This window comes from Halorubrum tibetense (assembly GCF_055396225.1).
Genome location: NZ_AP043742.1, coordinates 2,802,241 through 2,858,373, shown reverse-complemented (window position 1 = coordinate 2,858,373; position 56,133 = coordinate 2,802,241). Strand labels below are relative to the sequence as shown.

Genomic DNA, 56,133 nt, shown 5'->3' with positions numbered 1-56,133 from the left:
ACGGCCACGAGTTCCTGCTCGACGTCGCCGAGGTGTACTTCTCGCCCAGGCTCGCGACGGAGCGCCACCGGGTGATCGGGACCGTCGACCCCGACGAGTTCGTCGTCGACATGTTCGCGGGTGTCGGCCCGTACGCGGTGCCGATGGCGGCACACGGTGCCGAGGTCGTCGCCTGCGACCTCAATGAAGTCGCGATCCGGTACCTCCGCGAGAACGCCGAGCGGAACGGTGTGGCCGACCGAGTGACGCCCGTCGCCGGCGACGTTCGCGAGGCGACCGACGAGTACGCCGACGCCGCCGACCGTCTCGTGATGAACCTTCCACACTCCGCCGACGCGTTCTTGGACACGGCGGTCGCGCTGGCCGGCGACGAGTGTGTGATCCATTACTACGACATTCAACACGAGGACGACCCGTTCGGTCCCGGTACGCGGGCGCTCCGGGAAGCCGCCGGCGACGACTACGACGTCGTCGTGGAGACGGAACGGGTCGTCCGGTCGTACGCGCCACACGAGTACAACGTGTGTCTGGACGTCAGACTGACGCGTGCGTAGGCCGCGTTCGAGAGGTTCCATCGGTTCCGGCAGTCTCGTTTCGGATCGGAGACAAGTTATATGTCCGTTCGAGCCGTATGGATCGATGGCATGTCGGAAAGTGACACACCGGAGGAGCGCATCGACGAGACGACCACGTGGCCGGACCTAGCGATCGGCCTGTACGACCGTCTGACCGGACGAAACGCGGAGATAATATACGAGTTCGAGGAGATGAGCGTCGACGTCCCGAGTGGCACCGGCGAGGACGTCGAGCACGCCAGCTGGCGGCTCGACGGGACCGTTCGGGTCACGACCCGTGAGCAGGACTGAGCCGGTCGTCCCGCTGTCGGTCGCGACCGACGACCTGACACTGACGGTCGAGGGGGTCGAGATCGACGTCACCTCGACGGGTGACCGGCTGTTCCTCGAAGTGCCGACGGTACGAGGGGCGCTGCGGGTCGTCCGCTCGTTGCCGGCGGACTCGGAGCCCGGCGGTATCGCTCGGTTCCTGCGGGCGGGCGACCTCACGACCGAGATCCGGGTCCGAGGGCGGACCGTCGCCGTGCTCGGGGCCGACGCACGCCCGGGCGTGCTCGCGCGCCGGCTGGGGGTCGCCCCGGCCGAAGTCCGCCCCGCCGCCGCCGTGAGTGCGGCGGGTGATGGGGTTCGCGCGGCGCTCGGTGCGGTGCGCCGTCTAGGGCGGTGACATCGGGGCGTAGACGGCCGGGCCGCTCCCGGCCGGATCGCTGCCGGCTGAGAGGCTATCGCGTCGGTGGTGCATCGGAGTGAATGGAAACCGGAGGCCGCGATCCACGAGAGGGATCGCGAGGAGAGCCCGTCTCACATGACAAGAGGCAGGCAGCCGTGGGAACGCGGACCAGAGGCGATTTCGCGCTTGGTACGTCGAAGACGTGACTGACACGGCGACCGTGATCGGGTGGCCGCTCGCCAGGCCGGCGGGGACTAGGGGGATACCGCCGGCATGGACGGCGAGGCCCGGTACGGGCTCCGACCGAGCCGACACCGCCCGAGGGGATCGTACCCCCGCCGTCGTGGCGTCCGGGCGGCGTCCGACTGCACCTGAGCGAAGTCCGAACTCGTATTTATGTTTTGCCCTTATATTCTACCAATAACATCGCCATAAACAGGATACTACGTCTTGTCTGTTGTATATAAATGTACTTTCGTCCAATATTCTGTATGATTTCGTTCGTTTGGTTATTTATAATGTAGGGGGTCGCGCCCGCGGGTCCGACGGCACCGTTTCGGAACCCTTATTTTTGCCATCGGGCAATACCTGATTGCGTGCCGGAGTAGCTCAGCTGGCAGAGCGATTCCTTCGTAAGGAATAGGTCGAGGGTTCAAATCCCTCCTCCGGCTCTTCTAACGGAACGAAGTGGAGTCAAAGAGCCACGGGAGGGGTTTGAATCAGGGAGTGAAGCGAAGCGGAGCGACCGTGGTTCACAATCCTCTCCTCCGGCTCTTCTGACGGAACACCGCACTCCGAGGAGTTCCAACCCCGTTGAGCACTACAGTTCTCGATCCGATCGGAGCCGGTCGAGTGGCCACCCTGTACCCCCACCGTTCGATTTGACCGTATTACTCCCCGGGTTTCGTCGCCGTCAGCGACATCGCCCATCAGAAGGCATATAGGCTGTTAGTAGAAAGATACAAACAACATAGATGGCGGGTCAGGAACGGGGTCGATCGGGGAGGAACGCACCGAGGGTCGTCGCGATCGCGCTGATCGTCGTCGCCGGGATGATCGTGCCGGCAGTCGGGATCGGCGAGGGCTGGACGGTGACGGCACAGTCCAACGGAACGAACGAGACGACGGTCGAGGGGCTCGCCGACCTCGACGTGAGCGCGCCGGAGAACCGGTTCGACCCCGGCGAGGAGGGGACGCTCGACCTGTTCGTGAGCAACGACGGCGAGGTGATAGACGACGGCGAGACCCATCCGCAGGAGGCGATCGACCGGGCGACCGAGGCCCGCTCCGTCGACGTCGAGGTCTCGCGGGCCGCCTTCGCCCCGGTCGAGGTCCGAACGGACGAACGCTCGCTCGGGACGATCGCCAGCGGCGACACCTCGGAGGCGGCCCCGTTCGAGATCCGCGTCGACGACGACGCCGACGCGGGCACCTACGAGCTCGACGTCGAGATCGAGTACACGGACGCGACCTCCGTCACCTACGACCGCGACGAGGAGGGCGAGCTCCGGTTCCGCGAGAGCACCACGACGTTCACCGAGCGACTCACCGTTCAGATCCACATCGACGGCGAGGCGCGCTTCGAGGTGACCGACCGCGACCACGACGTCACCGTCGGGGACACCGGCGACTTCGAGATCGACGTGGAGAACGTGGGCGACGAGGACCTGACGGACGCGACGGTGTCGATCGCCTCGCTCGACGGCGACCTCACGTTCGGCAGCGACGGACAGGGGTCACAGACGTTCGTTGGCGAGTGGGACGCGGGCGACACGGCCGAGCTGGTCTTCCGCGCCGAGGCGAACGACGCCGCGATCCAGCGGGCGTATCCGGTCGAAGTGGAGATCGAGTACGAGGACGAGGACGGGGATGAAGCGACGCGAACCCTCCTCACGTCGCTGACGCCGGCGGAGGAACAAACGTTCGAGGCGACGCTCGTCGATCACACCGTCGCCATCGACGATGACGGGCTGATGGAGTTCGAGATCGTCAACCACGGGCCGGAGAACGCGACCGTTTCGTCGGTGAGCGTGACGGCACCCGACGGTGCCATCGACATCGGTGCGGGTGCCGAGGATGCCGACCTCGGAACCGGGGCCGAGCTGCAGGGGGTTCAGCTGGACGGGTTCGACGGCGGCGACGGTGCCGGCGGGGCGAACGTCGGCGAGTCGGAGGCGTTCGTCGGCGATCTGCCGGCCGGCGAGTCCACCACGGTCCGGTTCCTCGGGAGCGCGAGCGACGACGCCATCGAGCGGGAGTACACGCTCGAAGTGACGATCGACTACGAAGACGACGACGGGAACGAGCGCGCCGACCGCACGCTGAAGCTCGGCTTCCAGCCGTTCGGCGAGCAGACGTTCGCGATGGAGAACGTCGAGAGCTCGCTGTACGTCGGCGAGGACGGCGACCTCGAGGGCGAGCTCGTTAACACGGGCGACCGGTCCGTCAACGGCGTGGTGCTCCGTATCGACTCCGAACCCGACACGCTCGCCACACGCGAGACCCAGTACGCGGTCGGGAGCCTCGACCCCGGCGAGGGAGTCCCGGTGTCGTTCCGTGTCGGCGCGACCGGCGAGGCGGAGCCCGGCCCTCGGACGATGGAGACGTCCGTGCGGTACCGGAACGTCCATCACGACGTGCGCGAGAGCGCCACGATGGACGTCACCGTCGACGTTCAACCCCGTCGCGACCGGTTAGGGGCGACGGCCGTCGACGCGACCCTCGACGCCGGCGAGGCCGACGTGATCGCGTTCGACGTCCGCAATAACGACGATCAGACCCTCCGGAACATCCGCATGAAAGTGTTCACCAACAGCCCGCTCGATAGCGGCGACTCCGAGGCGTTCATCCCCGAGCTCGAACCCGGCGAGACGGAACGGCTCTCCTTCGAGCTCGAAGCGGACGAGGGGGCGATCCCGCGGACGTACCCGGTGTCGATGGACTTCCGCTTCGACGACGAGCGCAACGACACCCAGATGTCGCGGACGCAGAACGTGCCCGTCCAGGTCGTCGCCGTCGACGACGACGGGTCGTCGATCCTGGGTATGGGGCTGCTCCTGTTGGTCCCTCTCGTGGTCGTTGGTGTGGTCGGCTGGCGTCGGTACGGCAGTGGTGGAGTCCCGTTCGTCGGCGGCGACGACGCCGGGAGCGAGATGGCCGATGCGAGCGAGACGGCCGATGCGAGCAAGACGGCCGATGGGAACCAGACGGCCCCCGCCGCGCCCGGCCCGTCGACGACCGACCGTCCGAGCAGTGACCCGATCGGCGACGGCCCGGACACCGGGAGTTCGGCCGGCGACGACGGGTTCGACTCGCTGTTCGGGGAGGAGCCGAGCGGGGCCGGGCCGGACACCGCCGAGGGGGACGGCGGGTCGGATCGGGAGTCGACCGACGGCGACGCCGACGGGAACCGCGACCGCTGAGTCATGAGCGGAGGGTACCGGCGGATCGTCGAGACCGTCAACGGGGGTATCATCGGCCGCCCGCTGCTGGTCGTGACGGTGTTCCTCGTCTTGACGGGCGTGTTCGCCGGCGGCCTCGCGGCCGTGGAGGCCGACCCGGATATCGACGCGTTCACCGAAGGGATCCCGGAGCAGGAAGCGCTCGACCGCGTGAACGAGGAGTTCGAACCGCCGTTTGAGGACGAGGAGACGTCGGTCCAGCTCATCCAAGAGGGCGACGTGCTGTCGCGGTCCGGGATCATCGCGATGCTCGAGGTCGAGCACCGACTGGCGGAGCACTCGGAACTCGACGTCCGCGAGTCGGCGAGCGTCGCGGGTGCCGTCGCCGAGCAGCTCGACGGGGACGCGGAGACCACCGAGGCACGACTCCGAGCGGTCGAGGACGCGACGGAGACCGAGGTCCGGGCGGCCGCGAGAGCGCTGCTCGAGGAACAACCGGACCGCGCGCAGTCCCTCAGTGACGACCTCAACACGCAGGACCCCTCCGCGTCGGCGACGATCACGGTCGTCGACTTCGCGGAGGCCCCCGACACCGAGGCGGAGATCCAGCTGCTCACGCGGATAGAGACGGTTGCCGATGGGGTTCACGGCGATTTCACGGTGTTCACGGGCGCGCTCGTCGACATCGAGACCGAACAGGCGATGGTCGACTCGCTCGTGCTCGTCGTCCCCGCCGTCGCCGGGCTGATCCTGCTGTTCCTCGTCGTCGCCTATCGCGACCCGTTCGACTTGGGGCTCGGGCTGGTGGCGCTGGTGATGGCGGTGATCTGGACGTTCGGGTTCGCCGGACTCGCCGGCATCCCGTTCACGATGATGACCGTCGCGGTGCCACCGCTGCTGCTCGCAGTCGGGATCGACTTCGGTATCCACGCGGTCAACCGATACCGTGAGGAGCGGGTGCAGGGGTACGAGATCCGCGAGGCGATGGTGCGCGCCAACGACCAGCTCCTCGTCGCGTTCTTCATCGTCACCGGGACGACGGCGATCGGGTTCGGCGCGAACCTCACGAGCGAGCTGGGCCAGATCCAGGAGTTCGGGCTCGTCACGGCGATCGGGATCGTGTTCACACTCCTGATCTTCGGGGTGTTCGTACCCGCCGCGAAGGTGCTCATGGACGAGTTCCGCGCGGGCACGTCGATCCCGGAGTTCGGGACCACGCCGCTCGGCGACGAGGACTCCGCGCTCGGCCGGGTGCTACCCGTCGGCCTGTTCGTCGGTCGGAAGGCACCGATGGCGATGCTCGCGCTCATCCTCGTCGCGACTGCCGGCGCCGGGGTGGTCGCGACCGACGTCGAGACGGAGTTCGACGACGAGGACTTCCTCCCCTACGAGGAGCTCCCGCCGTACGTCGCCGTCACCGGGGTCGTCGACGCCGACGACTACCGCGCGACGGAGACGATCAACTTCCTCGGCGACAACTTCGAGACCGGCGAGGAGGACCAAGTGACCATCTACGTCGAGGGGCCGGCAGACGCCGACCACGCCTTGGAGTCCGCCTATCGTGCGGGAACCGATCCACCGGACACGTTCCTCCAAGAGGACGGGCAGGCGATCGCCGAAAGCGTGCTCGACCCGATGAACGCACTCGCCGCCCAGGACCCGGAGTTCGGCGCGCTGGTCGCCGCGAACGACATGAGTGGTAACGGAGTTCCGGACCGGAACGTCGACGTGGTGATGGACGAGCTGCTCGCCTCACCGGTCGGTGACTGGGCGGCGGAGTACGTCACGGAGGACCGCACCGCGATGCGGTTCGTCTACGACGTGGAGGCGGACGCGACGGAAGAGGCCGTCGTCGACGACGCGCGGTCGGTCGCCGACGACTTCCGTGAGGACGCGACCGCGACCGGCGACATCGTCGTCATCCGATCGGTGATGGACCTGTTGTTCGCCTCGGCGATCGTGAGCCTCGCGACCGCACTCGGGGTGACGGCGGCGTTCCTCGTCGCCGTCTACTGGGTGTTGGAGGGTCGTCCGTCGTTGGGGATCGTCAACGTCGTCCCCATCGTCGTCACCGTCGCGTTCCTCGCGGCGACGATGGTGGTGTTGGAGATCCCGTTCAACGTCCTGACGGCGACGATCCTCTCGATCACGATCGGGATCGGGATCGCGTACTCGGTCCACATCACCCACCGGTTTATCGACGAGTTCAATCGGGTCGAAGACGCCGAGACGGCCCTGTTGCGGACGCTACGGGGGACCGGCGGCGGCGTGACCGGGAGCATGGTCACGACGACGGGTGGGGTCGGCGCGCTCGTGTTGTCCGCTACCCCGCTTCTCGCCCAGTTCGGGCTTCTCACGTCGTTGAGCGTGGTGTACTCGTTCTTGGCGGCGGTGCTCGTGTTACCTCCGGCGTTGCTCGTGTGGGAGCGCTACTTCGGATGGACCCACGACGCTCCCGACGGCGACGACGGAGTCGTCGCGGATGCCGACCCCGACCTGGGGAGTTCCGACGAATCACACTCCAGCGAGGTGGTCGACGCGTGACCCGGGAGCAGATATCGGGCCGTGAACGCAGGTTTAACACCCCTACCGGATGATGTACGGACCAGTGGTGTACGACACGGGAGGAGGACCGAGACACGCGCGTCCGGATCGCCGAGCGCCCGGCTGGCACGAGAGGCCGTGGCTCGGGGGCGCTCGTCGCGCGACGGGTGAGTCGACATGAGCGACGACGCGACCGGATCCGGCGACAACGGGGACGCGGCAGGGGAGTCACGACCCGAGACGGCGGCCCGGACGGCGCTGGAGCGTCTCGGACTGTCGACGTACGAGGCGGGCGTGTTCGTCGCGTTAGAGAAGCTCGGGCGCGGAACTGCTCGCGAGATCGCTGAGGCGACTGACGTCCCGCGGTCACAGGTGTACGGCGCGGCCGAGAGCCTCCAAGAACGGGGGCTCCTCGACGTTCAGCAGGCGTCGCCGAAGCGGTTCAGACCCGTGCCCCTGGCGGAGGCGGAGGAGCTGCTCCGCCGCCAGCAGGACCGGCGTCGCGAGCGCGCGTTCGAGCGGTTGGAGGCGATCGAGCCGGAACGTCCCGACGACGACGAGCGAAAAGAAGAGGTGTGGACGGTCGAGGGGCGGGACGCGGTGACCGAACGGATCCGGTCGCTCGCGGCCGACGCGACGGAGTCGATCGTGTACGCCGTCGAGCGACGGAACCACGACGAGTCGACCGACGAGGCGCTGTTCGCCGCCGCCGAAGGTGGGGTCGACGCCCTCGTTGCCAGTGCGGACCCCGAGATGATCGCGTACTACGAGAACACCCCCGTCAGGACGTTTCCGGTCCCGGAGGACGCCCACGAAGCGGACCTCCCCGTCGTCCGGCTGCTCGCCGTCGACGGCGACACGGTCCTGTTGGCCGTGCAAAGCGAGGGGGCGACGGCGGGGGAGGTCGCCTTCTGGAGCCGTCGGACGGCGTTCGCGAGCGTCCTCAAGGTGTTGATCGACTCCTGGATCGACACCCCACCCCAGTGACCGGCCGTCGGCTCGGATCCGATCGTTCGTTTGCCCGGGCCCGTAACACGATTAAACAATACTACGCATATTAGGGTCACAGCCATACCTCTCGGCGTGTTACATCGAGACATGAGACCGAATTGCAAGAATAGTGGCGAAGAACTGTACGAATGTTTCGAATGTGGCGCTCGGGGCGAGACACCGGGCCGGTGCGAGTGTGGGGGCGAACTGCAACACTTGGGACGCTCCCGCGACCTCTGAGCCTCCGGCTTACTCCGTCTCCTCCCCGCGTGCTCCGTCCGCACCCGTCGGGTCCTCGTCCGGGAGGGAGAGCACGTTCTCGCGTCCGAGCCGGAACCCGTCGAGCGTCCCCTCGTCGCGTAGCCCGGTAACGACTTGGCTCGTTTTCGCGGCCGTCCAATCCAGCTCCTCGGCGACTTCGGCCTGTTTCATCCGTCCACCGCGTTCCTCGATGAGCCGCAACACCTGCTCCTCGTTGCTCAACAGCGCCGGATCGACCGCGTCATCGGCGTCGTCAGGGTCCCCGACCTCGTCGGCCTCACCGGATCCGTCGTGGTCGTCAACTCCTGTGTCGGTCGGTCCCCCGTCACTCACGTCCGATCCGGGAGTATCCGCGTCGTTGGTCGCGGTGACGGCGTCCCCGCCCGACGACGAACTCCGGCCAGTCGACGTGCTGCCATCGCCCTCGCCCGTCCCATCGGCGACGCCCCCCATGCGCCGGTAGTACGTCGCACCGCCGAGGACCAGAAGGAGGGCGGCGACGACAGCGACTACCGTGACCGCCGAGACCGACTCGTCGGTCCCCTGTTCGCCGTTCGGCTGGTCCCCGTCCTCGACATCGTCACCGGCCGGCCCGTCGTCCGTCACTCCGCCGTCGGCCCCAGCGGGTTCGATCGCGACGCGTGGTTCGTCGGCAGTGAAGTCCAGCGGGCCGTTCCAAACGACGGCTCCGTCCCTGGTTTCGCTGGGCGGAGGGCTGACATCGACGAGCGCGTGTGAGTCCGGCCAAGAGACGATAAACGACGTCTCGTCGTCGAGGAACAGCCCGTCGAGCGCGTCGCCGGCCGTGATCCGGTCGCCGTCGACGGCGGCGAACCCCGTCCAGCGGAACTCGTAAGTGACGACGCCGTACGACCGCGCGAGTTCCCGGCGGTCCGCCTGGACCGAGACGTCCGCGATCGCCATCTCACGCCCGGTCGCCTCCTCGGCCGTCTCGGCGGTACGCTCCATCCGTTCACGGAAGCGATCCGTGTACGGTTCGGGATCGGATTCGATGTCCTCACGGAGCTCCTCGAACGCAGCCTCCTCCTCCGAGTCCGCCAGGCGCGTTCGGTACTCGACCGTCCACATCGCGTCGCCGTCAGCGTCGACCTCGACGGCCATCAGGACGTCCTCCGCCTCGATCTCCATCTGCTCGAAGGGGTCGCCACCGGGCGCGCTTGCGGCACCGAGTGAGACCGCAGCGCCCGCGCTGAAAACGAGTAGGCAGACGCCGACGAGTACGATGGTCCGTCGCTTCACGAACGGGGAAACCGTCGCGGCCGCTAAATTCCTTCGGGTTCGTCGCATTGCGTTCCGCACTGGCGATCAGGAATCCGGATGCACCAGCACACTCGAACTACCGATGGCGACGGTCCCCACCGTTGGTGGGCCACCGCCGTCGCGCTCCGACCCCGCTTCGTCGTCGCGCTCACCGGACCCGTTCCCGCGCTCCGACTCACCGTCGCCGCCGCGCTCCGACTCGTTATCGTCGTCACGCTCCGACTCACGGTCCCCGTCGGCCGCTTCGTTCCCGCGCTCCGAGGAGTCAGTACCGTTCTCCGAGTGACCGTCCCCCGGTCCCGGTGCTCCGACACCCGCACCGGGGCCGTTGCCGCGGTCGGGTCCGAACGGCGCGCCCGTCCGGTTGCCGCCGATCTCACGAGCCCACTCCGCGACCTCCGGACCGCTCAGCTCGTCAGCCTGATCCTGAAGGGCACGAATACGGTCGGCGTCGACCCCTTGCTCGGCCAGGAGCTCCTCCGAGAGGCCGACGGCGGCGTCGGCGCTCCCGTCAGTCGTCCAGTTCACAGCCCGGACCTCCGCGACCGTCCGTGCGGTCCGTGCGGCGTACGCGCCGTCGCTCAACTCCCCGGCATCACGTCGGTCACGGAGCTCCGCCTGCTGGTCACCGATCCGGTCGAGCTGCCGCTCGTTTCGCTCGATCCGATCGGCGATCACGGCGGCGCGTTCCGCGTCGGTCTCGGCCGCCGCCAGACGAAGTCCGAAGGCGCGCGACGCTACCTCCCCGTCGATCTCGGCCGCTTGGACGCCGACCGCGCCGGCGAACTGCTCGCCGGGCCGGATGCTGGTCGATTCGTTTTCCGACTCTTCGGGATCCTCGTCGACATCGGAAACGATCGCTCGGTCCGACTCGTCGTGGTCCGCCGTCGTGGTCACGGAGTCGGCCACCGCGGTGACGGGAGCGACCCCTGCCACGGCGACAGCGGCGACACCGATGACCACGATCCCCACGAGCAACGACGTGCGTCGGTTCATCGGTCCCCTATAACACGTCCTCGGATAAATAGGGTCATCTCGTTCAGCCCGAATTAACCCGGATCAACCCGGCTAGACGGGAGTACCGAACGTTTGGAACCCGTACGCTACCGCGGCGGCAACGGTGACGGTGACGGCGGATAGCGCGAGCGTCACACAGAGCCGTGACAGCCGGCAGTCGACACGCCGAACCGTCTCCGCGACTTTACTGTCGGACGTATCGACACCCGTACAACCCCTCATACCCGACGATTCGGGAGTTCCGTGATAGGTCTTGTGGGGCCACACGGTTCGGTTCCGCCCGCTCAGTACGACTTCGCGAAGTACGCGGTCCGCTCGGCGTCGTCGCCACAGATCGCACAGGTGGCCCCGTCGTTGCCCGCGTCGTCGTCCGGGTCATCGCCCGCGTCGTCGACGAGCGGGTCGTCCTCCCCGAAGGGGACCATGACGATCTCGGCGGCCATGGGCTCCTTGATCGGCTCCTCACAGGCCTCGTCGCCACACCACGGGGCCTCCACGTAGCCGCCGTGCTGGCCGAGCGTCCCGAGGATCTCCGCGCGGTCGTCGGCCGTACGGACCTCGCCGTCGAGCGTCTCCTCGGCGGCCGCGTACAGCTTCGCGTACACCTCGTCGAGGTGGTCACGGACCGTTTCCGCGACGCCGTCGCGATCTATCACGTGCTCCTCGCCGTCCGGCCGGTGGTTCAGCGTGAGTTCGTCGTCATCGACTTCGTAGGGCCCGATCTCGACGCGGACAGGGACGCCGTTGAGCTCGTGTTCGTTGAATTTGAACCCGGGGTTGCGCTCGTCGCGGTCGTCGAGCTCGACCCGGATCCCAGCGTCTTCGAGGTCGTCGGCGACCCCCTCGGCGTACGCCAACACGTCGTCTTTCGTGTCTTCCTGCCAGATCGGGACGACGACGACTTGGGTCGGTGCCACGCTCGGCGGCAACACGAGGCCCTGTTCGTCCGAGTGAGTCATAATGAGGGCACCGAGCGCGCGCCAGGAGAGCCCCCACGACGTCGTGTGTGCGAGCCGCTCGTTCTCGTCGGCGTCGGCGAAGGTGATGTCGAACGCCTCCGCGAACGACTGTCCGAGGTAATGTGACGTGCCGGCTTGGACCGACTTCCCGTCGGGCATCAGCGCCTCGACGGTCGTGGTCGTGTCGGCACCCGGGAACTTGTCGTGGTCCGGCTTCTGTCCTTTCAACACCGGGATAGCGAGTAAGTCCTCGTACACCGACTCGTACTGGTCGAGTCGGGTCATCGTCTCGTTCCACGCGTCCTCGGCGGTGGCGTGGGCCGTGTGGCCCTCCTGCCAGAGGAACTCCTTGGTCCGGAAGAACGGCTTCGTCTCCGTCGCCTCCCACCGGACGACCGAACACCACTGGTTCACGCGCAACGGGAGGTCGCGGTGGCTCCGTACCCACTGACTTATATATGGGGTGATGATCGACTCCGAGGTGGGTCGAACGGCGAGCCGCTCCTCGAGCTCCTTCGTTCCGGCTTCCGTCACCCACGCGACCTCGGGGTCGAACCCCTCAACGATGTCCTTCTCACGTTCGAGGTAGGATTCGGGGATAAAAAGCGGGAAGTAGGCGTTCTGGACGCCGGTGTCCTTGAACTTCGCGTCGAGGAACCCCTGCAGTCTCTCCCAGATAGCGTACGCCCGCGGGCGCGTCACGATGAACCCACTCATTCCCTCGGGGCCGTAGTCGGCCAACCCCGCTTTCCGTACGACTTCGGCGTACCACTCGCCGGTGTTGTGTGACTTGGACTCGGTGATCCCGAGCTCCTGGTCGTCGTCGCTCATTAGCTCTCACAGCGTGGGTCGGCGGCTTAAAAGGTCCGAAGGGTCGTTAGCTCAGAGGAGGCTTGGCCATCAGATATCCCGTTTTACACCCGTTAATACTGGTTAATTCGGGCATATCCGGCACAAACGTCGATCCGGTCTTTGTGTGTGGAGACACACCACCCGAATATGCGTGAGTCCCGGGAGTTCGTGTTTATCGTGGTGGTCACTGTGGTCGTGGCCGCGCTCGCGGCGACCGCGATCGGCGGGATTCCCAGCGTCGACACGACCGAGGTCCCGGACGTCGAGGGGTCCGGCGACGACGCGGATAGCGAGACGGACCCGAACGACGACGCCGACTGCGAGAGTGATGCGGATGCGGACGATTCCGACTGCGACGCCGAGAGCGACACGACTGATGGCGGGGACCGTTGAGACGGCGGGAACGAGAGCTCGTGAACGATGGTGTTGATCGACGATACGCCTGGGACAGACCGGAAACGGACCGCGACAGACCCGTTTTGGCGATGCACTCGGTGGACGGCGGTGTACGCAGTAGATAGTGGCGTACTCGATAGACAGTGGTGTACCCAGTAGACAGTCGTGTACTCGGTGGTACGGGAGCTGTACGCGGTGAGGATCGGAGAAAGCTTAAACCGAGTGTGTGACCCAGGGCCGGTATGGACCTGTCGCGGCTCGGTCGGTTCACGCCGACATCGCTCGTCGCCCGGCGTGAGGCGGCGGTGTTGACTCCGGTCGTCGAACGCGACGGGGAGGCACACCTGCTGTTCACGAAGCGAGCCGCACACCTCGGCGAGCACCCCGGCCAGATGAGCTTCCCGGGCGGTGGTCGGGAACCGATGGACGCCACACTGCGGGAAACGGCGCTCCGGGAGGCGAACGAGGAGATCGGCCTCCGCCCCCGAGAGGTCGATATCGTCGCCCGTATCGATGACACGACGACGACGAGCGACTACGCCGTGCGCCCCTTCGTCGGGATCGCTCCGGATCGCGAGTACGCCCCGGACGAGTCGGAGGTCGCCGAAGTAGCGGTGCTCCCGGTCAGCGGACTCACCGATCCCGCGAACTACGAGTCGGAACGACGCGTCCATCCCGACTACGGCGACCACCGGATCCACTTCTTCCGCGTCGACGGGTACACCGTCTGGGGCGCGACCGGACGAATGGTCGTCCAGCTGCTCGAACGCACCACCGATTGGCGAGCGCCGGCGGAGCCCGACAGGGTCGTCGACCCCGACGCCGACCTCCCTGTCTGACGGGGGACACCGGACCCGATCGACGGAACCGGTCTCTCGGCGACGAACGGTTGGATTGAAGTCCGCCGGCAGGGAATCGAGTGGTATGCAACCGGGAGATCGCGTCCGCGTCGACCGCGGGGACGTCACGAACGAGGGGGTCCTGTTGCCCTCGACGACCCCCGATCACCTCGTCGTCAAGCTCGATGGCGGGTACAACGTCGGTATCGACCGTGACGCCGCCGAGATCGAGGTACTTGAGTCCGGCGTTCGCGACGTCGGCGGGGAGGAGAGCGGGGACGCGGCGGACGGCCCCGGCGCGTCCAGCGAGGTCACCTTCGACGACGAGCTGCCCACGATCGCGCTCATCTCCACCGGGGGAACGATCGCCTCGACCGTCGACTACCGGACCGGCGCGGTCACGGCCCGCTTCGACGCGGAGGACGTGTTGCGCGCGGTTCCCGATCTGGCGGGCCGGGCGAACTACCGCGGGCGGGTCGTCGCCAACATCCTCTCGGAGAACATGGAGCCGTCGATCTGGCGGGAGCTCGCCGAGGCGGTCCACGAGGAGATAGCCGCGGGTGCGGACGGCGTAGTCGTGATGCACGGGACGGACACGATGCAGTACTCCGCGTCGGCGCTCTCGTTCGCGCTCGATGCGTCAGTGCCGGTGGTGTTCACCGGAAGCCAACGCTCCGCGGACCGTCCCTCCTCCGACAACGTGATGAACGCGGTGTGTGCCGTCGAGGCCGCGAAGGCGGACCACGCCGAGACGCTCGTCTGTATGCACGCGAACCAGTCCGACGACGCCTGCGCGCTCCACCGCGGCACCCGCGTCCGCAAGAACCACACCTCTCGCCGGGACGCCTTCGAGACCGTCGGCGCGAAACCCCTCGGCGTCATCGAGTACGAGACTGCCGCCGACGCGGGTGCGGACGGGGACACGGCGGACGCGGCGATCGACTGGAACCGCGAGCCAGCCCCCCGCGGGAACGAGGAGCCCACGCTCACCCCCGAGATGGCTGACGATGTCGAGCTGGTCAAGTTCACGCCGGGAATGGACCCCGCGGCGTGGGGGTATCTCGACGGGATGTCGGGCGTCGTGATCGAGGGGACGGGGCTCGGACACGTCCACACCGACCTGATCCCGCGGATCGAGTCGCTCGTCTCCGACGGGACGACGGTCGTCATGACCAGTCAGTGTCTCGAGGGACGGGTGTGTGACCGCGTGTACGACACGGGTCGCGACCTGCTCGACGCCGGAGTGATAGAGGGTGGCGACACCCTCCCGGGAACGGCGAAAGTGAAGCTGATGTGGGCGCTCGCGAACACGGACGACCCCGCGGCGGCGGTGCGACACGAGCTCGCGGGGGAGCTGACCGCCGAGTCACAGCCCTGGAGGTGACGGATGAGCGAGATCGCCGTCAGGCAGGCCCGTCCCGTCGACGCCGACGCAGTCGCCGTGTTCACCGCCGACACGTGGGGTGACCGCCACGACGACTACCTCCCGCGCGTGTTCGCGGAGTGGGTGAACTCCGACGACGACGCACAGCGGACGTTCGTGGCGACGATCGCCGCGGCCGACGCGACAGCCGCCTTGGGACCCGATGCGGCCGAGGGAGGTTCGGAGAACGAGGACGCGGAAGTCGACGACGCGAGAATCGGGGACGCGGAGGTCGACGACGCGACCGTCGTGTCCGGCGACGGGACCGGCGCGGCCGCGGCCGGCGAGCCGGAGGTCGTCGTCGGCTGTGTTCAGGGCGTGCTGCTCTCCGAGTGGGAGTCGTGGGCACAGGGGATCCGCGTGAACCCGACGGCCCGCGGCCTTGGCGTCGGCAGCCGGCTCAGCGAGGCCGTCCTCGACTGGGCGGCCGCGGCTGGCGCGACCGTCTGCCGAAACATGGTGTTCTCGTGGAACGTCGCCGGACTGGGTCAGTCGCGAGCGGTCGGCTTCGACCCCGGTACCGAGTTCCGGTTCGCCCGGCCCGACCCGGCGGCCGCGCCGGCGACTCCTCCGAACGCGGCGGTCGACGACCCCGACCCCGACGCAGTGTGGGCGTTCTGGAGCCGGAGCGACGCCCGGAATCACCTCGACGGGCTGGGGCTCGACCCCGGCGAGTCGTGGTCCTGCTCGCAGTTGACCCGCGAGCGGGTGGCGACGGCGAGCGACGAGGAGCGACTGGTGGCGGTGGACGACGACGACGGGATAGCCGGGTTCGCCCTCCACACTCGGACATGGGAACGCGAGGCGGACGACGCGGACGGGGACGCCGACACGAGTGCTGAGGATGAACCCCCTGTGGAGCGGCACGCCATCTACGGGAGCGCGGCGTGGCGCGACGTGGCGGCCGTCGGCGCGCTGCTGGACGCGGTCGCCCGGGACGCGGCCGACCGCGACGCGGATCACGTCCGCGTGTTCATCCCCGAGACCGTCGATCACGTGAGCGACGTCGCGGCCAACCGAGTCGAGGTAAGCGCCGAGCCGGACTTCGTGATGACCGCGGACCTCACCGATCGCTGAGACTCGATGAGTCGAGCGGTACTGCTGGCGGTCCCCGGCGTCCCCGGCGGAGCCGAAGCGCTGAAACGGCGTCGGCCGAACGGTGTCGTATGTATCCGCTCGTCTCCGGGGCGCTTCCGTGGTCGTGGCCGCTCACGCTCGCCGTGTACGGGATCGTGCTCGCTGTCGCGGTGTGGATCTACCGCGACGCGAAAGCCCGCGGGAGCAATCGGGCCGTGTTGTGGTTCCTGGCGACGCTCGTGTTCACCATCGTCCCCGTTCTCCTGTACATGTACCTCCATCGCGCCTCCGGGCCGGCGCGCTGAGTATCAGGGCTGATGGCGGAACCCGAACGCCTAATTCGCCCCGCCGTTCCCGTGTAGACATGTTCGCGACCCTGCCGGACGCGCTCCGGCTGCTCGTCGTCCCGGTGTTCGCGTGGGCGGCGGTTCGGGACGTCCGCACGCGCCGGCTCCCGAACCGGCTCTGGCCGCCGCTGTACGCGTTCGGGGTGTTGTTGATCGCCGTCGAGGCCGTCCAGTTCTTTCCCTTTGCGGGGTTTGAGGCCCGGCTGTTCCTCGTACAGACGCTGATCAGTTTGCTGTTCGTCGCGCCCCTCGGCTACGCGTTCTGGTATCTGGGCGCGTTCGGCGGGGCGGACGCCAAGGCGCTGATCGCCATCGCCATCGTGTTCCCGACGTTCCCGACCTACGAGCTCGCGGGTGCGAGCCTCCCGTCCGTCGAGACCGCGATCGGCGTGTTCTCGCTGACGGTGCTCACAAACACGGTGCTGATCGGGCTCGCGTACCCGGTCGGACTGGCCGCCTACAACCTCGTGGGCGGGGAGCGGTCGACGACGATGTTCCTCGCGCGCCCCGTCTCGACGGCGTCGCTCCCGGAGCGACACGGGCGGCTGTTCGAGGACACGACGGGGACGACACGAAGCGGGCTCGACCTCGACGCCCTCCGGATGTACCTCCGCTGGCGCGGGACGACGCTGGCCGAGCTGCGCGCGGAGCCCGACCGCCACCGCGACCCTGAAAGCGTGTCGGAGACGTTCGACCCGACCGACGGTGGGACACACGTCGGGCCGGCGACCGACGGGGGAGAAGTGGTCGAGACGTCGGAGGAAGAGATCGGTGACCCCTGGGCTGCCGAACGGTTCCTCACGGGGATCGACCACGGCGCGTACGGGACCGACGCGGAGACCCTTCGCGACGGGTTAGAAGTAGTGACGAGCCGGGAGACGGTGCGAGTGTCGCCGGGAATGCCGTTCGTCGTTCCGATGGCGGCCGGGCTGGTCGTCTCGCTCACCTACGGGGACGCGCTGTTCGCGCTGTTGGGCGCGGTCGGCCTCGTATAAGCGGCCGGGAAGCCGTCAGGCCTCGATCGAAGTCTCCCCTACCGTCGAGACGCGAGTCCCGATCGGCCGCTTCACGAACTCGCCGACCTCGCGACCGATCATCCGGGTGACGCCGCGCTGTGCGGCGACATCGAGCAGGCGCTGGTCGATCCGCCCGTCGACGACAACCGCGTGCGGGGGAGTGTCCGCGCTCTCGACCGCGTCGAACGCCGCGTCGGCGTCGACCTCCGAACCGATGGAGAGGTCGTCGCCGAGGAGTCGGGCGAGCCCGCTTCCGGCGTCGATCACTTCCTGAACGTGTTCCTCCATGGACCGGGGAGCTGATTCCGACGGCGTCTCGGCGGACGCGGGATCCGCCGACTCCGTCGCTGTGGCAGCGTCGTGCTCCCCGGTTTCAGCCGCCGCTTCAGTGGCGTCCGAGGCTTCCGTTGGCTCCGACGCTTCGGCGTCGGTGGATCCCGCTGTGACGTCGTCCTCGGCGTCAGCGTTGGGTTCGGTGTCGGTCTCGTCGGCTTCGCTTCCGACGTCAGTGTCGGTCGTGCGTTCGGAGTCTGCGTCCGCGTCACCGTCGGAACCATCTCCACGAGTGGAGTCGACAGCGGACGATCGGATAGACTCCGGGTCCGTGTCGCGCCCGTCCAGTTCGTTTCCGGCTGCCTTCCGCAGGTTCGGCTCGTCGGCGAGCGTCTCGTACGGGACTTTGCCGCGGAGCGCCTCGAACACTGCCCCACGGTCGAGGTCCTCGACGGACTCGCCGGGCGGGGCGAAGGCGACGTAATCCACCTCGCCGACCTGAGCGAGCTCGCGGAGGATCAGCTCGCCACCGCGGTCGCCGTCGAGGAACGCGGTGACGGTCCGATCGCGGGTCAGCGCCGCGACCGCGTCTGGGACGTTCGTCCCCTCGACGGCGACGGCGTTCTTGATCCCGCACTCGAGCAACGTGGAGACGTCCGCGCGCCCCTCAACGACGATCACGGCGTCGGAGTCGCTGACGCGCGGCCCCGCCGGCACTCCCTCGTAGTCGGCGACGCCCTCGATCCGGGCGGCGTCGCGGACCTCCTCTAACACGTCGGTGCTCGCGAGGTTCGTCTCCTCGAAACCGCTCGCGACGAGCTCTTTCGCGCGTTCGACGACCTCGCGGCGCTTCGCGGCACGTACGTCCTCGATGCTCGTCACCTCGACTGACGCCTCACACGGGCCGATGCGATCGATAGTCTCCAACGAGGCAGCGAGGATCGCCGTCTCGACCTTGTCGAGGCTCGATGCGACGGTCACCTCGCCGAAGGACTGACCGTTCTCCGACTGTATCGCGACGTCGATCCGTCCCACTTTCGAGGAGTCCTGGAGGTCACGGAGGTCCAGCTCGTCGCCGAGAAGGCCCTCCGTCTGCCCGAACACCGCGCCCACGACGTCGCTCCGCTCGACGACGCCGTCGGCCGCGATGGTGGCACGGATCAGGTATTTGGCTGTGTCGTTCATGTGAATGTGAATCGTGATCTGAACAGGCGGTACGTACCGCCCGTTTCCATTACGATCGTTCCCGAAAAATACCTGTCGACCGGAGAGTCACCGGCGAGCGCGTTTGAAGAATAATTATCTTCGATACCCTATACTGAATTAGGAAAGTAGGATTTAACCGTGTGTATTACATTTAGATTTCTGATGAGTCGATCACGGAGAGATATCTTGTGGGTACCGGCGTTCGCGATACTCGTCGCGTTCGCGGTGCCGTGGCCGCTGTGGGGTGTCGACCGCGTCGTCGCCGGCTTGCCGGTGTGGATCTGGTGGCACGTCGGGTGGCTCGGACTGTGTACCGTACTGTTCTCCCGGTTCGTCGCGAGCGGCGCGTGGGAGCGCGGGATGGGACTGACGGCCGGGGCGGAGTCGATCGGGGAGCGTTCGGAGTCGGGAGGCCGGCCGGCGAGCGGGGGTGAGGAGCCGTGAGCCTCGCGGTCCAGCTCGGCGTCGTCGTCGGCTACCTGCTCGTCGCGCTCGCTATCGGGCTGATCGCCTATCGAGTCGCGGAAGCGACGGCCGAGGACTACTACCTCGCCAGCCGCTCCATCGGGACGCTCGTGTTGCTTTTCACGACGTTCGCCACGTTGCTGTCGGCGTTCACGTTCTTCGGCGGGCCGAACCTCGCGTACGCCGCCGGCCCCGAGTGGCTGATCGTCATGGGCGCGCTAGACGGCGTGCTGTTCGCAGTGTTGTGGTACGTCATCGGCTACAAACAGTGGCTGATCGGGAACAGAAACGGCTACCTCACACTCGGCGAGATGCTCGGTGACCGGTTCGGCTCCGCGGGACTCCGCGCGCTCGTCGCCGGGATCAGCCTGTTGTGGTTGTTCCCGTACGTCATGCTCCAGCAGATGGGCGCAGGCGAAGCGATCGTGGGACTGACGAACGGTGCGGTCCCCTACTGGGGCGGCGCGGCGCTGATCACCGCCTTCATGATCGGCTACGTCACGCTCGCGGGGATGCGCGGCGTCGCGTGGACCGACACGGTACAGGGGTTGTTCATGCTCTCCATCGTCTGGATCGCGGCCGTCTGGGTGCTGTCGGCGGTCGGCGGGCTGGGCGCGGCCACCGACTCCATGCTCGCGGCGCGCCCCGAGTTCGGGAGCTTCGGCGGCGGGCTCTACTCGCCCGGGTTCATCATCTCCACCGCGATCACCATCGCGTTCGGCGTGACGATGTTCCCGCAGATCAACCAGCGGTTCTTCGTCGCGAAGAGCGGCGCGGTGCTCAAGCGGTCGTTCACGCTGTGGCCCGTGCTGGTCCTCCTGTTGTTCCTCCCCGCGTTCATGCTCGGCGCGTGGGCCGCGGGGATGCCGATCGACGTGCCCGAGGGCGCGAACGTGCTTCCCGTCGTATTGAACGAGTACACGCCGGTGTGGTTCGCCGCGCTCGTGATCGCGGGCGCGATGGCCGCGATGATGTCGTCGTCGGACTCGATGCTGCTCTCCGGATCGTCGTACTTCACGCGGGACCTCTACCGACCGTTCGTCAACCCCGACGCCTCAGCCCGCCGCGAGGCGTGGCTCGCGCGGATCGGGGTGGCGGCGTTCGCGACGCTCGCCTTCCTCGCCAGCCTGCTCCGACCCGGTACCCTGATCGAGGTCGGCGACACCGCGTTCTCCGGGTTCGCGCTGCTCGCGCTCCCCGTGATCTGCGCGCTGTACTGGGACCGGACCACCCGCGACGGGATGATCGTCGGCGTGCTCGTCCCGCAGGTCGCGTATCTGACGGTGGTGTTCTCCTCGGTGCTCCCGCTCGTTCCGACGCTTCCCCGGTCGGTGGCCGGTGGCTGGGACATCGCGCTCGGGCTGATGGTCCTCTCGGCGGCCCTCACGATCGGCGTCTCCTCCCTCACCGCGCCGACCGCCGATAGCGACGCGTCTCGGTTCGCGGTCGCCGGGGACTGAGCGATCGGTGGTGACCGAGCGCTTACCGACGCCGCCACGTTCGGAGTAGTTTATAAGGGACCGTCGATATCCAAGACACTACTTATAAACCGCTCTCGTCGTCAACGAACTCGCGTGCGACTAGCCGTGGTCGATCGTCCGTACACGACGAGTATGAGTATATCCAAGTCGTTCCAGCGGTCACGCCAGTTTATATATGCTGTACAGCACCCAGTGACGGAGTTTATAAATAATCCGGCCGACTGTCCGTCGTGGTCGCCCTCCCCCGATCCCCGAACGCGAGCCGATCGGCCGCGCTCGCGGTCGGTATATCGAACCTGTTCCCGCTCGTCGGCGTCCTCGCGCTCGGCTGGGACGCGACGGCGCTGATACTGCTCTACTGGTTCGAGCTAGGGGTCCTGACGCTGTTCGCGCTCCTCCGTGGCGTCTTCGCCGGCCGACCGAGTGAACTCGAGACGGACGCGTTGATCCTCGGAGCGCTCGTCGACAAACGGGCCTCGGTGTCCGTACCGCTGACAGGCGTCCGGATCCACCTCTCTTCGGTGCTCGTTCTATCGATTATCGCACCGTTCCTCGCGCTCTTGTGGGTGTTTACGGGCCCGGTGTTGCTGGCGCTGACCGGCACCGAGGGACCGAGTCCGGAGACGGTCGGAACGGTGCTGCTCGCGACGTTCGGGATCGCGATCGCCGAGGCCCCGATCGGCGAGGTCGCGGACCCGGCGACGTTCGGACCGATCGTCCTCGCGCTTGCCGTCCTAATCAAGTTCGGGGGCGACCTCGCCGGGCTGTATCACGATCGGCTGGCCGCGTTCGACGAGTCGACGAGCCTCGCCATCGGCTGGGCGTACGAGCCACCCCCCGACGAACCGGTACGGGACCGGATTCCGGACCCCGACACGCGTTGCCGTCCGACCACCGCTGGTCGACTCTTCGGTTGGCCGCTCGCCGAAGCTATCCGGCCGGGCGGGTGGCTCCTGGCGGCGCTCCTGCTCGGCGTGGCCGCCTTCGTCGCCGTCGCCGGATACCGTGTCTCCGCCCTCGTGATCGGACTGTTCGCGGTTGTCGCGCCGCTAACTGTCCTCATCGTCGACTCGGCGCTCCGGTACGGCGCGGTGGAGTACCGGATCGCGAGCGAGGGGGACCGCGCGGTCGTCGCGTACGATCGACTGTTCGGGCTGGCGCTCTGGCGGATCGAGCCGTGGGACGAGACGAACCTCCGCGTCGAGCGCGATCGGATCGACCGCCGAGTCGGTACCCGGTCGGTCGTGATCGAACTATCCGACCGGACGGTTCGGATCCCCCGGGTCGCGGACCCCGCCCCGATCCTCGCGGCCTTCGACCGCCGGGCAGATCGACCCGACCGCGACGGGAGCGATCGAAGGCCGGATCGCGACCACGAGCCGACCTCGTAGCGGCCGGGTCGACGCGCCCTTCGAACGTCCTCACGCACCGTTCCCACCGCGCTGGGGGCGTCGAAAGGCAAAAGCCCGTCTACGACCCACATCTACCATGAACGAGCCCGGCACCGAGGGCGTGCTGTTGGACCAAGAGACGCTCCACGATCGGCTCGACGACGCGCCCGAGTGGCTACAGGACCACTACCGGACGTTCCGCGAGTCGATGGTCGGCGAGCGCGACGGCTCGCCGTTCCCCTGTTATTTCGGGATCGAGGTCGAACGGGAGGGCGATCTGCTGTACGCGGCCTGCGAGTCGACCACCGATCCGGCCGCGCTGTTACGGCTCCGTGACACCCTGCTTGAGTACCTCGACACGTACCCCGACCACGCCGACCGCGCGCCGCTCGCGGTGTTCTTCAAGCCGCCGGCCGGTGACCCCGGCGAGGCACACTACCACGAGCGGCTCTGGCACGTCCTGGAGTTCCTCCACGTTCACGACCCGGAACCGTGGCCGGAGTCGATCCCGACCGATCCGGACACCCCGACGTGGGAGTTCTGTTTCGGCGGCGAGCCGCTGTTCCCGACCTCCCGCGCGCCGTTTTACGACGAGCGGAAGAGCCGGTACTCGCCGGTCGGCCTCGAGATCACCTTCCAGCCGCGGGCCGTCTTCGAGGGGATCACCGCCGACACTGAGGCTGGCCAGCGCGCCCGCGAGACGATCCGGTCGCGGATGACCGAGTACGACGGCGTCTGTCCCCACGCCGACCTCGGCGACTGGGGGGTTGAGGGCGACCGCGAGTGGACACAGTACCTGTTCCGCGAGGACGACGCGGAGAGCCCGGACGAGTGCCCGCTTGCCCCGACCCGCGATCACCCGAAAGCCCCCGAACCGCTCCTCGAACCCGGCGCGTGGCGGCGGCTGGCCGACGACGACCAGCCGCCCACAGGAGTCCGCACCGTGGCCACCGGAGCCGACGATGACTGATCGGGCCCCGGGGGCTCCGAGGACACCGGAGGCGACGAAATGACCCGCGGCGGGCCGTCTGACGACGCCGTCCTCCTCCTCGTCGACTTCCAGGTCGGCTTCGACGACCCGGGCTGGGGCGAGCGAAACAACCCCGAGGCGGAGACGGTCGCCGCCGCCCTCTTAGCGCGGTGGCGCGAAACCGGCCGCCCGGTCGCACACGTCCGACACGCGTCGACGGACCCCGACTCACCCCTCCGACCGGACTCGCCGGGGTTCGCGTGGAAACCCGAGACGGCACCCCGGGAGGACGAGGCGACCTTCGAGAAATCCGTCAACGGCGCGTTTCTCGATTCCGGGCTCGGCGACTGGCTGCGGGAGCGGGGATACGACACGCTCGTCGTCTGCGGGCTCACTACCGACCACTGCGTCTCGACGACCGTCCGGACGGCGGAGAACCGCGGATACGACGTCTCCGTCGTTGCGGACGCGACCGCCGCCCACGCGCGGACCGCCCACGACGGGGGTGTAGTCGACCCGGAGACGTCACATCGGGTCGCGCTCGCACAGCTGAACGGCGAGTTCGCGACGGTCGTCGATGCGGCCGACCTCGGGTAACCGTCTCAGTCGTCGTCGGCGGCGGTCGACGCGCCGTCCGTCTCTCCGGACCCGCCGCCCTCCCCGCTCGATTCGTCGTCTTCCTCGACCGACCTGTCGTCTTCCTCGACCGACCTGTCGCTTTCTCCGGCCGATCCATCGCTTTCTCCGGCCGACGCGTCCTCGGCAGCCGCCTCGAACATGCCCCGTTTCGTCGCGTATATGAAGTACGCGCCCAGCCCGAGGAACCCGACGGCGTTCGATATCGCGACCGCCCAGAACACCGCCTCGACGCCCCAGCCGAGCCCCGGCGTGATCGCGACCCCGAACGCGCCGAACGTCGCGGTCGTCGGAACGGCGGCGACGGCGATGGGGAACCGGATCCCCCAGTACTTGATCGCGTCGGCAACGAACGAGGTCCGCGTCCGGGAGGCTCCGTTGAACCCCGCGAGCAGCGTGTAGGTGCCACCGAGCCCCCAGTAGGTCACCGCCAAGAGCTGTAAGTAGAGCACGGAGAGATCGCGGCCGGTCGCGCTCAGGTCCGGTGCGAAGAGGTCGGTGATCGCGCCCGCGAAGAAGAACTGCACCGCTCCTAGCGCGAGGAACGCGGCGACGACGATCCCGGTTCCGACGGTCGTCGTCCGGCGGGCCCGGTCGGGCTCGTCGGCCCCGAGGTTCTGTCCGATCATCGACTGGGCGGCCTGTTGCATCCCGAGCGCCGGAACGATCGCCAGCGTCGCGACCCGCGCGCCGACGGTGTAGGCGGCGACACCCGCGGCACCGCCCGCGATCGCGACGAGCCCCACCACCAGCACGCGGACGAGCTCGCTCACGCCGCGCTGGCCGCCGAGCGGGAGCCCGACGGAGACGACCTCCCGGATATCGGCGGGGTCGAAGACGAACGCCTCGCGGGTGAGTCGGAACGTGTCCCGGTAGATACCGCCGGCGTACGCGAGCACGTGAAGGAGGCCGACGACGCCCGCGAGCGCCGTCCCCAGGGCTGCGCCGGCGACGCCGAGCGCCGGAACCGGCCCGACGCCGAAGATGAGCACGGGCGCGGCGACCAAGTTGACGAGGACGCTGGCGACGCTCACGTGGAGCACGGCCCGGGTGTCGCCGTAGGCGGTGAAGCAGTTCTCGACGGTGTCGCCGACCGCCCCCACGGGGAGCACCGCGATGACGATGGCGAGGTACGTCGCGGTGGTGGCCGCGAGCGCCGGGTCCGCCCCGAGCGTCGCGACCAGCTCCTCGGCGAAGACGACGACGGGGACCGCGACCGCGACCGTGACCACGAGCGCGACGAGCCCGCCGTTGACGGCGAGCCGCCGGGCACCGGACTCGTCGTCCGCGCCGACCCGCTGGGCGACGAGGATCTGGGTGCCGACCGCGGCGACGACGACGGTCGCGCCGAGCAGCGACTGGATCGGGAGGCTCAACCCGACCGCGGCGACGGCCTCCTCGCTCACCCGTCCAAGCCAGAACGTGTCGATCAGCGCGTTGGCGACGTAGACGAGGTTCTGCGCGACGAGCGGCGCCGCGAGCAACAGGAGGACCCGACCGATCGGGCCGTCGGTGATCTCCTCCTGTGAGACGTCCAACATCAGGTATCGTTCCGGGATTGTCCAGGCATAATAAAACAGTACCGGTGCCGGATACGATCGGGTCGCTGACCCGCACGTTTTTGCGCGCGGCCGCCAAGGATAGCGTATGCAACGCGGCCGTCGGAAACCGGACTGGCTGAAATCCCGCCCACCGTCCGGGAGCCGGTTCACCGAGATCACGGAGACGCTCCGCGACCGCGACCTCCACACCGTCTGTGAGGAGGCGAACTGCCCGAACATGGGCGAATGCTGGTCCGGCCGCGACGGCCCGGGCACGGCGACGTTCATGCTCATGGGCGACCGCTGCTCGCGCGGCTGTAACTTCTGTGACGTCGAGACTGGCGGGATGGACCCGCTGGATACCGACGAACCCGCCAACGTCGCCGACGCGGTCGCGGAGATCGGTCTCGACTACGTCGTGCTCACGTCCGTCGACCGCGACGACCTCGCGGACGGCGGCTCCGCACATTTCGCCGAGACGATCCGCGAGATCAAACGACGCGACCCCGGGATCCTCGTCGAGACGCTGATCCCCGACTTCGCGGGCGACCCCGAGGCAGTCCGCCGGATCGTCGACGCGGGACCGGACGTGATCGCGCACAACGTCGAGACGGTGGAGCGCCTCCAGTGGCCCGTTCGGGACCGGCGGGCGACGTACGAACAGTCGCTCGCGGTGCTCGATCAGGTGGACCGCGAGAGCGACATCCATACGAAGACGAGCCTCATGCTCGGCGTCGGCGAGTACGACCACGAGGTGCACCGGACGCTCGGTGACCTCCGCGAGGTCGGCGTCGACGTGGTAACGTTCGGCCAGTACCTCCAGCCGTCGCGCTCGCATCTCGACGTGTTCGAGTACGTCCACCCCGACGTCTTCGAGACGTGGCGAGAGGTGGCCGAGACGGAGTTCGACTTCCTCTACTGCGCCTCGGGGCCGATGGTTCGGTCCTCCTACAAGGCCGGCGAGCTGTTCGTCGAGGCCCTCTTGCGTGAGGGCCGGTCGGCGGAGGCGGCCCGCCGACACGCCCGAGCTGCCGGCGGGGACTGACGGCCCCGAAACCGGGGGTCGGAATCGTCGTCGAACACGTCAGGCGGGACCGAACACTCCCAACGGAACTGACACGTCAGCCAGGATGTCGGTTCAAGAACACGTAGGGGGCCCGGAACGCCGGATCGAGCGTTGTCACAACAGCGAGTTATTTACCCATCGATGCCCGACGACGGGTAAGTGACACGTACACATGGCAACGACTGAACGGACTCTCACGGATTCGATACGAGCGCGGCCGGGGCTCGCCCTCGTCGCGCTGTTCGGGATCCTCCTGCTCGTCGACCTCGCGGCCAAGCTCGCCGGGATCACCGTCGGCCCGCTCGGTGGCTCCGTCTCCACGGGCCGGCTCGGCTCGAACCTGTGGAACGGGGTCGTGATCGGGCTGGTGATCGGCCTCGCGGGAGTCGGACTCTCGATGACGTACAGCATCCTCTCGTTCGCGAACTTCTCACACGGCGACCTCGTCAGCACGGGCGCGTTCACCGGCTGGGGGGTCGCCTTCCTGATCGCCGCGTTCGGCGAGGCACCGATACGAGCGCTCCTGACCGTCCGCGGGGCCGGAAGCGTCTCCCCCGGTGAGATCGGCGCGCACGTCCTCTCGACGCCGATCGCGATCCTCGTCGGGCTCGTGGCCGCCTTCGCCATCACGGCGCTCGTCGCGCTCGCGCTGGACCGGGCGTTCTACAAGCCCATGCGCGACCGGAGCGGGATCTCGCTGCTCATCGCCTCCATCGGGGCCGCGCTCGTCGTGCGATACCTGATACAGTTCGTCTACGGGTCGAGTCGGCGGGGCGTGACCGCAAGCGTCGACGCTTCCAACTTGGCGATCCCGACGCTCGGGCTCTCCATCAACGCCCACCAGCTGACGCTCGTCGTGGCCGCGGTCGGGCTGATGCTCGCCATGCATTTCATGTTACAGCACACTAAACTCGGCACCGCGATGCGGGCGATGGCCGACAACAAGGACCTCGCGCTCGTCACCGGGATCCCGGCCGAGCGCGTCGTGACCGCGACCTGGATCATCGGCGGTGGGCTCGCCGGGGCGTCCGGGTACCTCTACGTCCTGTTGCGGGGAACCATCCAGTTCGACTTCGGCTGGCTGCTCCTCCTCCTGATCTTCGCCGCCGTGATCCTCGGCGGGATCGGCTCGGTGTACGGCGCGATCGCCGGGGGTCTCGTCATCGGGATCGTGTTCACGACCTCGACCATCTGGATCCCCTCCGACTTCAACGAGGCGGCCGCGTTCGCCGTTATGATCCTCGTGTTGCTGTTCAAACCGGAGGGGATCTTCGGAGGTGTTTCGACGGCATGACGCGCCGGCCACGCACCGACGGGGGAAGCGAACCCGAAGACGGTCGCGACGAGGGGGACGCCGAGATGGCGTCCGAGGACGAGGGCGTCTATCGCGTCGTGATGGACGCCGCCCAGCGAAGCGACCTCGGACTGGTGTTGATCACGCTGGCGGTCGTGTACGCGGCCGCGACGCTGCTCACGATCACGGACGGGTTGAACAGCGTCGCCGGGCTGTTGCGGACGCTCACGTTCCTCGGCTTCGTCTACGCGCTCACCGCGCTCGCGTTGAACCTCCAGTGGGGGTACGCGGGGCTGTTCAACATCGGCGTCGCCGGCTTCATGGCCGTCGGCGTGTACACTATGGGGATCGTCGTCCGGTCCCCGGAACCGGCGTTCGGCCCGCCGGGGTTCGGCCTCCCGCTCCCGATCGGGATCATCGCGGGGGTGGCGATGGCGGCGATCGTCGGGCTGATCGCTGCGCTACCGGCGCTCCGGCTCCGCGCCGACTACCTCGCGATCGTCACGCTCGGGTTCTCGGAGATCATCCGGCTGACGCTCCAGTCGAGCGCGTTCGACACGTTCCTCAGGGAGTCGATCGGCGTGGGAACCGGCGGCGGTCGCGGCATGGGGATGCCGAGCAACCCCGTCCGCGATCTGTTCCTGGTCGACGGTCGCGCCGGCGACCCCACGGCTCTCGGCTCGGCCGTGTTCGGCGTCCTCGGCGACGGCGGAGTGGGGATCTCACACACGATCCTCATCGGCTGGGCGTACGTGTTCGTGCTCGGCGGCTTCCTCGTCGGGTTCTACGTCCTCTTGGAGCGTCTGGGCCGGTCGCCGTTCGGACGGACGCTGAAGGCGATCCGTGAGGACGAGCTCGTCGCCGACTCGCTCGGCAAGAACGTCGACCTGATCAAGATCAAGACGTTCGCCATCGGCTGTGCGCTGATGGGGCTCGCCGGGATCCTCTGGTTCGGCAGTCAGGGGAACGTCTCGCCGACCCCGCAGTTCATGCCGCTTCTAACGTTCTACGTCTTCGTCGCCGTTATCATCGGTGGTGCGGGCTCGAACACCGGGGCGGTGCTCGGCGGGATCGTGTTCGCGACGGTGCTGTTCGAGGGGCCGCGCCGGGTCGGGTCGACGATCCGGGGCACTATCGACGCGCCGACCCCGCCGTCGTTCGCCGACGCGGTCGCCTCGCTCGACCCGATCGCGTTCCTCGCGTTCGCGACGGACAACATCGCGCCGCTCCAGTTCGTCTTCCTCGGGTTAGTGTTGATCTTCATCATGCACCGAAGGCCGGACGGACTGCTTGGCCACCGGATGGAGTCGGCAGCGGCGGTCGATCCCGCTCACCGCCCCACGGGAGGTGATGACGATGAGTGAGCCGAACGGGACGGGCGATGAGACCGACGCCCACGACGCGAACACCGCGCGGGACATCCCCGATGCGGACGATACCTCCGACGCGGACGACACCCCGGACGCGATCGACGCGACGGCCGAGACGGCGTATCCCGACGACAGTCAGACGGAGGCGGACGCCCGGAGCACGCCGCGGTCGCTCCCCCTGCGCGTCGACGGACTCGTAAAGCGGTTCGGCGGGATCACCGCGGTCGACGGCGCCTCCTTCGAGGTGGAGGAGGGGTCGTTGACGGGGCTCATCGGGCCCAACGGGGCCGGAAAATCAACCACGTTCAACTGCATCACCGGCGTCCATCAGCCGACGGGAGGGCACGTCTACTTCCGGAACGAGGAGATCACGGGGATGGAACCGTATCAGATCGCCCGAAAGGGGTTGGTCCGAACGTTCCAGATCGCCCGCGAGTTAGAGGAGATGACGGTGCTCGAGAACCTCATGCTCGCGCCGAAGGGCCAGCGCGGCGAGTCGGCGATACAGTCCGTGACGCCCGGCCTTCGCGGGGCGGTGATCGAGGAAGAAGAGGCGATACGCGAGCGCGCGTGGGAGACGCTGGAGTTCTTCGAGATCGACCACGTCGCCACGGAGTACGCGGGGAACCTGTCCGGCGGCCAGCGCAAACTCCTGGAGATGGCCCGGGCGCTCATGACGGATCCGGAGGTGGTGCTACTGGACGAACCGCTCGCCGGGGTGAACCCGACGCTGGAGGAGAAGCTGCTCGAACGGATCCATCAGCTCCGCGAGGAGGGGTACACGTTCCTCCTCGTGGAACACGACATGGACGTCATCATGAACAACTGTGAACACGTCATCGTCATGCATCAGGGAAGCGTACTGGCCGAAGGGGACCCGGAGGACGTCAGACGGAACGAACGCGTCATCGATGCGTACCTGGGGGAGGACGTATGAGTGACACGGAGCGGTCCGCGGCGGACGCGGACACGACTGGCGAGGACAAGGCCGCAGCGGACGCGGACACGACCGGTGAGGACCAGCCCACGGCGGACGCGGATACGACCAGCGATACCCGCATCGACACCGATGCGAACGCGGTCGGCGGCGCCGGAACCGAGCACACGCTTGTCGGCGACGCGATGCTCCGGCTCCGCGATCTCGACGCGGGCTACGGCGACCTCCAGATCCTCTCGAACGTCGACCTCGACGTCGCCGAAGAGGAGTACGTCACCATCGTCGGGCCGAACGGCGCGGGTAAATCGACCGTGATGAAGACGGTGTTCGGGCTCACGACGTACATGGACGGGTCGGTCGAGTTCGAGGGGACGCCGATCCACGGGCTCGCGCCGGAGTCGATCATCCGGGAAGGGATCGGGTTCGTTCCCCAGAACGACAACGTCTTCCCCGGGTTGAGCGTGCGCGAGAACCTCGAAATGGGGGCGTACATCCTCGACAGCGTGCCGGAAGACCGGATCGAGGCGGTGTACGAGCGGTTCCCGATCCTGCGCGAGCGTGAGTCACAGAAGGCCGGCACGCTCTCCGGCGGTCAGCGGCAGATGGTGGCGATGGGACGGGCGCTGATGCTCGATCCCGACCTGTTGCTGCTCGACGAACCGTCGGCGGGGCTCGCGCCCGACCTCGTCGCCGACATGTTCGACCGGATCGACCGGATCAACGAGGCCGGAACGGCGATACTCATGGTCGAACAGAACGCCAAGGAGGCGCTGCGGCGCTGTGACCGCGGCTACGTCCTCGTGAACGGTGAGAACCGGTACACCGACCGCGGCGAGGTGTTGCTCGGCGACGAGGACGTCCGCCGGGACTTCCTCGGCGGGTGATCACGGCGGGTCCGCGGTCTCACCCGACTCCGTCCGTGTGTCACTCAAGTCCGTGTCGCCCCGGCTCGCGTCCTCCCCGATGGCCGCTCGAACGGCGTCGAGGACGCCGTCGATACCCTCCGCCGTCGTCTCGATGTCGACCCGCTCGACGCGGTCCGCCGCCGAGACGACCGACCGATTCGGCTCCGCGGGTTCACCCACGAGGACGGTGAGGTCGGCCGCGGCGGCCAGCGCCGCCGCCGCTTCGCGGTCCGCGTCCGTAGGTTGCTCGAACGACGGGACCGTCACGATCGGGTTGGAGACGTCCGTGAGGCCGTGTTCGGCGTCGGCCCTGTCGGTGCTCCCGCCACCGGTGGCGTCCGATGTAGCGACCGTGTCGGCGGCGACGGTCGCCGCGGCGTCGCCCTCGGGAACGACCCCGAGCGTGACGGCGTGACCGGCGGCCGCGAGTCGGGCGACCACCCGCGCGGCGAGTCGCCCGCCGCCGACGACGTGGACGCGCGCGGGGTCGGCGTCGTCCTCCGTCCGCGGGAACGCCGTGACGCTGGGGGTCCCGGTGGCTGGGCTCCGACCCACGAACGCGGCGGCGTCGAACGCTTCACTGAGCGTGTCCCGAGTGAGAACGGATTCGGGGGGACCGTCGCCGTGAACGCGGCCGTCGGCGATCAGGACGATCCGGTCGCAGTACCGGGCCGCCATGTCAAGGTCGTGGATCGCCGCGAGGGCGGCCCGGCCCTCGTCGACGAGGGACCGAACGAGTTCGAGCGTCGACACCGCGTGGTTCACGTCGAGGCTCGCGGTGGGTTCGTCCAGCACGACGACGGGCGTCCCCTGTGCGAGCGCCCGCGCGAGGAGGACCCGCTGGCGCTCCCCGCCGGACACCGCTCGGATCGACCGGTCGGCGAAGCGCTCGACGCCCGCGGCCGCCATCGCCTCGTCGACCGCGGCCACGTCGTCCGCATCGTGGCCCGAGAACCGGCCGAGGTGTGGCGTCCGCCCCATCTCGACGACGTGTCGCACGCGGAAGTCGAACGAGAGGCCGGTGTCCTGCGGGACGCTCGCCACCCGTCGCCCCGTCTCGGCCGCCGACAGCGCCGTGACCCGGTCGCCGGCCAGCCGGACCGTGCCGGCGTCGGGATCGAGCGTCCCCTTGATCGCCCGTAGCACCGTCGTCTTGCCCGCGCCGTTCGGCCCGACGAGCCCGACGAGCTCCCCGTGTTCGACAGTCAGGTCGACGTCGCGGACGGCGTCGAGGTCGCCGAAGGAGACCGAGAGGTCGCTGACGTCGACGGGCGGGGGCGCGTCCGTGTCCGATCCCGAGACGCCGGCAGCGACGTCGCCGGGAGCATCGCCGCTCACAGCTCGTGCACCTCGCGTTTCATCAGCAGGTAGATGAAGAAGGGCGCGCCGACCGCGGCGGTGACGACGCCGACCGGGAGCTCCGTCGTACCGTATCGAGCGACGGTGTCGGCCGCGACGAGGAACGCGCCGCCCGAGAGCGCCGCGGTGGGGAGTAACACCCGGTGGTCGGGGCCGACGACCAGTCGGAGCATGTGGGGGACGATCAGGCCGACGAAGCCGATGACGCCCGCGAACGCGACGCCGGCGGCGGTGATGAGCGCGCTGGCGGCCAACAGCAGCCGCTTCGTCCGCTCGACGTCGACCCCCAGGCCGTGTGCTTCCTCCTCCCCCAGGAGGAGGACGTTGAGGTCGCGCGCGTACGCCAAGAGCAGGACGAAAAGCGGCGGGACCACGAGCGCGGTGACCCCCACCTCCGTCCACGTCGCGCCGGAGAGGTGGCCCATCAGCCACGCCACGATCCGCCGGAGCGACTCCCCAGCCTGGAGCTGGAGGTACGAGATAACCGCGCCGAGGAACGTCTGGACGGCGACCCCGGCGAGCAGCAGGGTCGCCACCGGCGTCCGACCGTGGCGGGTCGCGATCGCGTACACCCCGAAGGCGGCCAGCAGCGCGCCGACGAACGCGAACAGGCTCACCCCCGCGCCGTGCGAGAGCCCGAGGTCGACCGCGCCGAGGAGGGGAAGCGTCACCGTCGTCGACAGCGCGAACGGGAAGACGATGAAGGCGACGGCCCCGACCGCCGCGCCGGAAGAGACCCCGATGATCGACGGGTCGGCCATCGGGTTGCGGAAGAACCCCTGCATCACGGTGCCCGCGGCGGCGAGCGCGAACCCGACGAGCGCGGCGAGCAGGATCCGCGGCAGCCTGACCCGGAGGACGATCCGCTGGTGGACATCGGCGATGGGGTACGAGAACGGGGATCGGTAGACGAACGTCGGCCGGGGGATCGTCAGCGATCCGGAGCCCGAGAGGACGCCCGTCCCGCTCGCCCCGCCGGTGCCGAACTCCACGCCAGCGGGGACGACGAGGGCGTTCAGCACCGCCTTGACCACCTCGGTAGGCGGGATCCGGACCGGACCGATACCCGCGCTGACGACGACGACGAGCGCGAGCGCGGCGGCTAGCGCTCCCGACCACGCCGCCGCCCGTCGCCAGATACGCATTCGATATACAACAAAACTTGTAGTAGGTAAATACTTATTGAATGAGTACCGTGCTGAACGCGATGCGACAGCGTTTCACGATCGTGATCGCCCTGCTCGTGACGACCGCCCTCGTGGGCGGCGTCGGGGGTGTGGCGGCGGGTGTACAGCCAACAGTCGACCACGCGGGTGACGCCGGACCGCTACAGGCGGACGACCCGACGGAGCCGGCGACGTGTGAGTTCCCGCTCGAACTGACCGACGCGACGGGAGAGACGGTGACGCTCGAGGAGCCGCCCGAGCGGATCACCACCACGAACCCGTCCGCCGCCCAGACCGTCTGGGAGCTCGGCGAGCGGGACCGCGTCGTCGGCGTGACGCGGTTCGCGCTCTACCTCGACGGGGCCGACGAGAAGGAGGACGTCTCGGGTGACTTCGGCGCGGATGTCGAACGCGTGGTCGGGACGGAGCCGGATCTGGTGTTGTCGCCGAACGCCTCGGCCGCGAGCGTCGAGCCGCTGCGTGAGGCCGGCCTAACGGTGTATCACTTCCCCGAGGCGACGTCAGTCGACGACATCGCCGACAAGACGACGACGATCGGCCAGCTCATCGACGCGTGTGCGGCCGCCGCCGACACGAACGAGGAGATGTACGACGCGGTCGAGGAGACCACGGACCGAACCGCAGACCTCGACCGACCCGCCGCGCTGTACCCGCTCGGTGACGGGTTCGTCGCGGCGAACAACACGTTCATCGACGAGATCATGCGGATCGGCGGGACCGACAACGTCGCCGCCGCGGAGGGCGACGGGTTCCCGCAGCTGTCCGACGAGGTCGTTCTCGAAACCGACCCCGAACTGGTCCTCGTGACCGATCCGGACGCGGCGATCCTCGACGAAGAGCCGTACGCGAGCACGACCGCCGGGATCGAGCGGAACTACGTGGTGATGGACGTGAACTACCTGAACCAGCCCGCGCCGCGCAGCGTCATCGAGTCGACTAGTACGCTCGCCGACGCGGTCGAGGAGCTACAGCCCACGACGGAGGAGGGCACGGACGACGCGGCTGATGACGACGCGATCGACGACGACGAGACGGGCGTCGAAGTGCCCGGCTTCGGCGTCGTTCCCGCGCTCGTGGCGGCGCTCGCGGCTGCACTGCTCGCGACGCGCCGTCGGGACTGATCGGTACCCGCGGCAGTTCGTTATATCCACCGTCGCGTCGGTCGAACGACGCGGCCGTTCGGATCCGAACGACGACGGAAGGGAAGGTGTCCGCGAGCCGCGAAACGCGCGGCCATTTCGGTTGAATCCGTTATATACCCTGGCCCATCAGGTGGCTGCGGAGCACGTCGGGCGTTTTCAGTCCGGCGTCGCTGTTGAGGAGGACGACCGTCTCGTCGCCGTCGAAGAACCCGTCCTCGGCGAGCGCCCACGCACCCGCGGGAGCGGCACCGCCCGTCGCGCCCACCTCGATGACCTCGTTCTGTGCGACCGCGACCGCGCTCGCGAGGATGTCGTCGTCGTCGACGGCCACCGCGTCGCCGCCGCTCTCCGTGACCGCCTCGACCGCGGCCGCGCCACCGGCGGGGTCGGGGATCTCCAGCTCGCCGCAGATCGTGTCCGGCGTCGACCACGGCTCCGGCTCGTCGCGCCCGCGGTCGACCGCGGCCACGACCGGAGCACAGCCGCTCGGCTGGGCCGCGACGAGCCGTGGGACCGACTCGATCGCCCCGATCCGCGTCAGCTCGACGAACCCTTTATAAACACCCGCGAGCACCTCGCCGGTGCCCGTCGGGACGACGACGACGTCGGGCGGCGTTTCGAGGTCGCCGACGAGCTCGAAGGCGACGGTTTTGATCCCCTCGTGTCGGTACGGCGTCGCGAACTCGTTCAGGTCGGTGTACTCAGTTGCCAGCTGCTCGTCGACGGCCGCCGCCGCGTCGGGGAACCGCCCGCCGACGACGCGCATGTCGCCCCCGTGGACGTTCGTCATCGCCTTGTTCGAGAACGCACACCGGGAGGGGACGAACGCGTACGACCGGAGGTCCGCCCGACCGGCGTACGCCGCCATGGACTGCCCGGCGTTGCCGGGGCTCGCGCAGGCGAGCGGCTCCACGTCGGCTCCCGTCGCCGCGACCCCCGCGACCGCCGTCATCGCGACGGACATCCCGCGGTCGATGACGGTGCCGGTCGGGTTCCGTCCCTCGTCTTTGACGTACACCGCGTCGACGCCGAGCTCCTCGGCCAGTCGCTCGGTCGGGACGAGCGGGGTCGACCCCTCGCTGGCGGAGCGCGCGTGCGACGCCGGGAACGGGAGGAGCGCGTCGAACCGCCAGTGACCGTCGCGAGAGCCCGACGCGAACAGGTCCGCGGGGTCGACCGCGTCGTAGTCGTAGGTCGGTTCGACGCGACCGACCTCGTCGGGGATCCCCGTCGGGTCCGCCGTCTCGTGAACCCGCCCTGACGAGCGACTCTCCAGCCCGCGGAACGCCTCCGTCGTCTCCATACCCGTCGTTGTGGCGCGCGCGACTAATCGCTTCCTTTCGCGGTGGCGGCGGACGTGCGAGGTTCGGGGACCACCGCCGGACCGGGACGACCGCGACGACGGGCGCGACGGTGTCGGCCGGAGCGCCCGGACCGTGTCCCGCCGCCGCTTATAAGTGGCCGGCCCGAACGACCGCGTATGGACGCAGACGCGATCGTCGTCGGCGGCGGGCTCTCCGGGCTCGTCTCGGCGACCCGGCTGGCGGCGGACGGCGCGGACGTGACCCTCCTTGAGCGGCGACCCGACCTCGGCGGCCGGGTCCGAACCCGCGAGGTGGACGGGTTCACGCTCGACCGCGGCTTTCAGGTGTTGTTCACGAGCTATCCCGCCGTCCGCCGCGAGCTGGACGTCGACGCCTTGGACCTCCGGGCGTTCTCGCCGGGCGCGACGATCTGCCGGCCGGGCTCGCGGGCGGTCCTGTCGGACCCGCTGCGGGAGCCGACCGCGGCGATCGAGTCCGCACTCAACCACGAGGTGTCGTTCTCGGACAAGCTCCGAACGCTCGCGTTGCGGTACGACCTCTCGAAACGGGGGGAACGCGAGTTCTTTTCCGGGCCCGACCGGTCGATCCGGGAGTACCTGACCGACTGGGGGTTCTCCGAGGAGTACATCGAGTACTTCGTCGAGCCCTTCTACGGCGGGATCACTCTCGACCGGTCGCTGTCGACCTCGAAACACGTCTTCGAGTACACGTTCCGCGCGATGGGCCGCGGGTCGATCGCGGTCCCGGCCGAGGGGATGGCCGCGATCGCGGACCAGCTCGCGACGCGGGCGCGGACGGCCGGCGTCGAGGTTCGGACCGGCGCGGACGTGGAGTCGGTCGACGTGGGATCCGGCGGCCGGTTCCGGCTCGGGTCGGGTGGCCCCGCCGACGGCGCGCGCGTCGAGCTGCTGGGCGGCGAGACGCTCGACGCAAGCGTCGTCGTGGTCGCGACCACACCGCCGGAGGCGCGGAAGCTGACGGGCGTCGAAACGGTCCCGTCCGACGGCGTCCCGAACGTCACCGCGTGGTACACGCTTCCGGCTGGGGTCGAGTTCGGGACGGGCAAGCGGATCCTGCTCAACGCGGCCGACGACGCGCCGAACGCGGTCGTCCCGATGAGCGAGGTCGCATCCGAGTACGCCTCCGCGGACCGCGCCCTGCTCGGTGCGACGTTCCTCGGCGAGGACGCTCTCGACCGCGACGACGACGCGCTCCGCGAGGACGTTCGCGACGCGCTGACGGCGTGGTACCCCGAGCGGGGGTTCGAGGGGATCGAGACGGTCGCGGTCGACCGGATCCCGTTCGCCCAGTTCGCGCAGCCGCCGGGCGTTCACGCGGGACTTCCCGACCCGGACGACCCGGACGGGCCGGTGGTTCTCGCCGGGGAGTACACCGAGTGGTCGGCGATCCAAGGGGCGATGGAGGGCGGGCAGCGGGCGGCGGCGGCCGCGGCGGAGTATTTATAAGCGGTACCGAGGCAGGAACGGGGCGGGACAGCGGAAACAAACGAAACGGGGATCGACCGGAGTCGGATTCTCGACGTGAACGGGTGTACTTAAAAGACGTACTCGTCTTCGTGACCCATCATCCCCTCGTCCTCGAACCCGCCGGAGTCGTCCTCGTCCATCGGTCCGCTCGTTTTGAACGCCTTGATACCCGTCGACAGCAGCTCCTCGATCGCCTCCTCGCGGTTGAGGAACTCGCCCTGCTCTACCATCTGCGTGATCTGCATCTCCAGGTGCTCCGGGACGGTTATCTCCACTCGTGGCATTTGCTGTTCAGGTCTAATGGGATAGAGTATATAAATGTAGCGTCGGAGATGTGTGTATCTCGAATAGATCCTACTAATACTGAAAATCGAGTTTTCGATATACGATTCACAGTTACTGTTTTGTGGATCTCCCCTGGTCCGCGACCCCGAGAGCGGTACCACTACCTTGCTCCGGCTGCTACGGGAGGTATGACCGACACCGGAGCCGACGGGGCGACGGCCGAGACGGAGGCGGCCGATGGCGAACCGACCGGCGACGCGAGCGCTGTTATCGAGGACCTCACCGATATCTACACGTCGTACGGCGGGGAGCGAGTTCCGCCGGGCCAACGGGAGACGGACCGGTTCCCGGTGCTCTCGAAGAGCGGAACGCCCTCGTGGGACCCGGAGGCGGACCGGTTCGAGGTCTGGGGTGCCGTCGAGACGCCTCTGACGCTCTCGCTCGCGGCGCTCCGCGAGCTCCCCGCGGCGACGCAGCGACAGGACTTCCACTGCGTGACGGGGTGGAGCAAGCTCGACTGTGTGTTCACCGGCGTCGAGTTCGCGGAGATCGTCGACCGGGCGGGCGTCCACGACGACGCCGAACACGTCCTCTTTCACGCGCTCGACGGGTACACGACGAACCTCCCGCTCGCGGAGTGTACGCGCGACGGCGTGTTGTTCGCGTACGGCTACGACGGCGACGACCTCCCCGCGGATCACGGCGGGCCGGTCCGCGTCGTCACCCCGCACAAGTACGCGTATAAGGGGGCGAAGTGGGTCTCAGGTGTCGAGTTCCTGACCGAGCGCGAGCTCGGCTACTGGGAGAAGCGGGGGTACAGCGACACCGCGAACCCGTGGAACGAGGAGCGGTACAGCTGATCGCGGAATCGCTGCCACGACCGCCGGAGTTGACACCCTTAATAGCCCCCGGGCCCGATCCCTTTTCAATGAAACCGGCGCGATCGGCGTCGTCCGCGACGCTCGTCAGTCGTACGACGGCGGTCGAGGAACCGTCGTTTGCGGCGGCGTTCGAGACCCTCCCGTCCCCGCGAACGACGTGGAGTGCGCCGGACGACGCCCTCGTGATCGGCGGCGGCGCGGCGGCGACGCTCACCGCGAGTGGCCCCGACCGGTTCGCGGCGATCCGGACGGCGAGCGAGGAGCTGTTCTCGGCGGGCGACGTCCACGCCGGGACGGAGGCGGCCCGTCCCCGCGTCTTCGGCGGGTTCGCCTTCCACGAGGGGGCGTGTGCGGGCGACCCGTGGTCGCCGTTTCCCGAAGCCCGGTTCGTGTTGCCCCGCGTCCAGCTCACGCTCGCCGACAACGGGGCGTGGCTCACGGTGACCGATGTGGGGGCGGACGCGTCGCCAGACGCGGTCGAAACGCGACTCGAGCGCGAGGTCGATAGGCTCGCCGCGCTCGGCGAGGGGGACGAGGACGCCCACGGAGACCCCCGCCGACCGCCCCGCCCCGGGATCAGCCGACAGCGGCGGACAACGAGCCGGGAGGCGTGGCACGAGAGCGTCTCGGCAGCGGTCGAACGCATCCGCGGCGGTGAGCTGCGGAAAGTGGTGTTGGCGCAGGCGCTGGAGGCCGACCTCGCGGCCGACTTCCCCCGGGCGGCGACGGTCGAACGGCTGGCGGAGAAGTACCCCGACTGCCACCGCTACTGTTTCGAGCCCGACGACGGCGAGAGCGTCTTTTTCGGTGCGACCCCGGAGCGACTGGTCTCCCTGCGCGGACGGACCGTCGAGACGGACGCGCTTGCGGGGACGACCGGCCGCGGCGAGACCCCGGCGGAAGACGAGTGGCTAGCCGAGGAGCTGCTGGCGGACGAGAAGAACGTCCACGAGCACACGCTCGTCGCGGAGACGGTCCGCGAGCAGCTGGAGCCGTACGCGGCGTCGATCTCCGCGGGGGAACGTCGGGTGCGGCGGCTCGCGACGGTTCAACACCTCCACACGCCGATCACCGCCGAACTGGACGCCGATCGCCACGTGATCGAACTCGTCGAGGCGCTTCACCCGACGCCCGCGGTCGGCGGGCTTCCCCCGACGCAGGCGCTGGAGACGATCCACGAGACGGAGCCGTTCGACCGCGGTTGGTACGCGGCCCCAGTCGGGTGGATCGACGCCGCGGGTAACGGCGCGTTCGCGGTCGCGATCCGCTCGGCGGTGGCGAGTCGACGACGTGCAACGCTGTTCGCCGGCGTCGGGGTCGTCGCCGACTCCGACCCGGACCGGGAGTGGGACGAGATCCAGCTCAAGTACCGACCGATCCTCGACGAGTTGGAGGACGGCGGGGAACGCCGAGAGGAGCGGAGCAGTAGGGACGGCGGGGAACGTCGAGAGGAGCGGAGCAGTAGGGACGGCGAGGCAGGTGGAGCCGGCGACGCCGGCGACAGCGACCCGAGCGAGGGTCGCGGGAGCTACTGATACATCTTCAGCGGCTCGGCCTGCGTGCTCTCCTCGGTCGCCTGCCGCATCCGCTCGGCGAGCTGCTGTTTGGCGTCTCGTATCTCCGTCGCCTGATCGACGAGCCCGTCGGTCGGCGTCTCCGTCCCGGCGATCGGGTCGATCCCGTCCACGATCAGCGTCCGGGACGCCTCGGGGTCGGGGAACTGCGGGTCGGATTCGACGATCAGGCCGACCCCGTCGCGGCCACGTTCGAGTGCGTCCGAGAGCATCGCCCCCGTCGGGCCCGAGATGAGCCCCGATTCCGGCGGGTCCTCGACATCGGCGTCGGCGAGCCGCGACCCACCGTCGCCGACCGTGACGCCGTACAGCGCAGGAGGCGACGTCTCCCGCTCGCTCGGTCGCCCGGAGAGGAACACCGGGAACGTCCCCGTCTCGTCGAACCAGTCCGAGAGACAGTCGGCGAACGTCGCGGCCGCAGACGGGTTCACCGGAACGTCGCTCTGGAGGACGACCAGTCCGGCGTCGGGTGCGGCGTACAGCCGGACCGGCGTGGTCACGCCGGTCGCACCCTCCCGATAGACGGCGACCTCCGGCAGCCCCTCGCAGTGGACGTTCGCGTAGTGGCGCATCTCGTGGACGTCCACGAGGTGGTCGGCCGCGATCTTCCCGACGAGCCCGACCCCGGGGAACCCCTCTACAAGCACCGGTCGGTCGAGCTCTATCGCGTCGTCGACGATGGAGATCTGCGCCATGCCGTCGAGTACGGTAGGGGGGATGTTAAGCCTCTGGCGGCCGCGGCGGGGATCGACGGTCGGCCGACCGGCGTCCGAAACCGTCTAATCGGGGCAGGCGGTACGGACGGGTATGAACCCGCTTGAGCGGTATGAACCGCTCGTGGACGACGTCGAGGCGTTCCGGGCGGCCTGTGATCGGCCGCTCCCGTCCGTCGTCCGCACGAACACGCTCGCCGCGACGCCCGCACGCGTCCGTGAGGCGTTCGCGGACGCGGGCGTCACCTACGAGCCGGTAGACTGGCACGACGGCCTCTTCCGACTCCCCGACGGGAACCCCGGCGGCAACTGGCCCCACGTCCACGGCTGGACCCACGGCCAAGAGGAGGTGTCGGTACTCCCGGGACTCGCGCTCGACGCGCGGCCCGGCGACCGGGTGTGGGACGCGTGTGCGGCCCCCGGGAGCAAAACCACCCAGATCGCCGACGACATGGACGACACGGGAACGCTCGTCGCCAACGACAACAACCTGGGCCGGCTCTCCGCGCTCCGACACAACGCGGAGCGGCTCGGGGTGACGAACGCCGTCGTCACGAACCAGGACGCTCGAAACTTCTCCCTGAAACCCCTCGCGTTCGACGAGTTCGACCGCGCGCTTGTCGACGCCCCCTGCTCGTGTGAGGGCACGTGCCGGAAGAACCCCGACGTGCTCGACCAGTGGACGTACGAGCACGTCGAGGCCGTCGCCGGGATCCAGAAGGGAGTCCTGACGCGGGCCGTCCAGGCGACTCGGCCGGGCGGCACCGTCGTCTACTCCACCTGCACGTTCGCGCCTGAGGAGAACGAGGCGGTCCTCGATCACGTCCTCGACGCGACGGACTGCGAGCTCGTCGCGTTCGATCTCCCCCTGGAGACCGTTTCCGGGGTCACGGAGTGGGACGGCGAGACGTACGACGAGTCGGTCACGCGCGCCCACCGGGTGTACCCGCACCACAACGACACCGGCGGGTTCTTCTGTGCGAAGCTGCGCGTCGGCGGCGAGACCGAGGCCGAGCCGGCGGCGTCCGACCCCGCCGAGGGCGAGGTGGGCGCATGAGCGACGACGCACCCACCAACGACGGCCAGCGCTTCGATCGGCTTCCGGAGAGGCCGGCGGACCGCGAGGTCGAGGGGCGCGCGAGCCGCGAGGAGGTGCTCGACTGGTGGGACGACCGGTTCGGGATCGGGCGTGACGTGCTCGGCGAGTACACGTTCTGGGAGAAGGGCGCGGGGAAAGTGTGGGTGTTCAACGGCGAGGCGACGGACCCCAGTCGGGTGGAGGCGATCGGGATGACGTTCCTCCGGACGCGACAGGAACACTGGAAGCCGACGACGCGCGCGGTCCAGCGGTTCGGCGAGCACGCCACGCGTAACGTCGTCGAGCTCGGCCCCGAGGCGGCCACCCGGTTCGTCGCGGGCGAGGACCAGGACCTCGCCGAGTGGGACGGCGACTGGGGGTATCTGATAGTCGCCCACCGGATCGCGGGCGAACGGGCGCCGATCGGGGTCGGACTGTACCTCTACGACGAGCTGCGGTCGGTAGTGCCGAAGGGGAGTCGCGCGGAGCTGTCGCCCGTCGAGTGAGGCGTCGCCCGGTTGCCGGGTTGGCCGCCGGGCGGGCCACAGGATGGACCGCTTTCCGGAGACCGGCTCAGTACGGGGGCGAGGTGAACCCGTCGGCGTCGCCGGTCGGCCGGACGCCGATCCCGTGGAAGTCGCTGTCGGGGTTGTCGCCGTCGGGCTGGACCATCTCCACGCGCTCGCGCGACTCGATGTCGAACACCGCGTAGCCGGGATTGATCCCGGTGGCGGCGTGCGGGTCGCCCGAGAGCGGGTTCGGGCCGCGCGTCGTCACGAACATGTACTCCCCGTCGGGGGAGGCCCACATGATGTCGGGCGCGTCGGACTCGGTGGGGTCGTCCGACTGCTCGGGGCCGAAGGCGTCGATCTCCTCGATCACTTCGTCCGTCTCGGGGTCGATGATCAGCCCGTCGTTCGTCTCGCGGTTGAGCACCCACAGCTCCTCGCCGTCCGGCGTGAACCAGAACCCGTGCGCGTCGACTCCCTGCGTCGACTCGACGGTAGTCACCTCGTCTTCGGCGGTGTCGTACACGTAGAAGTCGCCGACGCCGTCGGCCGCGAGCGGGTCCTCGTCCGGGTCGGCGTCCGGGTCCGAGGGGAGCCCCGCGGTGAGGTAGAACTTCTCCTCGGTCGGGTGTGGCACCGTCCCGCAGTTCGTCGGGATCTCCTCGCCGGCGTACGCGCGGTCGACGGAGAAGTCGTCGTGGTCGACGACTACGAGCGCGGCGTCGTAGTAGCTCGGGCCGACCGTGTGCAGCGACCGACCGTCCTGGGCGTACTGGTGACAGATCGGCGACCCGTCCTCGATCCCCGCGTCGAGCACCGTCTCGTTCGCACGGAGGTCGATCGCGTCCACCTGTTCGAACTCCTCGTTCTCCAGGTCGGCGTCGACGCGGACGATCTCCTCCTCGCCGATAACGTCGACGTGGATGAACTCGTCGTCCGGCGAGAAGCCGGCGAAGTGCGAGCCAGCGCCGGTCTCGAGGTTCGCCACGAGCTCGCGGTCCTCGGTGCGGTAGACGAGCGTCCGCGCGCCCGCCGTACACGCCACCGCCGCGTACTCGTAGTCGGAGGTGTAATCCACCATGTGCGGCACCTCGCCGCCCTCCGCGCCGGTGTCGATCTCGTCGACCGCCTCGAAGCCGCCGTCGCCGTCCGGCTCGTGGATGTATATCGTGTTCGTCCCCTGGTCCGCACCCCAGATCTCGTAGCTGCCGTCGACCGCCTCGTCCGCACAGCCCGCCAGGCCCGCCAGGCTCGCGCCCGCGGCCCCCGCAAGGAACGTCCGCCGTGTCGTCTGATCCATAGTGTATCCAGCTCCGGGTGGGGAAACTAAACGGTGTCGGTAGTGGCATCGAGATGCCGAGGTAGAGGCTCCGTAGTTCCGCTATTCGGCAGAATAGCGTTGTCACAGGTACGTGCATATATTACCCATAACGCGGACGCTGCTCGACACCCGTTCGACCGGGGATCGACCGGCTTCAACGTCGATCTCGGCCGACCGACGGATCCGACCGCGTCACCGCTCACGGTAGCGGGGGTACCCACGGACAGCCTCTTTTCCGTTCCGCCGTAGTGTCCGATATGCCTGTCTCGTGCCGTGCCACCCGGTCGTCACGTGGGTACGCGTTCCCGAGCGAACTCCTCCTCGAGGTGACGGCCCCGGAATGACGCCGCGGACCACGAGGCGTCACCGGGCCGCCGGACGACTGGCGGCGTTCGTCCTCGTCGTCGGTGTCGTCCTGGCGGCCGGACTGACCGCACCCATTGGCCCCGCGTTCGCCGGCGATAATCCCGGGCTCCTCGGGTTCGATCCGGACGAGGCCGACGCGGACCGCGGCGAGACCGTCGAGGTGAACGTGTGGTTCCGCGCCATGGGTGGCTACGACGACGACGGCGTCGTCGCCTACGAGTACACGGTCGCGTACGACCCCGACGTGTTGACCGCCGTCGATGTCGAACCGGGACCCTGGCTGGAACGCGGCGAGGAGACGAGCGTGCGCCACGGAACGGCCATCGACGAAGCGAACGGAACGGTGACCGTCGCGGCGGAGCGCGACCCGCCGGCGGGCGGCGTCGGCGACACCGCGGCCGACCGGACCCCGACGGCGACGATCACGTTCGAGGTGCCCGACGACGCGCCCGCGGCGGACGCGGTGATCGGGATCGCCGACGCCGAGGCCCAGCTGCTCCAGTACCCGCTTCCGGTGTTGACGACCCGCGAAGCCGTCATCGAGGTGGCCGGCGGCGGCGAGGAGCGGCTCCCGATCGCGGACGAGGACGGCGGCGACGGCGAGGGTGCTGACGTGACCCTCTCGGAGGGGACCGCGGACGACGCCGAGGGAGACGACACCGAAGGAGACGGCGACGGGGAGGACCCCAGCGTCCTTACGGTCGGAGGGATCCTCGCGCTCGGCGTCGCCGCGCTCGGCGTGCTCGTTGTCGGGCTGGTTCGACGGATCCGCTGACCCGCCACTTATGAATCCGTCTCCTGAAGCGTCCCTCCACCGAGCCCCTCCCACTCGACGCGGTACCCGAGCCGGGAGAGGGCGGCGCTCGTCTCGCCGATCCCGTACTCGTCGAGGACCGCCTCGGCGGCGGCGAGCGTCATACCGGAGTCGAGCTCGTCGGCGACCGTCTCCAACACCGCGGGACGGACCAGCGTCCGCCCCACGCGCTCGTGGGCGGGGAACCGCGCCCCGTCGAGCGCCTCGACGCCCGTCCCGTACCCCTCGGCGACGGCTTCGAGGGTCACCACGTCGTCGTCGGGGACGATCTCGGCCGGGAGCGCCGCTGCCGCTTCCGCGACGAACTCGGACTCGTACTCGCGTAACACGTCGACGACGCGCTTCACCCTGACCCGGCCGGCGTACGTGACGACTCGGTGGTCGCGGGCGGCGATCTCCTCGCCGACACCGAGACTCTCGTCGACCGCGACGAGGAGGTCGACGTCCTCCACGTCCGCGAGCTGGCCGAGCTTCTTCTCGACGTACTCGGGCGTCCAGAACCCCATCACCTCGAAGTAGAGCCGGAAGTCGGCGTGGTCGTAATCGAACGCGAAGTCGGGGATCATCACCCGCGTGCCGGTTTCGAGCGGCTCCGGCTCGCGAACGAGCGTCCAGTCGAGGTCGAGCGCGCGGAACCGTCCGGCGAAGTCGGCCTCGACGCCGCTGTCGAAGTCGGGCTCCGCCACGGGGTCGACCCCGGGGACGCTCACGTCGCGCTCGGAGAGCGTCATCGTCCGCTCCGTTCCTCGGTCGTCGATCGTCGCCTCCAGCCGCCACTCGGCCGTCTTCGCGACGGTACGGAGGAGCCGCGCGAACGCGGTGCCGTACCGCCGCGTCCGGCGAAACAGCCGATCCGGCCCGGTGACGACCAGCTCGCGGCCGTCGTCGGTCCGTCGGAGCTCGTACAATAGCCCGAGGCGTTTGACGGCGCTCACGAGCGCCTTGGGATCGGCGGAGCGGACCCGGACCTCGGTCGCGTCGAACAGCGCAGTCTGGGCGAGCGAGAGGTTGTACTGGTCGAGCAGCGTGTCGGGGCCCCACCGCACGTCCGCGTCTACGAGCACCTGTCGCGTGTCGCGGTCGGCGTAGAGGTCGTCGTCGATCACTTCGGAGTCGACACCCAACCCGTCCGCGGCCCGTTCGATCGCCCGGTCGCGTGTCGATTCGCTCGCCACGCCGACCGCTTCGGCCGCCTCGAACGCGGCCCGCCGGACGCGCGGTGGCGGGACCGTCGCGCGCGTCTCGAAGGTACACTCGCGCTCGACGAGCGCGGCCAGCCCACGGACGAGCTTGAAGTCGTCGGCGTCGGCCTCGATCCCGTCAAGCGCTTCGGAGAGCACCGCGCGGGGTTCTCCGACCGACGCCTCGAACGCGCCGAGCACGCGCGCGGCGAGCGGGCGGTGCTCGCGGTCGACGAACTCGGGGCGGTACCCGCCGCCGGCTCTCGACACGCGGAGGAGGTCCTTGCGTAACACGGTCGTCGGTTGACGGCGAGCACTGATAAAGAGTCGAACCGGTACGGGCGGATTCCCGGCCGCCGAGAGCGCGGGACTGCGTTAACTCCCCCGAGCGAGGACGTCGAACCGTAATGACTGGCCTGCACGCGTTCGGTCGACGAACCGCTTCGAGACGGGCGTTCCTTTCGACGGCTGCCGCGGTCGGTGCCGCCGGCCTCGCCGGCTGTGCCGGCGCGCCGTCTCAGGGTGTCGAAGCGGAGGAACCGACCGAGGAGACGGTAACGGCCCAGCCGGAGCAGTGGTCCGGGAGCGACTCGACAGCGGTCGAGACGGAGTACCCGTATACCGCGCCGCCGACGACCGTCGACCTCGACGAGCGCGACGGCGCGGTGACGCTCTCGACCCGGGCGTGTCGCCATCAGCTGCTCGGCGAGGACGCGCGGGGCGGCCCGTGGGAGCTCCCCGAAGTCTGGGGCTGGGAGACGGCCGAGACGGAGCCGAGCGTTCCCGGCCCGGTGCTCAGAGTGACCGAGGGAACGGAGATGGAGCTCACCTACGACAACACGCGGCACAACCGGGCACACACGTTCCACGTCCACGCGCTCCGGAAGAGCTGGATGGACGACGGTGCCCCGACCACGACCGGGAAACAGGTCGGCCCGGGGGAGGAACACACGTACGAGATCACCGCCAACGTCCCCGGTACCCACCTCTACCACTGTCACTTCCAGACGCAGAACCACCTCGATCTGGGGATGTACGGGATCCTCCGGGTGGACCCCGTCGACTACGAGCCGCCGGACAAGGAGTTCTTCCTGACGGTGAAAGACTGGGACACCCGACTCTCGGCGTCGACGGCCGGCGGCGACGTCTCCTTCTCGCATCGGGACCGAAACCCCGACGCGTTCACGGTGAACGGGCGTTCCGCGCCGTACAGCCTCCACCCGGAGGAGGGGTCGCCGATGATAGTCGAGCAGGGGGACCGCGTGCGGATCCACCTGACGAACAACGGGTACGAGACCCACTCGATGCACACGCACAATCATCGCTTCGAGGTCGTCGAGAAGGACGGCGGGGTGATCCCCGAGTCCGCCCGCTACGCCGAGGACGTGGTGCCGATAGCGCCCGCGGAGCGGAAGACGATCGAGTTTACCGCCGACGCCGACCCGGGGATCTACGCGCTCCACTGTCACAAGGTGAACCACGTGATGAACGGCGACACCTACCCGGGCGGGATGCTCACCGGACTCGTGTACGAGGACGCCCTCGACACGGAACAGTTCGAGGCGCTGATGGACCTCGCCGGATACGAGGGCTGATCCCGTTCGACCGGAACGTGATCGATGTGCGGCAATCAGCGGCCCCCCACAACCCGGAACCGCGGCGTCAGCGGTCCATCAGCTCCCGCTTCAACTCGCCGCTCACCGTCGGAAGGTCGCCGATGAACTCCCGCACGACCGTCCGTTCGATCCGCTGGAGGGTCTCGCTACACGTCGACTTCGCGATCCCAGCCTCGGCCGCGAGTTGGGTCTGCGTACACCCCCGAGGCACGTCGTAGTAGCCACACTCGACGGCCGTCACGAGGAGGTCGAGCTGGTTCTCCGTGAGGAGCCGGCTCGGGTTTACGCGCTGACGAACGAACTCGACGTCGTACTCGAGTCCCATCGCACGGAGCTGGTCGCCGAACGCCGACAGCCGATCGTGTGCGCCGGTGGCGTCGAGCGTGGCGACACCGTCGCTGATCTCGACCGGCATCTCGATCGGTATCCCGGCCTCCCGTGCGGCGGCGAGAAGTAGGGGGGCCGACGCCTCGATCTGAACGGTGGCGTCCGACGCCTCGCGGACCATCACGGAACACTCAACAAGCCCGGTGTGGTCGTCCATCGCAGCGAGCACTTCGTCGACCGGTCGGCCGGTGATCCGGACGAGGGCGAACCCGGCGTTCTCGCCGGGGGTCGCGGACAACACGCGGAACACCGCGTCGGGGAACGCGCGTGAGACGTCCGCGATCCACGGGCCGTCGGGTAGGTCGACGAGGAGACGGATGCGTGCCATATGTGGGCCGACCGACTGAACGCCGGCCGAACGGCGAACCCTGTGTCCTGTCTCGTAATAAGCGTGTCCGACCCGCGGCACGCGGCGGGCCGGTTCGACGGCCCCGCTCAACAACAGAACATGAACGGATAGACGAGCGCGACCCTGTCGCCGTCCTCGAGGACCGTGTCGAACCCGCGTTCGTTCTCGTTGAACCGACCGTTCACTAGGATCCGGGCGTACGCGACGGTCTGCTCGCCGACCGGGTTTTTGCGCCAGGTCCCGGGGAGCTCCTCCGGCGTCGGGGCCCACCCGCTGTGGGTCGACTCCGCTTCCGTCTCGGCGATCAGGAGCTCCTGGAGCTCGGGGTACTCCTCGAACAGCTCGTCGAGGAACGCCCGGAGCGTGTGGCCCCCGAACGCGTACTCGAACTCGTAGGTGCCGTCGAGCTCGCGGCGCACGTGGCCAGTACATCTGACGGTGAGGGTCGTCTCGGCCGGCTCGGATGCCGTCGTGTTCCCCGTATCGGATGTCGCCGCGTCCGCGGAATCGGCGGCAGTCCCGTCAGTCGTGCGCTCCTCGGTCTTCGTGGGCATGTTCCGGCGTACGGCAGGGGACGGCGTAAGCGGCGACCCGAACGTGTTCGCATACGACGCCCCTGTCGACTCACACGTCCGCTACCGCCGACTCACACGTCCGCTACCGCCGACTCACGCGTCTCTCCGCCGACGACCGTCAGATCCGGGTCCGGAGACGGCTCACCGCCGCCGACCGGCGACCCGCTCCTCGGCCGTCTCGGCGCTGACGAGCTCGTACAGCATCGCGCGTCCGCCGTCCGCCTTCGGGCGGAGCACCCGGCCGAGCCGTTGGGTGAACTCCCGCTCGCTTCCCGAGCCGGAGAGCACCACGGCGACGTTGGCGTCGGGGACGTCTACCCCCTCGTCGAGGACGTTGGCGGCGACTACCCGGGAGTAAGTCCCGTCGCGGAACCGTTCGAGGACCTCGCGGCGCTCCGCCGCGCCCGTCTCCGCGGTGATCGCCGGGATCAGGAACCGCTCCGAGATCCGATAGACGAGGTCGGTGTGGGCGGTGAACACGATGACGCGGTCCTCGCGGTGCCGGTGAAGCAGGTCCGCGAGCCGGTCGAGCTTCCGTTCGGCGTTCATCATGATCTCACGGGCCGCCGACTTCGCGAGCAGCGCCTCTCGGGCGCGGGGATCGTTCCCGGAGCGCAACACCAGCTTGCGGTAGTCCTCGCCGCTGGTGAAGGTGATCCCCGACTCGCGGAGGTACTCGACGAAGACGCCCTGTTTCGCCTCGTATCGCTCCCGTTCGGCCGGAGTCAGCTCCACCTCGATCCGACGGACGTCGTATGGGGCGAGATGCTCGCCAGCGAGGTCGTCCACGTCGAGCGAGTAGACGCGCTCGCCGACGAGCTCGGCGATCGTCTCGTGGGCACCATCGGGCCGCTCGAACGTCGCTGTGAGGCCGAGCCGGGCGGGGGCGGCGAGCAGCCGGGCGATATCCCGATAGCCCTCTCCGCCGAGGTGGTGAACCTCGTCGAAGACCACGAGCTCGAAGGCGTCACCAACGGCCTCGGCTTTCAGATACGCCGAGTCGTACGTCGACACCGTGATCGCCTCCTGGCGCTGCTCGCCGCCGCCGAACCGGCCGATCGGCACGTCGAACTCGGTCGCCAGCTCGCGTTCCCACTGGTCGAGGAGGTCGACCGTGGGGACGACGACCAGCGTTGGAACGCCGAGCTCGACGATGGCCCGGATCGCGATCACCGTCTTCCCGGCCCCCGTCGGCAGTTCGAGCACCCCCCGGTCGTCAGCGGATCGCCACGCGGCGAGCGCGTCCGCCTGGTACTCGCGGAGGTCGTAGTCGGTGGTGAGACCGAGCCCCTCGCGATCGCCGTCGAACACCCGGTCCTCGACGTGGACCCCGGCGACCGAGAGCGCGCGACGGATCGCCGCGTATCGGTACGCGGGGGCCCGGGCGATCCCGGAGCGGGGATCCGCCTCGACGCCGGGAAGCGGCGGGAGCCGACCCGCGTCGTCCCCGTCGGCGTCCACGCGGATCGTTCCGTTCTCGTAGCCGAGCCGGACCGTCATCGGTCGTGGTAGCCGGCGGACTGATAAAGGACCACCGCCTCGCTCCCCCTATGCGCGCGGCCGAACTCGACCCCGAACTCGCGGCGGTCATCGACGAGCTCGAAGGTCTCGGGCTCCCCGACTGGCACACCCTCTCCGTAGACGCCGCCAGGGAACTGGAGGACGAGGTGTTCTCCGGCGATCCGGAGCCGCCGGTGGCGACCGTCCGCGATCTGGCGTTCGACGGCCCGCACGGCCCGGTTCCCGTTCGGGTGTACCGACCGCCCGCGGCGGTAGCAGGAGGTCCGGCCGACGGAACCGCGGATCGAGCCGGAAAAGCGACCGACACCGACGGAGGCACCGCGACCGTTGACGACGCAGCCGATGCCGAGGGCGCACCGACGCTCGTTCACTTCCATGGCGGCGGGTGGACGCTGGGAACGCTGGACTCCGTCGACGGGATCTGTCGCGAGCTCGCGACGCGTGCGGCCGCGGTCGTGGTCTCCGTCGACTACCGGCTCGCGCCGGAACACCCGTTCCCGGTGGCCGTCGACGAGGCGGTAGCGGCGGCCGAGTGGGCCACGGACGTCGCGGCGTCGTTCGGCGGCGATCCCGCCCGGGTCGGCGTCAGCGGGACGAGCGCGGGGGCGACCCTGGCGCTCGCGACGGCGCTTCGTGTCCGGGAGTACGGCGGCCCGTCGCTCGCCGGACAGTTCCTGTTGTACCCGATCGCGGGGCACGGATTCGACACCGACTCCTACCGGGAGAACGCCGCCGGCCCGCTGCTGACGCGCGAGGACATGCGGTGGTTCTACGACCAGTACCTCCGGAGTCCCGTCGACGCGGCCAACCCGTTCGCGGTGCCGTTGCGCGCGGATGACTTGGGCGACCTCCCGCCCGCGACGGTCGTTACCGCCGGGTTCGACCCGCTACGGGACGACGGGTTGGCGCTCGTCGACCGGTTCGAGACGGAAGGGACTCCGGTGGAGGGGCGCCACTACCCCGCGATGGCACACGGGTTCTGTAGCCTTTCGGACCGCGTCGCGGTCGCGGAGGCGGCGCTGTCGGCGGTCGCCGACGACATCCGATCGCGGCTCTGAACGCGCGCGGTTCGATCCCCGGCTCCCCTCGGTCGACGGTCGCCGGTACCCTCAAGGGATCCGAGCCGAACGTCCCGGACATGAGTCTCATCGGGTCGCTTATCGCGTTCGTCGTCGGGCTGCTCGTCGGGGGGTTGGCCATCTTCATCGCCGCCAGCGTCGTCACCGACACACGGGACTACAGTCACGCCGTGTTCACGGCGCTTTTCGGCGCGATCGTGTGGGGCCTCTCGGAGCTCCTGCTGTCGTGGATCCCGCTCGTCGGCGAGTTCATCCCGCTAGTCGCGTGGATCTGGATCATTCGACGACGGTACGGATCGTCGTGGGTCCACGCGGCGATCATCGGGTTCATCGCCTGGGGTGCCGCGATCCTCGTGCTGGCGGTCCTCCCGCTCGCGGGTGTCACCGACGCCGTCGGCGTGCCGTTCACCTCGGCCTCGATCACGCTTATGTGAGACCCTCCTCGCGAGTGATAGCGCAGCGGAACGTGCCGACGAAGGCTCAAGTTTCTGCCGGTGGTAGTGCCTGATAGGTGTCCACAAGGATGACTGAGCCGGAACCGCGACCAGAGACGTGGTTGATCGATATGGACGGTGTGTTGATACGTGATGATGCGGCCCTCCCAGGAGCCGACGCGTTCATCGATCGGATCCGAGAGCACGGACGAGAGTTTCTCGTTCTCACCAACAACTCGATGTACACGCGGCGTGATCTGGCTGCTCGTCTCTCCGATGTGGATATCGCGGTCCCGGAAGATCGGATTTGGACCTCCGCGGTGGCGACGGCACAGTTCCTCGCGAACCAGATGCCGGAAGCCTCGGCGTACGTGATCGGTGAGGCTGGACTGAAGACGGCGCTACACGACGTCGGGTACACGCTTACGGACACCGACCCGGACTTCGTCGTTCTGGGCGAGAGTCGGACGTACTCGTTCCAGACCATCACCGAGGCGGTCCAGTTGGTCAATGCCGGCGCGCGGTTTATCGTGACGAATCCGGACGCGACCGCCCCATCGAGTGATGGTCCGCTACCGGCGACAGGGTCGGTTGCGGCGCTCATCACCGAATCAACCGGTACGGAACCGTACTTCGTCGGTAAACCCAACCCGATCATGATCCGGAGCGCGCTGAATCGGATCGGGGTCCACTCGGAATCCACGGCGATGGTCGGCGACCGAATGGATACGGACGTGGTGGCCGGGATCGAGGCCGGGCTGACGACGTATCTCGTCCTCACCGGATCGACGGGTCGTGAGGACGTGGCGGAGTACGCGTATCGGCCGACCGAGGTCGTCGACTCGGTTGCCGACCTTGTCGATATCGTCTAGACACGCCGCGTCGCCATCCCCTTCCGTTACCGACCAAGACCGTGACCCGACGCCGACGCACGCGTGCGGCAGCGGATCACCCCGAAATTATTAGAACAGCGCCTCGCTCGCGTCGAGGACGTGAGCCGGGCCGCCAACCTCCCAGACGTCGGTGTCGATCCCGATCGCGTCTATCCGGGACCGAACCGTGTCGACGTGCTCGGGCCGGGTGTTGACGTACACCGACGCGCCCGTGTCCGTCGAAAAGTGAACGTCGACGCCCTCGTTCTGTAGCTCTCGGACGGCGTTGAACACCTCGATCGTCTCCGGCTGCCAGTACACCCAGCCGGCCGGCCCGGTCATCGTCGTCGCCGTCAGCGACAGGGAGTCGCGCTCGGCGGTGCCGTAGATCCGGGCGAAGTCCCCCTCGCGGAGCGCGTCCTTCATCTCCACGAGCTGGTCCTGTACGTGGGCGGTCCGCGCCTGCATCATGTGGCTGGCGGCGGCCTCGCGGTGTGCCTCCTCGGTCTCTTTATACGCCGGGACGTGCGCCGCGACGATCCGGAGGTCCGTCTCGGGGTCGAACCCGTCCGATCCCTCCCCGACGTCGAGCCGATACGAGCGACAGTCCTCGTCGTTGAGACCGGCTTCGAGCACGGAGTACGCGCCCGTCACCGACCGCGCGGCCGACGAGGAGCCGCGGCGGGCGACCGTCGACACCTCGGGGAGGCTCATGTCGAGGCCGGCCGCCTCGGTCAACGCCAGCGCCGCCGCGGCGAACCCAGAGGAGGAGGAGCCGAAGCCGATGTTCGACGGGAAGGAGTTCTCGCTCACGAGCCGGACCGGGTGGTCGAAGCCGGCGAGCTCGCGGACGTGGTCGACGACCATGTCGATCCGCTCGGCGGCACGCCCGTCCACTTCCTCGTCGCCGATGACGTAGGTGTCCTCGCTCGCGTCGGGCTCCCACTCAACGGTCGTTGTGGTCGCTGTCGGCGCGGTACAGAGGCTGATGCTGTCGTGGTACGGGAGCCGCAGCTGTTCGTCGCGCATCCCGTGGTACTTGACGAGCCCCTGGATCGGGTGGGCTCGCGCGGTGACTTTCTCGCTCATACCTCCCGAAGCGGCCGGCGGCGGATTAGTCGTTGCGATGGGCGGGAGGCGCGGAGGACTGACCGAGCGGACAGGCGGGACGGACGACAGCGACGCGGATGAGCGAGACGGACGACAGCGACGCGGATGAGCGGGACGGACGACAGCGACGCGGATGAGCGAGACGGACGACAGCGACGCGGATGAGCGAGACGGACGACAGCGACGCGGACGGCTCCGTCGAGATCCGCGACGAGCGTTAGATCCGAGCCCGATCCTGATCCCGCACAGTACCGTGGGGGCGATCATGGATGGCGGGCGTGAATTGTCGGATCGCTGGTGACGAGATCGTACTTATAAGCGCTGTGAGCGACAGCGACGGCCACTTATAAGATACGACGCGTCGACGACGCCGGTTCGAGGGAGTCGCGGTCGGCGGTCGCCGCCGGATCCTCGGGTGGTCGCGTTCAGTACGACTCCGAAGATCAAGCGTAAGTCGACTTCCCGTTCGAGCGACCGCGGAGGTTGGAGGCTGATACGTAGCGGGACAGCCGGGACAACGCATATCAGTGCGCGCGTGTCTACCGTTTATATGAACTACAGGAACGACCGCGTCTCGATCGCGCTCGGACTCCTCGGCATCCTCCTCTCGCTGCTTCTCATCGTCCGAGGCCTCGGCGTCCTGTGATCCGCCGGACTGGCGATACGACGACGATGAGGGAGCCGTTCCGTCCCCGCGACGACGACGCGATCGAGGGGAACCCTTTTTGAGGAATCGGGGGGAACTCCGGGTATGACCGAGTACACCGTCGAGTTCGTCGGCACCGGCGAGACGATCGAGGTGGCCGACACGGAGACGATCCTCAAACCCTGTATCGAGGAGGGGATCGCCCAGGAGTACTCCTGCCGGGTCGGCATGTGTCTCGCCTGCTCCGCCGAGATACTCGAAGGCGAGGTGACTCAACCGGCCGCGCGCGGGCTCACCGACGAGGAGGCCGAGCGGTTCGCGCTCACCTGTATGGCGCGGCCGCAGTCGGATCTGAAACTCGACCGCGGCACGTACCCGCCGAGCATCGAGGAGGAGGCGGACGTCGGGGCGAGCAGGGACGCCGGCGCTGCCGCTGACGACGACTAACGCTGACCGCCGTCGGCCGTATTTATATCCCCCGCTCCGGTAGCACCGTGCATGGCGGATCTCCTGACGGTCGTCGCGATCACGGGAGCGGCCGGCCTCGCCACCGGGCTCGGCGCGATCCCGGTGTTCGCCCGAGCCCGCGTCACCCACCGGACGTACGACGCCGCGTTAGGCCTGGCGGCGGGGCTAATGGTCGCGGCGAGCGTCTTCGGGCTGGTGCTTCCGGGGATGGAGGAAGGGACGCTGGCCGCCGTGATGGCCGGCGTGTTTCTCGGCGGACTCGCGCTTCTGGGCGGCAACTACGCCATCCCGCACCTCCACGCGCAGTACCGCGAGTGGATCCCCGAGGGCGGCGCGACCGACGATGACGCGGCATCCATGAGCGACGGGCGTGCCGCCGCCGTCGACGACGCGACCCCGGAGGTCGTGACGGAGGCGTCGCTCGGCGACCCGACCGCGCCGGTAGACGAGCCGGACTCCGCGCTCCGCAAGGCGCTGCTGATCGGGGGGGCGATCACTCTCCACAACGCCCCGGAGGGATTGGCGATCGGCGTCGCGTTCGCGTCGGGGTTAGAGGAAGTGGCGCTGTTGCTGGCGGTCGTGATCGGGTTACAGAACGTCCCCGACGGGTTCGCGTTCGCGGTGCCGATGGGCGAGACCGGGATGTCGAACGGGAAGGTGCTCGTGTACAC

The 56,133-nt window shown here is 68.7% G+C and carries 53 protein-coding genes and 1 tRNA gene (2 of these 54 cut by a window edge); 37 read left to right on the top strand and 17 right to left on the bottom strand.

Translation table 11 applies throughout. The features are described from left to right. The 8 genes from ACZ5TV_RS14135 to ACZ5TV_RS14100 form a co-directional block, all read left to right on the top strand. Positions 1 to 554: the 3' portion of a class I SAM-dependent methyltransferase gene (locus tag ACZ5TV_RS14135; RefSeq protein WP_379782324.1), read on the top strand. Its footprint begins 436 nt before the window's first position; 554 of the gene's 990 nt are visible here — the last part of the coding sequence; its start codon lies off the left edge, out of view; its stop codon occupies positions 552 to 554. Positions 555 to 644: 90 nt separating this feature from the next. Next, a complete protein-coding gene (locus ACZ5TV_RS14130; RefSeq protein WP_379782322.1) occupies positions 645 to 866 on the top strand; it encodes a hypothetical protein in 222 nt (73 codons plus the stop codon). Next, positions 853 to 1,242, top strand: a complete 390-nt coding sequence (locus tag ACZ5TV_RS14125) for a peptide ABC transporter ATP-binding protein (RefSeq protein ID WP_464383933.1) — start codon at positions 853 to 855, stop codon at positions 1,240 to 1,242. The genes ACZ5TV_RS14130 and ACZ5TV_RS14125 overlap by 14 nt, the downstream gene beginning before the upstream one ends. A 601-nt stretch (positions 1,243 to 1,843) precedes the next feature. Next, positions 1,844 to 1,916 (top strand) — tRNA-Thr (locus ACZ5TV_RS14120). 303 nt (positions 1,917 to 2,219) lie between these two features. Beyond that, on the top strand, positions 2,220 to 4,667 hold the full coding sequence (locus tag ACZ5TV_RS14115; protein ID WP_464383932.1) for a COG1361 S-layer family protein: 2,448 nt from the start codon (positions 2,220 to 2,222) through the stop codon (positions 4,665 to 4,667). A 3-nt stretch (positions 4,668 to 4,670) separates the two neighbouring features. Next, positions 4,671 to 7,190, top strand: a complete 2,520-nt coding sequence (locus ACZ5TV_RS14110) for an efflux RND transporter permease subunit (protein WP_379780475.1) — start codon at positions 4,671 to 4,673, stop codon at positions 7,188 to 7,190. A 177-nt stretch (positions 7,191 to 7,367) separates the two neighbouring features. Then, positions 7,368 to 8,177, top strand: a complete 810-nt coding sequence (locus ACZ5TV_RS14105) for a TrmB family transcriptional regulator (protein WP_379780477.1) — start codon at positions 7,368 to 7,370, stop codon at positions 8,175 to 8,177. Between the two features lie 111 nt (positions 8,178 to 8,288). Next, on the top strand, positions 8,289 to 8,420 hold the full coding sequence (locus ACZ5TV_RS14100; RefSeq protein ID WP_379780479.1) for a rubrerythrin-like domain-containing protein: 132 nt from the start codon (positions 8,289 to 8,291) through the stop codon (positions 8,418 to 8,420). Between the two features lie 9 nt (positions 8,421 to 8,429). Here the strand turns inward: ACZ5TV_RS14100 and ACZ5TV_RS14095 are convergent, their stop codons facing one another. The 4 genes from ACZ5TV_RS14095 to proS form a co-directional block, all read right to left on the bottom strand. Next, the gene (locus ACZ5TV_RS14095) at positions 8,430 to 9,701 is read right to left on the bottom strand and encodes a helix-turn-helix transcriptional regulator (RefSeq protein ID WP_379780481.1); all 1,272 of its coding nucleotides are present in this window, start codon (positions 9,699 to 9,701) and stop codon (positions 8,430 to 8,432) included. Between the two features lie 66 nt (positions 9,702 to 9,767). After that, the gene (locus ACZ5TV_RS14090) at positions 9,768 to 10,718 is read right to left on the bottom strand and encodes a hypothetical protein (RefSeq protein ID WP_379780483.1); all 951 of its coding nucleotides are present in this window, start codon (positions 10,716 to 10,718) and stop codon (positions 9,768 to 9,770) included. Between the two features lie 72 nt (positions 10,719 to 10,790). Then, positions 10,791 to 10,961, bottom strand: a complete 171-nt coding sequence (locus ACZ5TV_RS14085) for a hypothetical protein (RefSeq protein ID WP_379780485.1) — start codon at positions 10,959 to 10,961, stop codon at positions 10,791 to 10,793. Positions 10,962 to 11,023: 62 nt separating this feature from the next. Continuing rightward, on the bottom strand, positions 11,024 to 12,529 hold the full coding sequence (proS, locus tag ACZ5TV_RS14080; RefSeq protein WP_379780487.1) for a proline--tRNA ligase: 1,506 nt from the start codon (positions 12,527 to 12,529) through the stop codon (positions 11,024 to 11,026). 168 nt (positions 12,530 to 12,697) lie between these two features. Between proS and ACZ5TV_RS14075 the strand changes: the two genes are divergently transcribed. From ACZ5TV_RS14075 to ACZ5TV_RS14050, 6 genes are all read left to right on the top strand, one after another. After that, on the top strand, positions 12,698 to 12,943 hold the full coding sequence (locus tag ACZ5TV_RS14075; protein WP_379780489.1) for a hypothetical protein: 246 nt from the start codon (positions 12,698 to 12,700) through the stop codon (positions 12,941 to 12,943). A gap of 245 nt (positions 12,944 to 13,188) precedes the next feature. Beyond that, positions 13,189 to 13,785 carry an NUDIX hydrolase gene (locus tag ACZ5TV_RS14070; RefSeq protein ID WP_379780491.1) on the top strand — a complete coding sequence of 199 codons (597 nt, stop codon included), beginning with the start codon at positions 13,189 to 13,191 and terminating at the stop codon, positions 13,783 to 13,785. Between the two features lie 85 nt (positions 13,786 to 13,870). Then, positions 13,871 to 15,169 carry a Glu-tRNA(Gln) amidotransferase subunit GatD gene (gene gatD / locus ACZ5TV_RS14065; RefSeq protein WP_379780493.1) on the top strand — a complete coding sequence of 433 codons (1,299 nt, stop codon included), beginning with the start codon at positions 13,871 to 13,873 and terminating at the stop codon, positions 15,167 to 15,169. A 3-nt stretch (positions 15,170 to 15,172) separates the two neighbouring features. After that, on the top strand, positions 15,173 to 16,285 hold the full coding sequence (locus ACZ5TV_RS14060; protein ID WP_464383931.1) for a GNAT family N-acetyltransferase: 1,113 nt from the start codon (positions 15,173 to 15,175) through the stop codon (positions 16,283 to 16,285). Between the two features lie 89 nt (positions 16,286 to 16,374). Further along, the gene (locus ACZ5TV_RS14055) at positions 16,375 to 16,590 is read left to right on the top strand and encodes a hypothetical protein (protein WP_379780763.1); all 216 of its coding nucleotides are present in this window, start codon (positions 16,375 to 16,377) and stop codon (positions 16,588 to 16,590) included. A gap of 59 nt (positions 16,591 to 16,649) precedes the next feature. Then, positions 16,650 to 17,627, top strand: coding sequence for an A24 family peptidase (locus ACZ5TV_RS14050; RefSeq protein ID WP_379780765.1), 978 nt, complete (start codon positions 16,650 to 16,652; stop codon positions 17,625 to 17,627). 15 nt (positions 17,628 to 17,642) lie between these two features. On the opposite strand, the gene dnaG is transcribed toward ACZ5TV_RS14050, so the two are convergent. Beyond that, positions 17,643 to 19,106: a DNA primase DnaG gene (gene dnaG, locus ACZ5TV_RS14045; protein ID WP_379780767.1), complete on the bottom strand. Its 1,464-nt coding sequence runs from the start codon at positions 19,104 to 19,106 to the stop codon at positions 17,643 to 17,645. Positions 19,107 to 19,289: 183 nt separating this feature from the next. On the opposite strand from dnaG, the gene ACZ5TV_RS14040 reads away from it, so the two are divergent. From ACZ5TV_RS14040 to ACZ5TV_RS14020, 5 genes are all read left to right on the top strand, one after another. Beyond that, complete coding sequence (locus tag ACZ5TV_RS14040) at positions 19,290 to 19,571, top strand: hypothetical protein (protein WP_379780769.1); 282 nt, start codon at positions 19,290 to 19,292, stop codon at positions 19,569 to 19,571. Next, positions 19,568 to 21,052: a sodium:solute symporter family protein gene (locus ACZ5TV_RS14035; RefSeq protein WP_379780771.1), complete on the top strand. Its 1,485-nt coding sequence runs from the start codon at positions 19,568 to 19,570 to the stop codon at positions 21,050 to 21,052. Before ACZ5TV_RS14040 ends, ACZ5TV_RS14035 begins: the two co-directional genes overlap by 4 nt. 251 nt (positions 21,053 to 21,303) lie before the next feature. Continuing rightward, a complete protein-coding gene (locus ACZ5TV_RS14030) occupies positions 21,304 to 22,464 on the top strand; it encodes a DUF6498-containing protein (RefSeq protein WP_379780773.1) in 1,161 nt (386 codons plus the stop codon). Positions 22,465 to 22,561: 97 nt separating this feature from the next. Next, positions 22,562 to 23,434, top strand: coding sequence for a YqcI/YcgG family protein (locus ACZ5TV_RS14025; protein WP_379780775.1), 873 nt, complete (start codon positions 22,562 to 22,564; stop codon positions 23,432 to 23,434). Between the two features lie 39 nt (positions 23,435 to 23,473). After that, on the top strand, positions 23,474 to 24,031 hold the full coding sequence (locus ACZ5TV_RS14020) for a cysteine hydrolase family protein (RefSeq protein WP_379780777.1): 558 nt from the start codon (positions 23,474 to 23,476) through the stop codon (positions 24,029 to 24,031). 5 nt (positions 24,032 to 24,036) lie between these two features. Here the strand turns inward: ACZ5TV_RS14020 and ACZ5TV_RS14015 are convergent, their stop codons facing one another. Beyond that, positions 24,037 to 25,611, bottom strand: a complete 1,575-nt coding sequence (locus tag ACZ5TV_RS14015; protein WP_464383930.1) for an MATE family efflux transporter — start codon at positions 25,609 to 25,611, stop codon at positions 24,037 to 24,039. 106 nt (positions 25,612 to 25,717) lie between these two features. Here ACZ5TV_RS14015 and lipA point away from each other — a divergent pair, with 106 nt between their 5' ends. The 5 genes from lipA to ACZ5TV_RS13990 all read left to right on the top strand — a co-directional run bounded on the left by lipA (position 25,718) and on the right by ACZ5TV_RS13990 (position 31,162). Then, entirely contained in the window at positions 25,718 to 26,656 is a 939-nt protein-coding gene (gene lipA / locus ACZ5TV_RS14010; protein WP_379781769.1) for a lipoyl synthase, read from the top strand. Positions 26,657 to 26,849: 193 nt separating this feature from the next. Further along, positions 26,850 to 27,971, top strand: a complete 1,122-nt coding sequence (locus tag ACZ5TV_RS14005) for a branched-chain amino acid ABC transporter permease (RefSeq protein WP_379781767.1) — start codon at positions 26,850 to 26,852, stop codon at positions 27,969 to 27,971. Positions 27,972 to 28,036: 65 nt separating this feature from the next. Beyond that, on the top strand, positions 28,037 to 29,335 hold the full coding sequence (locus ACZ5TV_RS14000; protein ID WP_379781775.1) for a branched-chain amino acid ABC transporter permease: 1,299 nt from the start codon (positions 28,037 to 28,039) through the stop codon (positions 29,333 to 29,335). Then, positions 29,328 to 30,278, top strand: coding sequence for an ABC transporter ATP-binding protein (locus ACZ5TV_RS13995; protein ID WP_379781765.1), 951 nt, complete (start codon positions 29,328 to 29,330; stop codon positions 30,276 to 30,278). Before ACZ5TV_RS14000 ends, ACZ5TV_RS13995 begins: the two co-directional genes overlap by 8 nt. Positions 30,279 to 30,463: 185 nt before the next feature. Continuing rightward, positions 30,464 to 31,162: an ABC transporter ATP-binding protein gene (locus ACZ5TV_RS13990; protein WP_379781773.1), complete on the top strand. Its 699-nt coding sequence runs from the start codon at positions 30,464 to 30,466 to the stop codon at positions 31,160 to 31,162. Here the strand turns inward: ACZ5TV_RS13990 and ACZ5TV_RS13985 are convergent, their stop codons facing one another. Together ACZ5TV_RS13985 and btuC are read right to left on the bottom strand one after the other, a co-directional pair. Then, positions 31,163 to 32,521, bottom strand: coding sequence for an ATP-binding cassette domain-containing protein (locus ACZ5TV_RS13985; RefSeq protein WP_464383929.1), 1,359 nt, complete (start codon positions 32,519 to 32,521; stop codon positions 31,163 to 31,165). Beyond that, entirely contained in the window at positions 32,518 to 33,687 is a 1,170-nt protein-coding gene (gene btuC / locus ACZ5TV_RS13980) for a vitamin B12 ABC transporter permease BtuC (RefSeq protein ID WP_379783108.1), read from the bottom strand. The genes ACZ5TV_RS13985 and btuC overlap by 4 nt, the downstream gene beginning before the upstream one ends. Positions 33,688 to 33,749: 62 nt before the next feature. On the opposite strand from btuC, the gene ACZ5TV_RS13975 reads away from it, so the two are divergent. Continuing rightward, entirely contained in the window at positions 33,750 to 34,850 is a 1,101-nt protein-coding gene (locus ACZ5TV_RS13975; protein ID WP_379783106.1) for a PGF-CTERM-anchored ABC transporter substrate-binding protein, read from the top strand. A 130-nt stretch (positions 34,851 to 34,980) separates the two neighbouring features. Here the strand turns inward: ACZ5TV_RS13975 and ACZ5TV_RS13970 are convergent, their stop codons facing one another. After that, a complete protein-coding gene (locus ACZ5TV_RS13970; RefSeq protein ID WP_464383928.1) occupies positions 34,981 to 36,174 on the bottom strand; it encodes a pyridoxal-phosphate dependent enzyme in 1,194 nt (397 codons plus the stop codon). A 177-nt stretch (positions 36,175 to 36,351) separates the two neighbouring features. Between ACZ5TV_RS13970 and ACZ5TV_RS13965 the strand changes: the two genes are divergently transcribed. Beyond that, complete coding sequence (locus ACZ5TV_RS13965; RefSeq protein ID WP_464383927.1) at positions 36,352 to 37,662, top strand: FAD-dependent oxidoreductase; 1,311 nt, start codon at positions 36,352 to 36,354, stop codon at positions 37,660 to 37,662. Between the two features lie 89 nt (positions 37,663 to 37,751). Here the strand turns inward: ACZ5TV_RS13965 and ACZ5TV_RS13960 are convergent, their stop codons facing one another. Beyond that, on the bottom strand, positions 37,752 to 37,967 hold the full coding sequence (locus ACZ5TV_RS13960) for a DUF7120 family protein (RefSeq protein ID WP_379783507.1): 216 nt from the start codon (positions 37,965 to 37,967) through the stop codon (positions 37,752 to 37,754). A 189-nt stretch (positions 37,968 to 38,156) separates the two neighbouring features. On the opposite strand from ACZ5TV_RS13960, the gene ACZ5TV_RS13955 reads away from it, so the two are divergent. Next, complete coding sequence (locus ACZ5TV_RS13955; RefSeq protein ID WP_379783509.1) at positions 38,157 to 38,828, top strand: sulfite oxidase-like oxidoreductase; 672 nt, start codon at positions 38,157 to 38,159, stop codon at positions 38,826 to 38,828. Positions 38,829 to 38,896: 68 nt separating this feature from the next. Continuing rightward, a complete protein-coding gene (locus ACZ5TV_RS13950; RefSeq protein WP_464383926.1) occupies positions 38,897 to 40,384 on the top strand; it encodes an isochorismate synthase in 1,488 nt (495 codons plus the stop codon). Here ACZ5TV_RS13950 and ACZ5TV_RS13945 read toward each other — a convergent pair. Continuing rightward, entirely contained in the window at positions 40,378 to 41,118 is a 741-nt protein-coding gene (locus tag ACZ5TV_RS13945) for a proteasome assembly chaperone family protein (RefSeq protein WP_379782038.1), read from the bottom strand. The two genes, ACZ5TV_RS13950 and ACZ5TV_RS13945, sit on opposite strands and share 7 nt — an antisense overlap. 112 nt (positions 41,119 to 41,230) lie before the next feature. Between ACZ5TV_RS13945 and ACZ5TV_RS13940 the strand changes: the two genes are divergently transcribed. Together ACZ5TV_RS13940 and ACZ5TV_RS13935 are read left to right on the top strand one after the other, a co-directional pair. Then, complete coding sequence (locus ACZ5TV_RS13940) at positions 41,231 to 42,193, top strand: RsmB/NOP family class I SAM-dependent RNA methyltransferase (protein WP_379782036.1); 963 nt, start codon at positions 41,231 to 41,233, stop codon at positions 42,191 to 42,193. Beyond that, complete coding sequence (locus ACZ5TV_RS13935; protein ID WP_379782033.1) at positions 42,190 to 42,720, top strand: DUF7122 family protein; 531 nt, start codon at positions 42,190 to 42,192, stop codon at positions 42,718 to 42,720. The genes ACZ5TV_RS13940 and ACZ5TV_RS13935 overlap by 4 nt, the downstream gene beginning before the upstream one ends. A 67-nt stretch (positions 42,721 to 42,787) precedes the next feature. Here the strand turns inward: ACZ5TV_RS13935 and ACZ5TV_RS13930 are convergent, their stop codons facing one another. After that, the gene (locus ACZ5TV_RS13930) at positions 42,788 to 44,023 is read right to left on the bottom strand and encodes a YncE family protein (protein ID WP_379782031.1); all 1,236 of its coding nucleotides are present in this window, start codon (positions 44,021 to 44,023) and stop codon (positions 42,788 to 42,790) included. Positions 44,024 to 44,384: 361 nt separating this feature from the next. Between ACZ5TV_RS13930 and ACZ5TV_RS13925 the strand changes: the two genes are divergently transcribed. Continuing rightward, a complete protein-coding gene (locus ACZ5TV_RS13925) occupies positions 44,385 to 45,185 on the top strand; it encodes a cohesin domain-containing protein (protein WP_464383925.1) in 801 nt (266 codons plus the stop codon). An 8-nt stretch (positions 45,186 to 45,193) separates the two neighbouring features. Here ACZ5TV_RS13925 and ACZ5TV_RS13920 read toward each other — a convergent pair whose 3' ends face one another. Continuing rightward, positions 45,194 to 46,699, bottom strand: a complete 1,506-nt coding sequence (locus ACZ5TV_RS13920; RefSeq protein WP_464383924.1) for a DUF790 family protein — start codon at positions 46,697 to 46,699, stop codon at positions 45,194 to 45,196. Between the two features lie 113 nt (positions 46,700 to 46,812). Between ACZ5TV_RS13920 and ACZ5TV_RS13915 the strand changes: the two genes are divergently transcribed. Beyond that, positions 46,813 to 48,000 (top strand): multicopper oxidase domain-containing protein, encoded by a 1,188-nt coding sequence (locus ACZ5TV_RS13915; protein ID WP_379782235.1) that lies wholly within the window; start codon positions 46,813 to 46,815, stop codon positions 47,998 to 48,000. Positions 48,001 to 48,067: 67 nt separating this feature from the next. Here ACZ5TV_RS13915 and ACZ5TV_RS13910 read toward each other — a convergent pair whose 3' ends face one another. The 3 genes from ACZ5TV_RS13910 to ACZ5TV_RS13900 form a co-directional block, all read right to left on the bottom strand. Next, positions 48,068 to 48,736 (bottom strand): helix-turn-helix domain-containing protein, encoded by a 669-nt coding sequence (locus ACZ5TV_RS13910; protein ID WP_379782237.1) that lies wholly within the window; start codon positions 48,734 to 48,736, stop codon positions 48,068 to 48,070. A 107-nt stretch (positions 48,737 to 48,843) separates the two neighbouring features. Beyond that, positions 48,844 to 49,311, bottom strand: a complete 468-nt coding sequence (locus tag ACZ5TV_RS13905) for a MoaD/ThiS family protein (protein WP_379782239.1) — start codon at positions 49,309 to 49,311, stop codon at positions 48,844 to 48,846. Positions 49,312 to 49,473: 162 nt separating this feature from the next. Next, entirely contained in the window at positions 49,474 to 50,832 is a 1,359-nt protein-coding gene (locus tag ACZ5TV_RS13900) for a DEAD/DEAH box helicase family protein (protein ID WP_379782241.1), read from the bottom strand. A 50-nt stretch (positions 50,833 to 50,882) separates the two neighbouring features. On the opposite strand from ACZ5TV_RS13900, the gene ACZ5TV_RS13895 reads away from it, so the two are divergent. The 3 genes from ACZ5TV_RS13895 to ACZ5TV_RS13885 all read left to right on the top strand — a co-directional run bounded on the left by ACZ5TV_RS13895 (position 50,883) and on the right by ACZ5TV_RS13885 (position 53,238). After that, complete coding sequence (locus tag ACZ5TV_RS13895; protein ID WP_464383923.1) at positions 50,883 to 51,911, top strand: alpha/beta hydrolase; 1,029 nt, start codon at positions 50,883 to 50,885, stop codon at positions 51,909 to 51,911. Positions 51,912 to 51,991: 80 nt separating this feature from the next. Next, a complete protein-coding gene (locus ACZ5TV_RS13890) occupies positions 51,992 to 52,366 on the top strand; it encodes a hypothetical protein (protein ID WP_379781565.1) in 375 nt (124 codons plus the stop codon). A 131-nt stretch (positions 52,367 to 52,497) separates the two neighbouring features. Then, positions 52,498 to 53,238 carry an HAD-IIA family hydrolase gene (locus ACZ5TV_RS13885; protein ID WP_464383922.1) on the top strand — a complete coding sequence of 247 codons (741 nt, stop codon included), beginning with the start codon at positions 52,498 to 52,500 and terminating at the stop codon, positions 53,236 to 53,238. Positions 53,239 to 53,328: 90 nt separating this feature from the next. Here ACZ5TV_RS13885 and mvaD read toward each other — a convergent pair whose 3' ends face one another. Continuing rightward, positions 53,329 to 54,327: a phosphomevalonate decarboxylase MvaD gene (gene mvaD / locus ACZ5TV_RS13880; RefSeq protein ID WP_379781561.1), complete on the bottom strand. Its 999-nt coding sequence runs from the start codon at positions 54,325 to 54,327 to the stop codon at positions 53,329 to 53,331. A gap of 772 nt (positions 54,328 to 55,099) precedes the next feature. Here mvaD and ACZ5TV_RS13875 point away from each other — a divergent pair. After that, a complete protein-coding gene (locus tag ACZ5TV_RS13875) occupies positions 55,100 to 55,441 on the top strand; it encodes a 2Fe-2S iron-sulfur cluster-binding protein (RefSeq protein WP_379781559.1) in 342 nt (113 codons plus the stop codon). 51 nt (positions 55,442 to 55,492) lie between these two features. Continuing rightward, a protein-coding gene (locus ACZ5TV_RS13870; RefSeq protein ID WP_379781557.1) for a ZIP family metal transporter crosses the window boundary here: on the top strand, positions 55,493 to 56,133 show its 5' portion. It continues 238 nt past the right edge of the window; 641 of the gene's 879 nt are visible here — the first part of the coding sequence; it begins with the start codon at positions 55,493 to 55,495; its stop codon lies beyond the right edge, outside the window.

Excerpts from the sequence above, each read along its gene's own strand:
- mvaD (WP_379781561.1), bottom strand. The coding sequence starts at position 54,327 with ATGAGCGAGAAAGTCACCGCGCGAGCCCACCCGATCCAGGGGCTCGTC.
- ACZ5TV_RS13930 (WP_379782031.1), bottom strand. The coding sequence starts at position 44,023 with ATGGATCAGACGACACGGCGGACGTTCCTTGCGGGGGCCGCGGGCGCG.
- ACZ5TV_RS14090 (WP_379780483.1), bottom strand. The coding sequence starts at position 10,718 with ATGAACCGACGCACGTCGTTGCTCGTGGGGATCGTGGTCATCGGTGTC.
- ACZ5TV_RS14105 (WP_379780477.1), top strand. The coding sequence starts at position 7,368 with ATGAGCGACGACGCGACCGGATCCGGCGACAACGGGGACGCGGCAGGG.
- ACZ5TV_RS14100 (WP_379780479.1), top strand. The coding sequence starts at position 8,289 with ATGAGACCGAATTGCAAGAATAGTGGCGAAGAACTGTACGAATGTTTC.
- ACZ5TV_RS13895 (WP_464383923.1), top strand. The coding sequence starts at position 50,883 with ATGCGCGCGGCCGAACTCGACCCCGAACTCGCGGCGGTCATCGACGAG.
- ACZ5TV_RS13955 (WP_379783509.1), top strand. The coding sequence starts at position 38,157 with ATGACCGACACCGGAGCCGACGGGGCGACGGCCGAGACGGAGGCGGCC.
- ACZ5TV_RS13960 (WP_379783507.1), bottom strand. The coding sequence starts at position 37,967 with ATGCCACGAGTGGAGATAACCGTCCCGGAGCACCTGGAGATGCAGATC.
- ACZ5TV_RS14025 (WP_379780775.1), top strand. The coding sequence starts at position 22,562 with ATGAACGAGCCCGGCACCGAGGGCGTGCTGTTGGACCAAGAGACGCTC.
- ACZ5TV_RS14070 (WP_379780491.1), top strand. The coding sequence starts at position 13,189 with ATGGACCTGTCGCGGCTCGGTCGGTTCACGCCGACATCGCTCGTCGCC.
- lipA (WP_379781769.1), top strand. The coding sequence starts at position 25,718 with ATGCAACGCGGCCGTCGGAAACCGGACTGGCTGAAATCCCGCCCACCG.
- ACZ5TV_RS14040 (WP_379780769.1), top strand. The coding sequence starts at position 19,290 with ATGAGTCGATCACGGAGAGATATCTTGTGGGTACCGGCGTTCGCGATA.
- ACZ5TV_RS13875 (WP_379781559.1), top strand. The coding sequence starts at position 55,100 with ATGACCGAGTACACCGTCGAGTTCGTCGGCACCGGCGAGACGATCGAG.
- ACZ5TV_RS13915 (WP_379782235.1), top strand. The coding sequence starts at position 46,813 with ATGACTGGCCTGCACGCGTTCGGTCGACGAACCGCTTCGAGACGGGCG.
- ACZ5TV_RS13900 (WP_379782241.1), bottom strand. The coding sequence starts at position 50,832 with ATGACGGTCCGGCTCGGCTACGAGAACGGAACGATCCGCGTGGACGCC.
- btuC (WP_379783108.1), bottom strand. The coding sequence starts at position 33,687 with ATGCGTATCTGGCGACGGGCGGCGGCGTGGTCGGGAGCGCTAGCCGCC.
- ACZ5TV_RS13905 (WP_379782239.1), bottom strand. The coding sequence starts at position 49,311 with ATGCCCACGAAGACCGAGGAGCGCACGACTGACGGGACTGCCGCCGAT.
- ACZ5TV_RS13990 (WP_379781773.1), top strand. The coding sequence starts at position 30,464 with ATGCTCCGGCTCCGCGATCTCGACGCGGGCTACGGCGACCTCCAGATC.
- dnaG (WP_379780767.1), bottom strand. The coding sequence starts at position 19,106 with ATGAACGACACAGCCAAATACCTGATCCGTGCCACCATCGCGGCCGAC.
- ACZ5TV_RS14000 (WP_379781775.1), top strand. The coding sequence starts at position 28,037 with ATGGCGTCCGAGGACGAGGGCGTCTATCGCGTCGTGATGGACGCCGCC.
- ACZ5TV_RS14085 (WP_379780485.1), bottom strand. The coding sequence starts at position 10,961 with ATGAGGGGTTGTACGGGTGTCGATACGTCCGACAGTAAAGTCGCGGAG.
- ACZ5TV_RS14075 (WP_379780489.1), top strand. The coding sequence starts at position 12,698 with ATGCGTGAGTCCCGGGAGTTCGTGTTTATCGTGGTGGTCACTGTGGTC.
- ACZ5TV_RS14115 (WP_464383932.1), top strand. The coding sequence starts at position 2,220 with ATGGCGGGTCAGGAACGGGGTCGATCGGGGAGGAACGCACCGAGGGTC.
- ACZ5TV_RS14130 (WP_379782322.1), top strand. The coding sequence starts at position 645 with ATGTCGGAAAGTGACACACCGGAGGAGCGCATCGACGAGACGACCACG.
- ACZ5TV_RS13950 (WP_464383926.1), top strand. The coding sequence starts at position 38,897 with ATGAAACCGGCGCGATCGGCGTCGTCCGCGACGCTCGTCAGTCGTACG.
- ACZ5TV_RS14020 (WP_379780777.1), top strand. The coding sequence starts at position 23,474 with ATGACCCGCGGCGGGCCGTCTGACGACGCCGTCCTCCTCCTCGTCGAC.
- ACZ5TV_RS13970 (WP_464383928.1), bottom strand. The coding sequence starts at position 36,174 with ATGGAGACGACGGAGGCGTTCCGCGGGCTGGAGAGTCGCTCGTCAGGG.
- ACZ5TV_RS14015 (WP_464383930.1), bottom strand. The coding sequence starts at position 25,611 with ATGTTGGACGTCTCACAGGAGGAGATCACCGACGGCCCGATCGGTCGG.
- ACZ5TV_RS13965 (WP_464383927.1), top strand. The coding sequence starts at position 36,352 with ATGGACGCAGACGCGATCGTCGTCGGCGGCGGGCTCTCCGGGCTCGTC.
- proS (WP_379780487.1), bottom strand. The coding sequence starts at position 12,529 with ATGAGCGACGACGACCAGGAGCTCGGGATCACCGAGTCCAAGTCACAC.
- gatD (WP_379780493.1), top strand. The coding sequence starts at position 13,871 with ATGCAACCGGGAGATCGCGTCCGCGTCGACCGCGGGGACGTCACGAAC.
- ACZ5TV_RS14055 (WP_379780763.1), top strand. The coding sequence starts at position 16,375 with ATGTATCCGCTCGTCTCCGGGGCGCTTCCGTGGTCGTGGCCGCTCACG.
- ACZ5TV_RS13940 (WP_379782036.1), top strand. The coding sequence starts at position 41,231 with ATGAACCCGCTTGAGCGGTATGAACCGCTCGTGGACGACGTCGAGGCG.
- ACZ5TV_RS14110 (WP_379780475.1), top strand. The coding sequence starts at position 4,671 with ATGAGCGGAGGGTACCGGCGGATCGTCGAGACCGTCAACGGGGGTATC.
- ACZ5TV_RS14050 (WP_379780765.1), top strand. The coding sequence starts at position 16,650 with ATGTTCGCGACCCTGCCGGACGCGCTCCGGCTGCTCGTCGTCCCGGTG.
- ACZ5TV_RS13945 (WP_379782038.1), bottom strand. The coding sequence starts at position 41,118 with ATGGCGCAGATCTCCATCGTCGACGACGCGATAGAGCTCGACCGACCG.
- ACZ5TV_RS13885 (WP_464383922.1), top strand. The coding sequence starts at position 52,498 with ATGGACGGTGTGTTGATACGTGATGATGCGGCCCTCCCAGGAGCCGAC.
- ACZ5TV_RS13975 (WP_379783106.1), top strand. The coding sequence starts at position 33,750 with ATGCGACAGCGTTTCACGATCGTGATCGCCCTGCTCGTGACGACCGCC.
- ACZ5TV_RS13890 (WP_379781565.1), top strand. The coding sequence starts at position 51,992 with ATGAGTCTCATCGGGTCGCTTATCGCGTTCGTCGTCGGGCTGCTCGTC.
- ACZ5TV_RS13995 (WP_379781765.1), top strand. The coding sequence starts at position 29,328 with ATGAGTGAGCCGAACGGGACGGGCGATGAGACCGACGCCCACGACGCG.
- ACZ5TV_RS13935 (WP_379782033.1), top strand. The coding sequence starts at position 42,190 with ATGAGCGACGACGCACCCACCAACGACGGCCAGCGCTTCGATCGGCTT.
- ACZ5TV_RS13910 (WP_379782237.1), bottom strand. The coding sequence starts at position 48,736 with ATGGCACGCATCCGTCTCCTCGTCGACCTACCCGACGGCCCGTGGATC.
- ACZ5TV_RS13925 (WP_464383925.1), top strand. The coding sequence starts at position 44,385 with ATGACGCCGCGGACCACGAGGCGTCACCGGGCCGCCGGACGACTGGCG.
- ACZ5TV_RS14005 (WP_379781767.1), top strand. The coding sequence starts at position 26,850 with ATGGCAACGACTGAACGGACTCTCACGGATTCGATACGAGCGCGGCCG.
- ACZ5TV_RS14060 (WP_464383931.1), top strand. The coding sequence starts at position 15,173 with ATGAGCGAGATCGCCGTCAGGCAGGCCCGTCCCGTCGACGCCGACGCA.